Here is a 57671-nt window from a genome sequence, read left to right as displayed (position 1 = left end):
CCGATATCATAGGAGAAGCCTCCGCAGCCATACTCAAGACTATGGAGAGAGAGCGCATATTTTACATTCCATCCGATCAGCTTCTCAACCCTGCCGGTTTTCTTTCCAAGTCGAAATATTCTCACTCCTTCACAGCAACGGAAACAGAGTTTTTCAAACGGATCTTTCTACCACTCTCTGCGGATGACGGCTCTGCTCTTCTACCCTATCTGAAGAGCATCTTGCGGCTCATTGCAGACGTCAGATACAAAAAGCCTGAAGAGAGTGAAGAGTGGAGATCCGAAGAGTATAAGCTCAAAGCCGAGAAAGAAGCAGTCGAGCGCACCAATGCAGAGTTTTATGTCGTTCCGCATCTGCTAAAGATCGTGAAGACGCAAGAGCAGCTTTTTGAAGACCTGCTCCGTCTGCACCGCTCCCAGACCCTCTCCACTCTGCCTCCTTTTACGCTCAAAACTGTGGCTTCGATGATGCTGACCATATTCAAATCGCAGTCCATTCCTTTCGAGGGAGAGCCTCTTCACGGACTCCAAATCATGGGAGTGCTCGAAACAAGAGGACTCGACTTCGATACCCTCTATATTCCCGATGCGCAAGAAGGACTTCTACCGCCCAGGAGAAGCATATCCGGCATTATCCCCATGACGCTTCGAGTCGGGTTCCAATTGCCTACTTACGAATGGCACGAGCAGGTCAGAGCCTACCACTTCTATCGTCTCATCTCATCGGCAGAGAGGATCGTCTTCACCTACGATACCCGAAAGGGAAAAGGCTCATTGGGAGAAGTCTCTCGTTTTATCCGCCAGCTCGACTTCATTCATGGCATCAAAGTCTCCTACAAGAGTGCTCACTATCCTCTCATCATGGATAAAAATCCGGATCTGAATAAGGAGATAGACAGAAAGCTGGTACGGAAGTTCATTGCCGAAATCACGGATCCCGAAAGTGGTAAGTATCTCTCCGCTTCTTCCATAAAGAGGTATCTCTCCTGCCCCAGACAGTTTTATTACACCTATATATATGGGATAAAAGAGGAGACCGGTTTCAAAGAACTTCTCGACCCTGCCCTTATAGGAAGCATCATACACAGGAGTATGAACAACCTCTATCGGAAGTTCCTCTCATCTCCGGATAAGCCCGGACTCATCTCTAAAGAGCAACTCAAGTCGTGGCTGGAAGAAGAAGAGCATCATGTGATAAGCGAGCTTCGCAGCTCCTACAACTATTATATGTCCGGCTCAAGCGGTGTTCCCAATGATCCGAAAGGGTTCAACACCGCACTCTTCGCCAATGCTTGTGATCAGGTCTTTAAGATTATCCGCACCGATCTGGAGCAAGAGGAGACTCCATACTACTTCATCGCAGGAGAGAAGGAGTATAAGCTCCCTCTTCCGGTAGGTAACGGAGAGGAGGTCAACTTTACGATGACCATAGACCGGCTCGATACGGATACCCGGATACTGCGGATAGTGGACTATAAGAGCGGTAGAGACGAAACCACTCTTCCCCAAGAGTTATCCATGGAAAAGCTCCCCTCTTTCAAGAAGCTCGCCATTGTCCAGCTTCTTCTGTACTGTGAGGCACTTCTCTCTGCTCCGTCCGATAGCGAAGCCGGTATGTTGAACTCCCGATATGAAGGTGTCTGTCCGATGATTCTCAAGACCTACGATGCCACTCCGATCAACTACTTCAAGTTCCCCAAAAATGGTGGAGAAAAGAGAGAAATGGATGCAGACGAGATAAGAGACTACGCAAAAGACTACCGGGAGACTTTTCTCCCCTTCATGCAAGAGCTTTTGACCGAAATCATCAACCCGGACAATCCCTATACTCCCAACACCAAATCCTGTACCAAATGCCACATGAGCGAAAGCTGTTGGGCAAATAAGTTCGGCATACAAGAGGAAGAAGATGACACGGAAGAGGAGATATAGGAAAAGTAACACTTACTAACACCATAAACAACCATGACAACAGAACAGCAACAGACAGATAAAATACTCCACTATACCACGCTGAGGGAGATCCCTTATGCAACAGGTCTTACCCTGCAAGAGCAGTTGTTCAACGAAGCACTCCTCAGAAAAAGAGAGTTGGAACCGGCTCGCCATGCCCTCATAAGCCTGACGCACACACCCGTCATCACGATGGGAAAGCACGCAGACCCTCACAATATCCTCTTCTCAAAGGATGTACTCACCGAAAGAGGCGTAGAACTCCACCACACCTCCAGAGGCGGAGATGTTACTTACCATGGTCCGGGACAGCTTACGGTCTATCCCATCATAGACCTTGAAGATCTCGGCATCGGGGTAAAGAAGTATGTCTGGAGTCTGGAAGAGGCTGTCATGAAGCTCCTTGCCGAATATGGTTTCAGGAATACCACTCGGATCGAAGGCGCATCCGGTGTATGGGTTCCCGGAGAACGCAGCTACGACAAAGTGTGTGCCGTGGGCATCTACTGCTCGAAGTACATCACCATGCACGGCTTGGCGCTCAATGTAGATCTCGACACCTCTATCTATAACCTGATCAACCCCTGCGGATTTACCGATAAGGGTGTTACCACCATGGAGCGTCTGGTCTCCTCTTCTCTTCCTCCCATGGAAGACATAGAGAGAAGACTCATAGAACTGCTTGCGCAAGAGTGGGGCATATCTCGCATAGAGCTTGCAACGTTCTAATCTCATCCCGATGTACACAAAAGCCGAATTAGCTGCTCTCAAAACCGAATTCTGGAACGCTTTTGCCCGATATGCGTCGGTACAACCCTCGCTGCGTGGCAGAAAAAAGCTCTGGATACTGCACCACACCAAAGTGAAAGGCGTTGCACTGAAGTTTATAGTGGAACGCCGGCACGTGGCAGTGGTCATAGAGCTGAGCCACAATGCACATCACGAGAGAGCCGAAATGCTTGAGCGCATCATACCGTATATGGAGACTCTCCAACAGGACATAGATCTGCCCCTTGAGATCCGCACGGAGACCACCACAGAAGTGGGCAAGCGTGTAACGCAGATCGGCATCTACAAGGAAAGCGCATTCGACTATCATGTGCCGCAACAGTGGGGAGACTACTTCTCTTTCATGGCAAAGTATATGTATCTTCTCGAACGCAATTTTTTGGAGATAAAACCATACATCTCCTTTGAGGTATAAATATAAAACGGAAAGACTCTTTTCTAACAAAAGCGACAGCCTTAGGGCTGTCGCTTTTATATAAAAACGGATGCGGCTCTCCCCTGTTTTTCATCGCTCCTTTTCCTCTCTTTTTGAGAGCATTTTCATCTGTCTGCTTTCAAATATCCCTATAATCTTCTCATAAACAACAGGATACAAAACCAGCCCATCCTTGAAAAATTTTTCCTCCCGATCGAATCCATGAGCCTTTTTCGAGTTAATAACCCTAAAATTTAACACCCTTGATTGTAAACAATTCCAAATAAAGAAATCCTCCTGAAAATGCACTTTTCATGGCAAAAACAGATAAAACACTAATGTTCAACAGATTAACCAAAAATTCTAAACACGTTAATTGAATCCGGTAAACGTATTAAATGAAATCGGTAAACGTGTTCATTGAAAAATTAAACACGTTAAGCCGAAACAATATGCTCGTTTACCGTTTTGGATGAACAGGTATCGGAATTTGTGTTAATAAACCGGGGTTGATTTAACAATTTGGTCATGCTCTGAAAACACCATCTCCGACCAAAATAGAGAGAGCAAAAAAAGGGAGTATTTTTCGGGATGGAATATATAAAAATCCGGACTCATCCGAAGCGATTTTTACGGCTCTCAAAACAGAGTTTTTGTCTATTCTTTTGCTTATTCCTTTCAAATTTTCTTACTTTGTGCCACCGAAAAGCGATATTCTCACGAAGAGTAGCTTTCGGCACCATATAAACAGAGAAAAACATGAAAGGAAAGTATATCGGCTTGATAGCATGCGTGTGCATACTATCGGCATTTGCAGCCCTGTCTTCGAGTGCACAACCCGGACAAAAGAGGTCGGAAAAGTATTTCAGTGTAGCGTTCTACAATCTGGAAAATCTCTTTGACACCATCAATCAGCCCAAGGTGAACGATGAAGAGTTCACTCCAAAAGGCAAGAACAAGTGGGACACCAAAAAGTATCAACACAAGTTGCACAACATGTCAAAAGCCATATCTCTCATAGGAGGTATGGGCGGTCCGGATATTCTCGGTTTAGCCGAAATAGAAAACAGGTATGTACTGGAAGATCTTGTCAAAATGCCGGCGATAGCGGATAAGGGCTACGGCATCATACATTACGAATCGCCCGATCCCAGAGGCATAGACTGCGCTCTGCTCTACCGCAAAGAGATGTTTGAAGTGGTAAGCTCAGGCATCAAGCCGGTAGTGATCCCAGACGAAGAACATATTAAGACAAGAGACCTCCTACACGTCGAGATGCGCCACGAAGGCGAGACATTTCACTTTATCGTAGGACACTGGCCATCCCGTTTCGGGGGTGAACAGATCTCCCTAAAGCGAAGAATGGCTGCCGCCGTTACGATGAGACAGATGAGCGACTCCATTGTGGCTTGCTCTCCGGAGGCTAAGGTGGTTCTGATGGGCGACTTCAACGATGATCCCGTAAGCCCAAGTATCGTAAACGGACTACGGGCACTGCCGTCTGCAGACCTGCTCAAAGAGCCGTCCGACCTGCTCTCTCCCATGCACGCTCTATACGCAGACGGTTACGGGACTCTGGCTCATCAGGATGCCTGGAACCTGTTCGACATGTTGATGATCAATAAAAATGCGGTCTTCGGAACAGCTTCAAACCCCGACGGATTTACCGTTTATGCAGATCCGGATAAGGGATACAGGGCATTTATTGTCAATTCTTCTCTTCTCACAGAGCCTGACGGTCAGTACAAGGGTTACCCTTCTCGTACATTTGTGGCAGGGGAATACAGAGGAGGATATGCGGATCACTTCCCGGTCTATCTCTACTTCGTAAAAGGGAGAAAGGATAGATAGGAAGTTCTTATCAGAAACGTTTCAGCAGAAAAGAGGGCGAAACGCTGATGTAAACGCCCAAATGATGACTCGTGAGCGAGGAGGCTTGCGGATGTATCCATAGCGAGGCCTCCGCCCCAAAGGTGTATAAGTTGCGCTCCACTATCTTATAAGAAGCTCCTATCTGCCCGAAAGCAAAGCTCCTATCGGCATTATAAAATGCGCCGTGCCTGTCTATGCTCTGCACAAAAGGCGATCCCAACACACCCAAAAAGCCTTTCCCATACCAGAGAGAGCCGAAGAGCTGAACGCTTTCGGACTCCAACGTCATCTTCCCATAAGCTCCCCAACCTTTGTCGGAAGCGAAGTGTCCGCCTCGTTGAGAGTATAAGAGCAGATACGCTTCGGATTTAAGCGTGTACCTGTTACGGATGAGTCCGGGTATCATATGCACTGCTCCCACTGAGGCATTGACCCAAGTGTGAACGGTATCGGGATGTATGTCATTGAGTTTTCCGCCCCGATGATGAGCGATAAACTGTAAGGAGAGATCCAGAGTATGCTTGCTCTCCGTGTGAGCCGTGAAAAGCCTCTGTCTCAGATTGGCTCCTGCAACAAACGCTTCGGGATGAGTGGCGTGTTTGAATATGAAGCTCTGCCAGTCTATCCAGAGATCGAAATATCTTCGAGGCGTATCGTAACGGAGCTGGAAGCCGTTCTCGGAGTCGGATGTGAGGTTCAGCTCCGAATGGAAAAGAGGTTCGATGAGCTTGTGTCTGCCTAAACCCTCCAGTCTGCCCAGTATGATCAGCCACTCTTTGCTCGGTGCCATTGCGGCTCTAAAGCGTGGTTTTATCCGAAAACGCGTGTACGGGTTTTCATCTTTCCAGTATGGGAGGTCGCTGTAAGCGATAGCAGCCGGGTATCTGGACGCTCCAAAAAAGTAGAGATTTTCCGCTCCCAGAGAGAGGCGGACAGGGATAACGCTCTTGAGGTCGTAGGTCAGATCGAATGCCGCACGGTATCCGGGAAGCGTGTAGTCTGCTATAATGCTGTTGGCATACTCGTTGTTTCTGAAAAATGCTTCCGCTTCGACATCAAGAGAAAGCTCTCCACGCTTCATCTCCATAGCCGATAAGACCGGACGCTCGGCTCTGTAAAAGTTTTGAGCATACATCTTGGCAGAAAAAAAGAGCAGTGCCAAAGCGAAAAGAGTAGTCTGTATCGGTTTCATGCGATATACGAAAAATCGGTTTAAGGAGAGAGAAAAGAGTTCAGACAGAAGAGCGATGAACATTGCCCTCATCGTCCATCAGCAATATATGAAAAGCTCCATGCGTAAACAGAGACGAGCAGTGCCGGCGGCATAAAGAGATCAGTCTGTCGAAAAATAGACGCTCCTCCGCCGGGACAATCTCCCAAAGCTGGCGTGCCAAAGTGATCTCTCCGATCTGCCGGATGGTCTCCGAAGAGCATCCCGACTCCTTTGCCACTTCCTGCAAAAAGGTTTTGTTCATCACGCCTTTCTTACTGTGCGTATCCAGAGCACCTTCAGCCAGTTTGACAGCCTTACCTATCATCACGCAGAGCGTAACCTGCTCGAATGCCAAATCCTCTGCAATCTTCAGCGTTTCACCTATAAAGTTGCCATACTGTACGAATGCTTGAGGGAGAAAATCGGGATAGAGCGCTTTAAGATACCTTTCGCTCTTTGCTCCGGAGTTGATCACAAGATGCGTTACACCTACTGCTTTGGAGACCTGAGCCTCTCTCTTGATAGAGGCTATAAACGCTTCCGTGGAGAAAGGTTTCACTATACCGGATGAGCCGAGTATGGATATTCCGCCCTCTATACCGAGACGAGGGTTGAAGGTCTTGCCTGCCGTCTCTCGCCCTTTAGGTACCGAGACTCTGATGTTGATGCCCATATCCGGGTGGTAGCCGTAATGGTCGAGCGTGCGCAACACCTCTGCCGTCATCATCTTTCGAGGAGTGGCATTCACGGCAGGTCCTCCGATCTCAAGCCCCAAACCCGGAAGCGTAACCACGCCGACACCTTCGCCGTTTAGAAATCTCACTTCTCCCTTCGGCACATCCCTGCTCCAAGAAACGGACGAACAGATCTCCAGACCATCGGTAATATCGGGGTCGTCTCCTGCCTGCTTTATCACACAACAGATGATACCGCCATCGCTCTCCACTCCGGTAGATGCAATGGGGAGAGTTACCGGCTCTCCGTTGGGTAGTAAAATCTCACTTGTCTCCTGCTCTTCGCCTGTAAGAAGCGTTGTGATGGCTGCTTTCGTGGCAGCCGTAGCGCATGAGCCGGTGGTGAATCCGGTCTTTTGCGGGAAAAATGAGGGAAGAAGAGCTTCGATCTTCTTTCTCAGTCCGTGAGGTCCATAGACTGTTTCCGTAGGATTATAAGGCAGAGGCGGACGGCGTATCACCAACACCGGTATTCCCATACGCAGTGCAACGTTCACTTTATCCGCAAAACCTCCGCTCTCACCGCTCTCTTTGGTGATGATTGCCTGTGGCTGCACTTTCTTGAAAAGAGCTTCATCGTCCTGCTCATCGTCATAGAAGACAATCTGTTCGAATGGAAAGTCGTTTGCCTTGACACTCTCCAGCGACTCCTCTCTCCGCATTATCCGGAAAACGCAAGTGTGTTTCGTCCAATAATCTTTCAGCTTTGCTATCGTATTGACGCCCGTAAGAGCAAGCAGCGAAGTGATGTCCTGCTCGAAAAGATAGGCAATGGCATCCTGATAACTATCGAACGGAATGATGCGTGAATCCACTTGCGGAAACGAACGTTCCATACGAATGGTCGAAATATCCGGCAACAGCTCTGCCGTCCTGCCGATATTGGCATGGACATTCAAGGCAAAAGGATGAGCCGCATCTATGATAAGAGCCACACCGTTATCCCTGCAAAAACGAGGCATACTCTCTTCATCCAATCCGCCCGTAAGGCGTATGCCGTGAGCGCATTCCACTTCGCCCGAACGGTTTTTCGTGGAGTAGAAGTAAGGTTTCGCGGCTTCGTCGCACACCTTGGCGGCTATCTTGCCTTCCGTTGTCCCTCCTATTACAAGTATTGCAGGTTCACTCATTGCGAAGGATCAGGATAGAAAAGTAAGGCACTTCCCTTTCGGCTATGATGCTCTTATCTGTCGTGTAGTACTCTTTGCCCGATACTCCGACATTCTCAAAGTAGTGCCACGAGAGATCGGGGCGGTTTTGCAGCAGAGCCTGAAGCGTCTGTTGCTGTTGAGACACCTTCATCAGCACCACTGTTTTATGCTCCGAGAGATCTTTCTCTATCTGTTCCGGTGTAACATTGGAAGGGTAAACGGAGAGTGGTTCATCCTGCTTCACGATATGAATACCTGCCAAAGAGCCGCAAGCAATAAAGGCAGGAACTCCGGCGGTATGCGTTGCGGACAAGCCGTGATGCTCCAATAGAATATCGGATATATAGTGTACGGAGGAGTAGAAACAGGAGTCCCCCTCCGCCACGAATGCGGTTCGGAGACCTTTCTGAACGGCTTGGAATATCTCCCCGGCAACCTCTGCGTAAGCAACCATAGCCTTCGAGCGGTCTTTGCTCATGGGTACATGAAACAGTCTCAGCTTGCTCTCCTCTATGCCGACAGCGAGTATGATGTCTCTTGCACGTGATGTGACGGAACTCTCTCTAATGGTAGCCGGACAGAAGATAACGTCTGCCTCCTGAAGTATCCTCAAAGCTCCGAGCGTGAGAAGGTTAGGATCTCCCGGACCTAACGAGACGCACTGAGGAGCGTATGCCGTTGTTTTTGTCATGGATAAGTGATAGTCTGTTTTCCGTGTAAAGGTACGGAAATATTTCAATGGGGCTGTTCTGCCCTCTGCCCGCGACAAAGCCCTCCTCTTGGTCGTTCTATTTTTGCTTTTAATCTGTTCACAAAAAGAGTTTAACCCGTTCAAAAGTGGAAGTAAACCTGTAAAGATTTAAGATTCAAGGCTCGATTTGTGGCAATCAAGACTTGAAAAGTGGCAATCAAGACTTGCCATGCAGCTTTCAAGCCTTGATTTCCTCTTCCGAACAGGTTTAGAAAAAGAAATTAAAGTGAATAACCCGATTTTCAAATGGCTTTATCAAAACTCTTGATCCCGAAACGGGAAAGAGGGAAGGAGATTCCTCTGCAAAAGATGCGGGGATATAGAAGGTAAAACAAAAGCCCGATGAAATTGCTTTCACCGGGCTTTTAATATGATGTATAATCTAAGATTATTCTTCGTTACCGCCTAACATCTTTTCGCGAAGAGCTGCGAGCTCTTCAAGATCACCAAGAGTAGATTTTTCTACTGTGGTAGCTGTAGCTGTGAATGCAGGTGCTTGTTCTGCCTTCTTAGCTTCACGGCGTTCCTTAGATGCTTCTTGACGAGCCTTCTTTTGCTCATCTTCAAAGATACGGCTGTGAGAAAGGAAGATACGACGAGCGTCCTTGTTGAACTCGATAACCTTGAATGGAAGTTTCTCGTCCACTTGAGCTTGTGTACCATCTTCTTTTACAAGATGCTTTGGAGTAGCAAAACCTTCTACACCATATTGTAGAGCTACTACTGCACCCTTCTCTATCATTTCTGTGATTACGCCTTCGTGGATAGAACCGACAGTGAATACTGTATCGAATACATCCCATGGGTTCTCTTCCAATTGCTTGTGACCAAGGCTGAGACGGCGGTTTTCCTTGTCGATTTCAAGTACTTTCACTTCTATAGGAGCACCGATCTGAGTAAATTCGCTTGGGTGTTTGATCTTCTTTGTCCAAGATAGATCGGAGATGTGGATAAGACCATCTACACCGTTTTCAAACTCAACAAATACGCCGAAGTTGGTAAAGTTGCGAACCTTAGCTGTATGTTGTGAGCCTACAGGGAATTTCTCTTCGATGTCAGCCCATGGATCCGGCTTAAGTTGCTTGATACCAAGAGACATCTTACGTTCTTCACGGTCGAGAGTAAGCACTACGGCTTCGATCTCATCGCCTACTTTCAAGAACTCTTGTGCGCTGCGCAAGTGTTGTGTCCAAGACATTTCAGATACGTGAACAAGACCTTCCACGCCCGGAGCTATTTCTACAAATGCACCGTAATCTGCCATCACAACCACTTTACCCTTAACCTTGTCGCCCACTTGCAAGTTTGCATCAAGGTTATCCCATGGATGTGGAGTAAGTTGCTTAAGACCAAGTGCGATACGTTTCTTTTCATCGTCGAAGTCGAGGATAACCACGTTGATCTTTTGATCAAGTTGTACCACTTCTTCAGGATGGTTTACACGACCCCAAGAAAGGTCTGTGATATGTACTAAACCATCTACACCGCCAAGGTCGATAAATGCACCGTATGTGGTGATATTCTTAACCACACCTTCGAGAATCTGACCTTTTTCAAGCGTAGATATGATTGCTTTCTTCTGTTGTTCGAGTTCTGCTTCGATAAGAGCCTTGTGAGAAACCACAACGTTCTTGAACTCTTGATTGATCTTCACGATCTTGAACTCCATTGTTTTGCCTACGTAAACATCGAAATCGCGGATCGGCTTCACGTCTATTTGAGATCCCGGCAAGAAAGATTCGATACCGAAGATTTCTACGATCATACCACCACGAGTACGAGACATTACATAACCCTTCACAATTTCGTCGTTCTCCAAAGCTTTGTTCACACGCTCCCAAGAACGTACTGCGCAAGCTTTCTTGTGTGAAAGTACAAGCTGACCCTTCTTGTCTTCTTGGCTTTCGATAAGGACTTCTACTTCGTCGCCTTCTTTTAGGTCCGGATTGTAACGGAACTCTGCATAAGGCACCACGCCTTCGCTCTTGTAGCCGATATTCACGACTACTTCTCTTTTGTTGATAGAGCTTACACGACCTACAACAATCTCTTGCTCTTTAACGGCGCTAAGGGTGTTGTCGTAAGCTTTTTCAACTTCTTCTTTTGGTTGTTCGGAAATAATTGAGCCTTCCTCGAATTGTTCCCAGTTGAAGTCCTCTAAGGGCTTCACGTCTTTGTAAGATTTGTTCATTAACTAAAAATTAAAATTAAGCTTTAGTGAGTTGGACATTATGTTGATTATCCGTGCCACTCAGCACGGCTGCAAAGGTATAGATTTTTTCTGATATAACAATCTATTTCCTGTTTATTCTTAGGGAGTTATGTGCGAATGTAAAAAAAGGGTCGGGAGAGGCTGTTTTTCTTTCCATTTAAGCGAAAAAAATGTATTTTTGTATCACATCAAAACAGACCTCTCATGGAGAATAAAAACATAACCGTAGCGGTAATAGACTTCGGCTCCTCCTCTATAAAAGGGGCTATCGCAACCAAGCGTTTTGAAGGAGGAGCATACACCATAAATATCTTAGCCAATGCAGAAGAACCCACCGATGGCTGCATTCTTCGCGGAACAATATTCAACCTCGAAACCACAGCGCTGAAAGTCCAGTCTCTTCTCAATACGCTCGAACGCCTTACAGGAAAAAAGGTCTCGCGAGTGTACGCCGGGATAGGAGGACAAAGCCTTAGAACGGCACAACATTTGGAGTCGCTCACGTTCGATTCGCCTCACGAAATCACGGATGAAGATGTCGAACAGCTTCGCCAACAAGCCTCCTCTTTCGAGCTTACCGGGTACGAGCTTCTCATGATAGAGTCTCCGGAGTATTATGTCAACAGCCAATACACATCCGATCCGGTCGGAGTGCAGGCGATGAAGCTGGATGCCCGTTTCCGTCTTCTGCTTGCCAAACCGCAAAAGAAGCATAACCTCATATCGGTGCTCACCAATAAGCTCCCTTATGAGATCTGCAACATCGAAATCTCACCGCTTATACTCTCCGACATCTTCCTGACAAACGACAACAAGAAGCTGGGGTGCGTGCTCATCGACCTTGGTGGAGGCAGCACCACAATCTGCGTATACAAGAACGGATTGCTGCAAGGCGTCAGAGTGATACCGCTTGGAGGTCAAAACATAACACAAGACATCACTTCGCTACACATCACTCCGTCAGAGGCGGAAAGGGTCAAATGCTCCGTGGGAACGTGCCAACCGGTTTATGGAGATAAGACTTTCGTAGAGGTCAATACACGAGACAAGCTCTCCACCAAGCAGATCAGCAAGTATGAGATAGACAAATACATCGAAGCGCGTACACAGGAGATCGTGGACAATATCCGGTATCACCTTTGGGAGATGATCAATAAAGGTGAGATAGGAGGCGATATAATCATCACGGGAGGAGCTTCCCAGCTTACCGGACTCACTAAGATGCTATCCGATGCACTGGGTGCAAACGTCCACGAAGCCTCTACCTTGAGCCAACATCTCCAGGTAAGCCCTGCCAACAGAGCCTATATCGCAAAGCCTCATCTGCATCTGCTCTATGCTCTTATCAGTAAAGCGTACGAAGAGTGTATAGAGCCACGCCCCGTGGCAAAGCCGACAGAGATAAAAGAGGTAGCGGTAGAGCCGCAGGGAGCACAGGAAAAAGAAGAGCCGGAAGAGAGCTACGCCACAGAGACGACACCGCAAGCTCAGAAGATAGAGTTCGACGAACCGATAGAAGAGATAGAACCGGAGCCGGAACCGACAAGAGACACCACCTCCTCCGCACAGAAGCAGAAGAAGAAAGGAGGCTTTATGGGTTGGGCAAAGAGCTTTATGGACATCATAACACCTCCGGACGAAACCGAAAATTAATGTATTAGAAGATTATAGCTTATGACAACTACAGATAATCTACTCGATATAAACGGAGACACCATTTCCAATACCTCCCCCATCATAAAGGTGATAGGTGTGGGAGGAGGCGGTGGAAATGCCGTCAATCACATGTATAAAGAGGGCATAGAGCATATCACCTATCTTCTATGTAATACAGACCGGCAACACCTCCAACGCTGTAGCATCCCACACAAACTCTGTATAGGAGAAAATCGGACGCGCGGACTTGGAGCCGGAGATAAGCCAGAAGTGGCAAAAGAAGCCGCAGAAGAGAGCGAAGAAGAGATTCGCAGAGCTCTCAATGACGGCACTCGCATGGCATTTATTACTGCCGGGATGGGTGGCGGAACAGGTACAGGAGCTGCTCCCGTCGTGGCTCGCATCGCCAAAGAGATGGGTATCCTCACCGTGGGGATCGTTACCATTCCGTTCCTTTTTGAGGGACAAGAGAAAATCCTGAAAGCGTTGGACGGACTTGACGAGATGAGTAAAAACATAGACGCGATGCTGGTCATCAACAACGAGCTACTCCGTTTCGTCTACTCCGATCTCAACATCATGAACGCCTTGGATAAGGCTGATGATACGCTCACAATAGCCACACGCTCCATTTCGGACGTCATCACTCGCGACGACATCGTCAATCTCGACTTTGCGGATATTCATACAACGCTCAGCAATGGCGGCGTTGCTATCGTGAGTCATGGGTATGGTTCCGGCAAAAATGCGGTGATAGAGGCGATAGATGCCGCTTTGAACTCTCCCCTTCTCAACTCTGCGAATGTTGCCGAAGCAGGTCGAATCCTTCTGCATGTCTCTTTCTCCAAAGAGAGCGCACCGCAGATGGATGCCATCCAAGAGCAGATAGGAGAGTTTACGGGAAGGCTCAAAGGACGCTACGGATGGATATGGGGCTACGGCTTGGACGAGTCTCTCGGAGACAAGGTCAAGGTTATCATCCTTGCCTCAGGCTTTAGCCTCAAAGATGCGAAGCCGAACATCACGAACGAAAAAGACCTCAACCGCATCCGCGAGTACTACAAGCAGGCGATGGGAGACAGCATTGTTCTGGCGAGCAAGCCGAAGTCTGTCATCTTTGAAGAGGAAGAGCTGGACAACGATATCTTCATCTCCTTTATCCAAGACACTCCGACTCTGCGCCGTGTAGACTCTATGATCGAGCGTTTTCGCACTCCGAAAGAGGGAGCAACGGCAGGTCAGCCATCCGATGGAGGCATAAAGGAGGGAGAGACAGCAGCTTCCGGCTCTGCATCATCCGCATCCGGCACTTCGGACAAAGGGCAAACGGAAGAGAACAAAGAGCACGACAACGATCGTGAGTGGGATTCGGATGTCATCACATTCGGAAAGAAGTAAACCCACACCCCGGTACAACGAAACAATTAACACATACATATAATATATATAAGAGATATATGAGCCTATTCGACACCATAAGCGATGGCATCAAATCTGCCATGCTTGCTAAAGATAAAGTACGCCTTGAAGCACTCAGAGCCGTCAAGAAAGAGTTTTTGGAAGCAAAAACCGCCAAAGGTTCGGACGGTGAACTGACAGACGAAGCCGCCACCAAAATCGTGGCAAAGCTTGCCAAACAACGCACCGAAAGTGCAGAGATCTACCGTACACAAGGCAGAGAAGATCTCGCACAAGAGGAAGAAGCACAGCTTGCGGTACTGCAAGAGTTTCTCCCCAAGCAGCTCTCCATAGAGGAGATAGAAGCACACGTGAAAGCCCTCATAGTCGAACTCGGAGTGGCAGACATGAAAGGCATGGGACGTGTCATGGGTGAAGCATCCAAACGACTCGCCGGACAAGTGGATGGAAAGGTTCTCTCCGAAGTGGTAAAGAAGCTCCTCTCCTAAACAACGCACTCTTGCCGTTTCGGGAGAAAAGGCTCCCCATATACGGTGCGATGCTTCACACAATCGAAGCAAAACAGACGTTCCAAATGCCGAAAGGCAACATCCTATAACGGGCTATCCGATCACACTTTCGGATAGCCCGTTTTTTATCTGAAATCAACCACAAAAAAGCGAGCTTCCCGAAGCGCGTTTTTATATATTCCATACCGAAAAATGCCTACTTTTTTCGGTCTCTCTATTTTGATCGGAGGTGGTGTTTCCGGAGGGGTGCCGAATTTGTTAAATCACCCCGTTTTATTAACACAAATTCCGATACCTGTTTACCCAAAACGGTAAACGAGCATATTCTTTCGGCTTAACGTGTTTAATTTTTCAATGAACACGTTTAGCGATTTCATTTAATACGTTTACCGGATTCAATTAAAGTGTTCAGCCAAAATAGACAAAGCACTAAATATCAAACCATTAAGTATTTTTGGCCTAAAATGACCACGAAAAGGCAAATTTCTTTATTAGGAAACATTCACAAATATAGGCATTAAAATTCACACCTATTAACGCGAAAAAGCCCCATCAAACGGACTGAGAAAAAAATTTTCCCAAATTCGCGATTTCGTCATATCAATTTGAAGACAAAATAGTTACCTCAAAACGACTTCCTCAAAAATGGGAAATTCACCAAAAAATCCCACGTAAGAAGCCCTCAAGACTGCTCTCCATTTTTATATAAAAAGTACCGGAGATTTTGCCCTCAAATATTGCTCTTTTTGCTCAATGTCCTCAATGCCTTTTTAACGATGTATCGCGTCTCTTTTGTATCGCTTTCGGCACACCAACGGGTACAAATCTCTTGCACAAATATCGGGTTACTCTTACTCGCATCATTCAACCAATTTCCGACACTATCCCGAACATATTTTGAGCTGTCCGACTTCAATGGTTCAAGAATCGGCAAAGCCACCTCCGGCGACTCCTTCAAGAGAGGAATATGCTTGCACCAAACGCCACGTGGTCTCGTTGATTCCGTTGAAAATCGACGGATATTTTCATCCAAACTTGAAGTCCAAGAGGACAATATCTCTATACTCGGAAGAAGCTCTTCGGCTATTCGAGGTCTGACGGAAAGCCAGGCAATCTCTCGCACACCGAAGTGCGAATCTGCGGCAAATGGCTTTATCTTCTCCAACAACTCTGCAATGCTCAACGCTTTATCCCTACTGATAAAATATGCCGCCCAGCAACGCACCATATCGGAGAGATGATTACGAAGAAGAGAAAACAGCTGCTCGTCTCCATGCTTTCCGGCTTGCAGCAAAAGCTCTTCACCAATGATTTCACTCATTGTATTATACGAAATTTTAGCGGCGGTATCCACACTTTTCAGTATCGGTTCCAAGTAGTCCGTTCGTCCATTTTGGAGAAGAAAGTTCTCCAGCAGTTTCTTTTGATCTATTGCCAGGCTTTCGGTCAGATTAACTGCTTCTATCTCTCCGGCATTCAGCTTTCTGAGAATAGCCGAAGGGATCTCTTTCATAGAACGTGCGCCCTTTCTATTCTTTATATCTTTATTCTCTCCATTCATCTTACTCATCAGGAAACCGGTTTCGATGTCATAATACCATTCTGCCAAAACTTTCTCTCGAAAATCTCACTTTTCTATCCTGTACAGCATGATATACTCATCCCCTTTCTCTTCAAGAATCTCAAACCCCACTTTTAAGTAGAGCTTCGTAGCATAGTTTGCTTTCTGAACAGAAAGAGACGCTTTCTTGTAGCCTTTTTGAGCGAGCCATTCAAGCATTTGTTTCATCATCTCGGTACCTATTCCACGATTTCGGTACTCTTTGTAAAGTGAGATTGAAAAAGAGGGAGTATCATCGTCTATATGTCCGAAGTCATCGATGATGCGAACCCATACCGCACCCACCACTTTTCCACCCGCTTCAGCCACAAAACATTTATCGTCCGGCTTGCTTCCAAAATCTTCTATGTAGATCTGTAACAGAGGATGTTCTACAATAGACTTGGGTGGAGGAGCTATACCTTCCGGAATAAAAATAGCTTCGTACAGAAACTCTTTCAGCAGAAAATACTCTGCCTCCTTCATCTCTCTTATCTTATATTTTTCTCTATCGGGCATGATTCTTATCGGAATAAAGTGGTACGCCGGCGTTGAATAAAAAATTTTGGATCGAATGCCCCCTTGGGGCAGACTTTAATGGATAGAATTTGTCCTGCTTCATTATCACAAAACAAATCCCCATAACGATGACTAAAAGTAACGAATTTACCGGACTCTCATAAAAGCGACTAAAAAAAGGCTGTAATGAAGGTTTGCCCTTTCATTACAGCCTTTTATCTATTCTAATGGTCGGAACGGAAGATTATAGTTTTCCGCTCTTCGCTTCTTCGATCATCTTTGCATTAGGGAGGATAAACACCTCTACACGGCGGTTTTGAGCGCGACCTTCCACTGTGCTGTTATCGGCAATCGGTTGAGTCAGTCCTACTCCGTAAGAGTTGATACGACCGGAAGCGATACCCTGAGACACCAAAAAGTTGAACACACTTAGTGCACGCTTTTCGGAAAGTTTCTGATTATACTCCGCTCTACCTGTATTATCGGTATGTCCCACAATACGTATATCGGTATCGGGGTGCTCTTTCATGTTGGCAGCAAAACGGGCAAGGGCAGTCTTGGAAGCAGCGTTAAGAGTGCTGGAGTTGGTAGGAAACAGAATGCCGCTATCGAATGTAACACGGATCGCTTCCCCGTTGTTCACGGTCTCTACCTTTGCTTCGGGTATCACCTGTTCCAACTCTTTCTTTTGCTTATCCATCTGCTTGCCGATAAGTCCACCCGCAACACCTCCGACGACAGCACCGATAATGGCACCTACACCCGTGTTCCCGGCAACTTTACCAATGCCCGCACCAACAGCCGCACCTGCTCCGGAGCCAATACTTGTACCTTTCACCATATTATTTGCGCCACAACCGCTAAACATCAGAGCCGTAGCAAGGCAAGAAACGCCTACAATAGATTTCAGATTTTTCATGCTTTATATTCTCTTTTAGGATTATCAAATACCGAAGAGATGGCTCTTCGGGGCTATTTTTCTTCTATCTGTTACTCCTCGTCTTCGAGTGTATCCCGATAATCATCGTCCAAAGCCAAAAACTCTTTAAATGATTCGGGAGAGAGGGGAAAGTCTTCAAAGTCGTCCCTCTTTATGTTTTTAACAACAAAATCGTACAACTCCGTATTCTTCAAAGAGAGAATATCCTCCAGCGCTTCAAGATCCGGATCCTCCTCATCAAAGTAACCGCGAGACTCCAAAAACTCATCCACCAAATCGGTAAGATAGATGATCTTGTCATCATCCAACTGTCGCAACTCCTCGGAAGTGGCATGGGTCAAGATGTAATTGACCATTTCGTCGTCATCGTATGTCTTCATATTTTACTCGTATTGGGATGGTTGTCTCTCGTTATTTACGATATTTTGTACAAGACAAAGGTAAAAATATTTTTCCGACTACTGCACTTTATACCATTCAGAGTAAAGATTTTGACCTGTTTTAGGGGTATCGTGATACGATTACAGGGATCTCTTTTCATCAAAAAACAGATCTGCTCAAGCCATTATTGGGCATCGTTAAGATCTCTTAGGATAATAAGCGTTTTCACCCCTCTCTTTTGAATGGTATTTAGTGTTTATTCGGTGTTGAACTCTGCTGATAAATAGCTATATTTGTGGTTCAGATAAAAGAAAAGTTTATCCCGATACCGTACACAGAACAGATGGAAGTAAAGAACGCAAGAAAAATCAAGAAGGCACTGATATCGGTGTATCACAAGGATCACTTGGATGTCATTCTCGCCAAGCTGAACGCTCTCGATATAGAGATCGTCTCCACAGGGGGAACGGAGGAGTATATCAAACGCTTGGGCTATTCCTGCACTCCGGTGGAAGAGTTGACCAATTACCCCTCGATCTTTGGCGGACGAGTGAAGACTCTTCACCCAAGCATTATGGGTGGGATACTGGCAAGACGTTCCAATGCCGATGATGACAAGCAGTGTGCAATGTACCAGATCCCGCACATAGATCTGGTGATCGTGGATCTCTATCCGTTTGTCGATACGGTAAAGAGCGGTGCGGAGCATCAAGCCATCATAGAGAAGATAGACATAGGCGGTATCTCTTTGATACGGGCTGCTGCAAAAAACTATGCGGATGTCGTACTCTGCCCTTCGATAGCACACTACAAGACGATAGAAGGCATCCTTGAACGTGGCGGCATAACCTCGGAAGAGGAGAGACGTGCCCTGGCAACAGAAGGGTTTAAGCTCTCTGCCATGTATGATGGAGCCATTGCGTCTTACCTCGCAGGGGAAAGCGTTGAGGAGTCCATGCCTTTGAGATATGGAGAGAACCCTCATCAAAAGGCGAGCTTTAGAGGAGATATTGATGCGTTTTTTACCAAACACAACGGGAAAGAGTTGTCCTACAATAATCTTCTCGACATAGATGCTGCTGTCGGGATCATAGAGGAGTTCAGTGCAGAACCGGCTTTTGCCATACTGAAACACAATAACCCCTGCGGATTGGCAACAGGCGAAAATGTCAGAGATGCCTATATGAGAGCACTCTCTTGCGATCCGCTCTCTGCATTCGGAGGCATACTCGTAACCAACAGAGAGGTAGACCTCTCCGCCGCAGAGGAGATAGGCAAACTCTTTTTTGAGGTGATCGTTGCTCCCAAATACTCCGAAGAGGCTCTGAACACTCTTAGGGAGAAAAAGAACAGAATCATTTTGGAACGCAAAGAACACTCTACGCTTCAAGACCATCTGCTTCGCACCTGCCTCAATGGTACTCTCGTACAAGAGAGAAACTGCTCTTCTCAAAGCGAAGAAGATTGCAGGACCGTAACAGAGAAGCAACCGACGGAAGCGGAAATAAGGGATATGCTCTTTGCCAACAAGATTGTTAAGCACTGTAAGAGCAATGCAATAGTTTTGGCTAAAGACGGACAGCTGTATGCCGCAGGTGTCGGACAAACTTCAAGAATAGATTCGCTGAAACAGGCAATAGAGAAAGCGGAGCGCTTCGGCTTCTCTTTGCAAGGGGCTGTACTGGCTTCGGATGCGTTCTTTCCGTTTAGCGACTGCGTGGAAGAGGCTCACAAAGCCGGCATAACAGCAATCATACAACCCGGAGGCTCTGTCAGAGACGAAGAGTCGGTGGCTGCCTGCAACAACTTCGGTATAGCCATGTGCTTTACCGGAACAAGGCATTTCAAGCATTAAAAGGAAAAGAATAACAAGAATACACAGACACAGAGAAAAGATATGGGCTTTTTTTCATTCAAACATGAGTTGGCTATGGACTTGGGGACTGCTAATACCGTCATCATTCATGATGGAAAGGTGGTGGTGGATCAGCCCTCCTATGTCACGATCAATAAGAAGACAGACAAAGTGGAGGCTGTGGGAGATATGGCTTACAGCAACTTTGAAAAGGAGAATAACGATCTGCGTTCCATTCGTCCCTTGAGAGACGGTGTGGTGGCAGACTTGGAAGCGTGTCAGGTGATGATACGCGAACTGATCAGAAAGGCTATTCCGGGAAGAGGATTTCTTCCAAGATCTTTGAAGATCGTCATCTGTATCCCTTCCGGCAGTACCGACGTGGAGGTCCGAGCCGTAAAGGAGGCTGCAGAGAAAGCCGGCGCCAATGAGGTGTATCTGATACACGAACCAATGGCAGCAGCAATAGGAATAGGACTGAACGTTCTGGATCCGATGGGTAACATGGTAGTGGATATAGGTGGGGGTACTACCGAAATTGCCGTAATATCTCTCGGTGGTATCGTTTCCAATAAGTCCATAAAGGTTGCCGGTGATGAGCTCACGAACGATATAGTGAACTTCATGAAGACGGAACACAATATGAGGATAGGTGAACGTACGGCAGAACAGATCAAGAAGAGTGTCGGCTCTGCTTTGATCAACCTTGAAAATCCGCCCGAAGAGTTTGAGGTGTGCGGACAAGATCAGGTAGGCATACTTCCGAAGATCATAAAGGTGAGCCACAAGGATATTGCCGAATGTTGGGAAAAGTCCATACTGAAAATAGAAACCGCCATAGAGAATGCTCTTGACAACACTGCGCCTGAGCTGTATGCAGACATCGTTCGCAACGGAGTCTATCTTGCAGGCGGTGGTGCTCTTATCAAGGGATTGGACAAACGTTTCTCCAACAAGTTCAAGATACCTTTCCATGTGGCGGAAGATCCTCTTCACATGGTTTCCATGGGGACATACGAAGCTCTTAAGAACACAAGCAAATACAGACTGCTTATAAAGTAAGCGGAATAAAGCCTCTGCTCCGAAGTGCATAAACTCTTTGAACTCCTAAGGAGAAATATACATGTCTTGCTGTTTGTTCTTCTTGAGATCATAGCAGTGACGTTGATGTATAACAGAAACAACTACCACGGAAGTGTTCTCTTCGGCACATCTAACCGGCTGGTAGGGTATGTCATGTCTTATAAAGGGGAGTTCGATAAGTATAGAGGGCTGCATGATGCAAACTTGGAGCTGATGCGTTCCAATGCTGAACTGGAGAAAGAGCTGCTGAAACTGAATGCAACCATAGAGCGATATAAGGTAGACAGCCTTTCGTATAATACGGTCTTTGCAACGGAAGAGAATCCGGCATCCGATTTTGAGTACTCTGTTGCCGAAGTGGTGGGGCATACAAACCTCACCAAGACAATCTATCTTACAATAAATAAAGGTAGTCGGGATGGGGTCAAACTCGATATGGGCGTTCTTTCAACCAAGGGAGTTGTGGGATCTGTTGTGGCTGTTGGAACACATTTTTCCAAAGTACTTCCTTTGATCAATAACTCTTTCTCTCTGAGTTGTAAACTTTCCAATCAGGAGTATTTGGGTAGTCTTCAATGGGATGGAGAAGATTTGACACACTCCGTGCTTACCAGATTGCCCAAACATCTTTCCTATACACCCGGAGATACGGTGCTGACAAGTGGTTACTCCACAATCTTTCCGAAAGGTCTCTTTGTCGGTATCGTGGAGGGAGAGACCAAGTCCACGGATGACAACTTCCTATCTCTTCGGGTAAAGTTGGCTACCGATTTCGAGAGACTCCGATACGTATATATGGTGGAGAATATACACAAGTTTGAGAGGGATAGCCTGGATAAGGTTTCTATCAAATAGGATAAAGCTTTTCGTGAAATGTGGCGAAAAATCTCACTTCTGCTTCTTCAGCTGCTGCTGTTTGTGCTGCTTCAAGCTCTGTTCTTCAATCATATCAGAGTGTATCAGTATGCACTCCCTTTGGTCTATCTCTATCCCATATTCTCGGCCAGTGTAAAACTACCGCGCTGGAGCATTATCCTTTCAGCTTCTCTTGCCGGACTGCTGTTGGATGTATTCATGAATACCATGGGGATAAACATGTTTGCCGCAACCATTGTGGCATTTCTGCGCAGACCGTTCCTGCTCATCTTTATGGATGAAGAGGAGTTGGAAGAAGGGACAGGAAGGCCTGATACAAAAAGCTTAAAGCTGACGGGGTATCTTTTATACCTTCTCTTCTTTGTTACTCTGCTTGTGTCTCTCACCCTTTTTACGGAAGCATTCTCTGTCTACATGTTTTCCCATCTGCCGCCCTATATTATAGGGACATCACTTCTGAGTATTCTCGTTACTCTTATCTTCCACTACTTCAATACCAGAGCTAACAAGCTGAAATGAGAAAGTCAAATCCCAGATTTGCCATCCGTAAGGTGTACATAGGGCTGGGGTTTACTCTGGTCATCCTGTTCTTTATATATCGTCTGTTTTATCTGCAGCTTCTCTCCGATGAGTACAAGATAAAAGCAGACGGTAATGCTTTCTACGAAAAGATAATCCACCCGTCGCGTGGAATGATATACGATGCCAAAGGAAAGCTTGTGGTGTATAATAAGTCCTCATCGAATATCATGGTTGTAACCAAAGAGGTTACTCCTTTCGATACGTTGGAGCTTGCACGGATACTGAATGTCGAGCCGGAGTATATTGCTCAACGTTTTGTGGAGATCCGAGATAAGAAAAAAAACAGAGGTTATACCCCTTTTCTTCCTCAGCTCCTTATCTCACAAATCTCGGATCAAGAGGTTGCGCTGCTACAAGAAAAGCTGTATCGTTTTCCCGGATTCAGTATAGAGAGTCGTACCGTTCGAGATTACAATCAGCCTGTTGCCGCTCTCATTCTTGGCTCCATAGGCGAAGTTCAACCCGAAGATATAGAGCGAGACCCCTACTATATTCCGGGAGACTATTCCGGTCGTACCGGATTGGAGGCGAGCTATGAGAAAATACTGAGAGGCATAAAAGGAGTAGAAGTTCTTCTTAGAGACTCCAAAGGTCGCATACAAGGGAAATATAAAAACGGGGAGTTGGATAAAGAGGTGGTCTCAGGGCATGACCTGCATCTCGGACTCGATATAGAACTCCAAGCATACGGCGAGAAACTGATGCTGGGAAAGCGAGGAGCAATAGTAATGATCGAGCCTGAGACAGGGCTTGTACGCTGTATGGTTTCGGCTCCATCCTTCAACCCCGGTATGCTTGTAGGCAAAGAGAGAGGTAAGAATCACAATCTGTTAGCCAAAGATACTCATAAGCCGCTCTTTAATAGAGCGATTATGGGAACTTATCCTCCCGGATCTACCTTCAAACTGGCACAGGGAGCAGTCTTTTTGGCTGAGAATGTCATCACGCCTAACACCGTTTACAGCTGTCATGGCGGTTATCCTTTGCTCGGCGGACGCCCCAAATGCCACCCTCATGGCTCTCCCTTGAGTATAGTTCCGGCTATCGCGACTTCATGTAATGCCTTTTTCTGTTGGGGGCTGCGAGCGATGTTGGAAAACAAATCCAAGTATGGATCTATCCAAAACAGCTTCGACATTTGGAAAGATCACATGGTTGCAATGGGATTCGGTTATCCTCTAAAAGTGGATCTGCCCGGAGAGAAAAGAGGATATATACCCAATAGTCAGGTCTACGATAATATTTTCAAGAAACAGTGGAACTCATCCTCCATTATCTCTATCTCCATTGGACAAGGTGAGATACTTACCACTCCACTACAAATAGCCAATTTAGCCACAATCATTGCCAACAAAGGACATTTCTATACTCCTCATCTTGTCGAACGCATAGATGGATTGCCTGCTGATACGCTTCATGTAGAAAGAAGAAGTACCAAGATGCCGGTGGGCATCTTCCAATATCTTGATCAGGGAATGGCGGCAGCAGTAACCGGAGGTACGTGCAGAAAAGCAGCAATACCGGGCATCGAAGTATGTGGCAAGACCGGGACAGCAGAGAATGCCCATGGAGAAGACCACTCCATATTTATGGGATATGCCCCGAGAAACGCTCCCAAGATTGCGATCTGCGTCTATGTCGAAAATGCCGGCTTTGGAGCATCTTTTGCCGTACCGATAGCCCGACTTATGATGGAGAAGTATCTTAAACCCGATGAAGAGCTAAGCCCTGACGGTAAAGCATACGAACAAAAGATGCTCTCTACACAACTCATCCCAATACACCCGGAATATGGAGGACAAAATAAATCCCTTTAAGCAGCTGGACTATATCACTCTGCTTGTATATATACTGCTTGTGGCTGTGGGATGGTTTACCATAGCCTCTGCTACCTATGAGATGGACAATGCTCCACTGTTGGATTTCAGCGGCAGAGCAGGAGCGCAGCTGATTTGGATAGGAGCAACTCTGCTCATAGGCGGAGCATTGATGTTTATAGATCTGAATCTGATCAAGTCCTCTTCTTTCTATCTCTATGTCCTGATGCTTTTTGTGCTGCTGCTCACCATATTTATAGCTCCGGAAATTAAGGGTTCTCGTTCATGGATTGCCATCGGTTCGTTTCGGATACAGCCTGCGGAGTTTAGCAAGATGGTTACAGCGATGGCATTGGCAGCATGGATGGCAAGATACGAATTCGATCTCCGCAGCAGAAAAGAGTTTTTTGTGGCAGTCCTCATTGTTTTTGCCCCGATTCTTTTAATCATCGGACAGAATGAAACCGGCTCTGCCGTGGCTTTCTTCGGACTCATTCTTGTCTTTTATCGTGAAGGGTTAAGTGCTCTTTACCTTCTTCTCATCACGTTCGTTGCCTCTTTCGTGATATTGTCTATCCGCTTTTCGGGAGAAAATATAGGTGGCACCTATCTTGGTCTTCTCTTCTGTTTTTCACTCTTGTATATTGTATCTGCCATCCTGGCTCTTCGCTATGTACGAGTAAGAAGACTATGGATACTGTGCCTTGGCATTCCGGTTGTTGCGGCTATCGGTTTCGGCATCGCCTCTTTCTTTATGCCTGTAAACTGGGCATGGGTTCCGATCTCTTCCGGTATCATATTCGCCATCATCGGAGGCCTGAACTATCTCTTTCGCAGACATCTTCCAAGCCTGCTCATTGTCGGCTTCATGCTCTCTTCCGTTGCCATATATTCGAGTGTCGATTACTTCTTTTACAATATCCTCCAGCCTCACCAGCAGATCCGTATTCGCAGTTCGTTGGGGATGGAAGACGATCCGAAAGGGATTGGATATAATGTCAATCAGTCCAAGATAGCTATCGGCTCCGGAGGACTCTTGGGCAAAGGATTTCACAACGGAACACAAACCAAGCTGAAATACGTACCGGAGCAGGAGACAGACTTTATCTTCTCTACCATCGGAGAGGAACAAGGATTTGTGGGAGCATCTGCCGTACTTCTCCTCTTCCTGTTTTTGGTTTGGCGGTTGCTGATAGTGGCAGATCGTCAATCCACTATATATGGCAGGGTCTACGGCTATTCTGTGGCATCATTCTTTATCATACATATTGTTATCAATATCGGCATGGTTCTCGGCATCACTCCCGTCATAGGCATTCCCCTTCCGTTCTTCAGTTATGGAGGCTCCTCCATGCTCAGCTTCTCTTTGCTCATCTTTCTTCTCCTTAAGATAGACTCGGCAAACAAGCCTCACTGATACGCTTTCAACTCTTTTTACCCTCTAAAGATCCAATAAATACGATACTCAAAATGGCAAATCCGTACCTACAAGTAGAAGATCTCACCAAGTCTTTCGGCAGTCTGTTGCTCTTTCAGGACATCTCTTTTGGCATTGCCGAAGGGCAACGCATAGGGCTGATTGCAAAAAACGGAACAGGGAAGACTACTCTGATGAATATTTTGGCAGGTAAAGAGGGCTACGATAGCGGGAATATTACCTATCGGAACGATCTTCGTGTAGGATACTTGGAGCAAGATCCGCACTACCCGGCAGACCTTACCGTATTGGAAGCATGCTTCATGCACGGCAACGAAACGGTGAACCTCATCCGCGAATATGAGCATTGCATGCAGACAAAAGGGCATCCCGGAATGGAGGAGCTGCTATCACGGATGGATGCCGCAGGGGCTTGGGAGTACGAGCAACAAGCCAAGCAGATACTTTCGCAGCTTAAAATCACCGATCTTGACCAAAAGATCGGAACACTTTCCGGCGGTCAGCTCAAGCGTGTAGCCCTTGCCAATGTCCTTATCACAGAGCCGGATCTGCTCTTTTTGGACGAGCCGACCAACCATTTGGACCTTGAAATGACGGAATGGTTGGAGAATCACCTCTCACGGACACGCATCAGTCTGCTCATGGTAACGCACGACAGATATTTTCTGGACAGGGTCTGCTCCGAAATCATAGAGATAGACCACAAGCAGCTCTACCAATACAAAGGCAATTACAGCTATTATCTCGAAAAGAGAGAAGAGCGCATGGAAGCAAAAAGTGCAGAGATAGAGCGAGCCAACAACCTCTACCGCACCGAGCTGGAGTGGATGAGACGAATGCCTCAAGCCAGAGGACACAAAGCAAGATACCGCGAAGAAGCATTCTACGAGCTGGAAAAAGTGGCAAAGCAACGCTTCCAAAACGAAGAAGTAAAGCTCTCAGTGAAAGCCTCTTATATCGGCAGTAAAATCTTTGAAGCAGAAAATCTCTGCAAAAGATTCGGAGACCGCATCATACTTGACCGGTTCTCCTACATCTTTGCCCGCTATGAAAAGCTCGGCATTGTCGGCAACAACGGAACGGGAAAGTCCACATTTCTCAAAATTCTCTTGGGAGAGATCTTGCCGGACAGCGGTAGTTTAGAGATAGGCGAGACCGTCAGATTCGGGTACTACTCTCAAGCCGGACTCTCTTTCAACGAAGAGATGAAGGTGATAGACGTCATTCAGGAGATAGCCGAAGTGATAGAGTTGGGCAACGGGAAGCATCTCACCGCCTCTCAGTTTCTACAACACTTTCTCTTCTCTCCCGAAGCGCAGCACAGCTATGTACACAAGCTGAGTGGAGGAGAAAAAAGAAGACTCTATCTCTGTACCGTGCTGATGCGTAATCCCAACTTCCTCATACTGGATGAGCCTACGAACGATCTCGACATCATGACACTCAACATCCTCGAAGAGTATCTCCGTGAGTTCAAAGGCTGTGTCATCGTGGTCTCTCACGACAGATATTTCATGGACAAAGTGGTAGATCACCTGATGGTATTCAACGGTCAGGGAGACATTCGAGACTTTCCGGGCAACTACACACAGTATCGGGAGTGGCAGGAAGCCCGCAAACAGCACGAGAAAGAAAACACCAAGCCGAAAGAAGAAAAAGTCGCACGCATCCGCCTGAACGATAAGCGCAAGCTCTCCTATAACGAAAAGAAAGAGCTGGAAAGACTGGAAACAGAGATTGCCGCTCTCGAATCCGAAAAAGAAGAGATAGAAACAGCTCTTTGCAGTGGAACATTGGATATTGATACTCTCACGAAGCACTCCATACGTCTTCCGGAATTATCCGACGAGATAGACGAAAAGACATTGCGATGGATGGAACTGAGTGAGATAGAGCAAAGTTAGCAGAGCAGAGCAACTATCTTTTGTATATTTATTGTAACTTTGTGGCGAAAAGCACAGACTAAATACAACTAAATCCGGAAACACACATCCCAAAAGATCGTAAGTTATGAGACTGATATTTAGAAAAATTCCAGCTGTATTGTTGCTGGTTCTATCTCTCCATGCACTCAATATCACAGCCCAAAATAGCGAGACACCTCCCCCACCGTTACGGAATAGCTCCTCCTCCATTGCAGAGATTCTATCCAAGCAGATCGTTCCGATTCCGGAGGGATACACCTATAAAGACACAACGATATTCTCTCAGCTGTTTCTCCCTATCGTATTCGACATCAATAAGATGTGGGACGAAAGAGCATTCTCTCAAACCGTAGAAACACAAAAGGAACAGGGATACAAGCTGCTCAATACACCTTCGGCACTTTCTCTGGTAGCTGTTGCAGACTCACTCTCCATAGAGCCGGCCGCTCCGGTAAGCTCGTTTGTAACATCGTGGCAGAATGGCAAATCTTTCCTTCGAGACTTTATGGCATCCAACGTGGCTCTCGTAAACATGACATCCGAAATGCTTCCGAAAGCCATCACCCTCGAAAAAGTGGATGCCGTGAAGTATGACAACCGTTTTGAGGTAAAGCAAGGACCCGCGATCTCTGCACAGGAAGAAAATTTCGAGACGGCAAAAGTAGACCCTATCTACTGGATCAAAGGTTTTGAAAGTACCATCCAATTCTCCCAGAACCATATCTCCAAGAACTGGCACAAGGGAGGAACAAGCAACCTGAACATCTTTGCCCGAAACTTCTTTAGCTTGAGCTATGTCAAAAACAAAGTGAAGTGGACCAATGAATTGGAGTCTAAAATCGGGATCTACAACGCTCCAAACGATACCGTAAACAAGTATAAGATCTCCGAAGACCTCCTGCGACTCTACTCCAACTTCGGTATCAAAGCAACCTCCAACTGGTACTACACACTTTCAGGAGAGCTTCGTACCCAGCTGCTTAAAAACAGAAAAGAGAACAGCAAAGACCTTATCACGGCACTCCTCTCCCCTCTTGCTGTGGATGCCGGTCTCGGTATGAAGTACGAGATAGACAAGAGGTTCGACAGTGATAAGTTCAAACGTCTTCGCTTTTCTGCCAATATCGCGCCCTTCTCCGTGAGCTACAAAGCAACCATTAGAGAGGATATAGACAAGGCCCGTGCCGGTCTCAATCCGGATCAGACCTATATCATCGCTTTCGGATCCACGATGCGCGCGGCTCTCAACTTTGATATAAGCCAAACCGTCAACTGGCAAAGCCGATTCTATTATGGTACGACATTCAAGCGCATAGAGACAGAGTGGGAAAACACGCTATCCATATCGCTCAACCGCTACTTCTCTACCCGTCTCAACGTAAACCTCAGATACGATGATGCTGTAAAGAACACCGGCGGACGCTTTAGAGATCTTCTCCAGTTTACAGAGCTGTTTAGCTTCGGCTTCAACTACAAACTGCGTTAAACGCTCTACGGAAAAAGCATAGAAAAGTCCTCTCAAGACAGTGTCTTGGGAGGACTTTTCCATTTTACCCCCTCCTTCAGAGCAACTTCTTTTCCCGTTCCCAAGAAGTCATTCCTTGTACCCTTTCTGCAAACAGAGAGTCCCGGCACAGAAAAAGAAAAGGCAAAAACCGGAAGAGAAAAAAGCGTAAGCAGAGAGCAAACGAAAGTGATTCCGGGACTCTATCTCACAACAGAAACCGATGTCAAGAATAAGGATAATTTGAGACATAAAAACAGGAGTAGTTTCTGCACTTTTCTCCCTCCTCGAAGCCTTCATTTTTATATATTCCATACCGAAAAATGCCCACTTTTTTCCGTCTCTCTATTTTGATCGGAGGGGTCGTTTTCAGAGCAGCACCCAATTTGTTAAATCAGCCTGTTTTATTAACATAAATTCCGATACCTGTTCACTCAAAACACTAAACGAGCATATTCTTTCGGCTTAACGTGTTTAATTTTTCAACGAACACGTTTACCGATTTCATTAAACACGTTTACCGGATTCGGTTAACGTGTTTAGCCAAAACAATCAAAACACTAAACATCAACAGGTTACCTATTTTCACCCTAAAATACCCCTGAAAAGGCAAATTCCCTTATTAGGAAACATTTACAGATGTAGGCGTTAAAATTTACACCTATTAACGCGAAAAAGCCCCATGAAACGGACTGAGAAAAAATTTTTTCCAAATTCGAGATTTTGTCATATCAAGTTGTGGACAAAAGGATTACTCTAAAATGAGTTCCTCAAAAATGAAAAAATCATTCCAAAATCTCATCTAAACAGCCTGACCAGCTACTCTCCATTTTTATATAAAAGCTCCCGGGAAAAAGGGTTGTTTTTTTATCCTCCGAGACAATGCTAAAGAAGATAATTCAGAACTTGCATTTCAACTTTAAGAAAACGAAATAGCCGTGATACAAATCCGATTTTCGGGATTTATATCACGGCTTCTTAAAAACGGGATTGAGTATTTCGGAAAGAGATAAAAGGAAAAAGAAGGGAGGCATTACACGTCCCATGCACCAAGATATTGCTTTAGAAGCTCCAGGTGGGCAGGGAAAAAGCTCCTTTTATTCATCTGCCAGCCGTGCGCTTCCAATGCTTTCTTTAGCTCCGGATACTCTTCGATGTCTCTTCTGAACTTTTGAGAGGCATATCTTGGAGAGTAAGTCGGGTAATAGCATACGGCAACTTCTTTCACGGTCATCACGGCATATTTTGCTTTTTGTCTTTGAATAGTGTTTTGGTTCTGTGTCATGCTGTTTTCTGTTTTACTTAGTTACGATATGATGGTTTTATACAATAGTCTCTCACTCTTTAAGTTTGGAGCCCTTGAAACAGCTCTCAAATCAGAGTCTGTAAACGGCTTGAGTTTTAAGCAACCCGTTTTCTGTCTTTTCTTCAATCTCTTACCGGGAATAACGGATTGAAGAAAAGAGAAGAAAGAGTATGGCAAAAAAATAGAGAGAACAAGCTCTGTCTTCTCCCTCAACGAAACCAAACCATACTTTTTCCGGCTGCGAGGGCTCTCTTTGGCGCCTATTCCGCCCTCTTCCAAAACCTCCTTATATATATAGGTATGGCTTCCGGTGCTTCGCTCTCTTCCTTAAACAGAAAAAGGCAGGCTTTGCAACGCTCATGAGAGTCCCTCTTAAAACTCTTCGTCGCAAAGTTAAGCAGTTATTTCCATTATTGCAACACTTTTCACTTTAAGAGAAAAGAGAGCCGGTTTGACAGGAAAAGAAGAAAAACAGATCACTTCTACAGAAAATAAATGATTAGTAAAGCGATTATTCAAATACGACCGAGAACGACCTCTTTTTACAGAAGTGCCATCCGGTGTGTTATAACTTTGCAATGTCTTAAGAGAGAAACGGCTACTCGCCACTCTCCAAAGGACACCAAAACCTAACTATTTTATTATTCACCATCTAAAAACATTTTTATTATGGCAATCTATTTCAAAGTTCAAGAATCGAAAAACGGCATCAACAAAAAGAGTGAAAAGCTCGTATTTGCAAGAGCCAAAAGCATCGGAGACGTCGGAGTGGAGGATATGGCAAAGCTTATATCGGAACGCTCTTGTGTATCCACCGCAGATGTCAAAGCCACTTTGGACAACCTCGCATGGGCTTCGTCATTCTTCCTCAAGCAGGGTCTGCGTGTGAGTCTGGGCGATCTTGGAAGACTCTCTCTTGTGATCAGAAGCAAAAGCACAACGGACAAAGAGAGCTTCAACATCTCTAAGATCGAAGGAGCAAAGCCGAGATTTCACGCCGGTAAATGGCTAAGAGCAGCCATCAAAGAGGCATCGCTGACCAACATAGAGGAGTACGTCAAAAAGAAAAACAAGCCGGAAGCAGGAGGTTCTGCCGATAACACTTCAGGCAGTGGCGCAGGAGACTCGACAGGAGAGCAGAACGGCGGCGGCGAAGGATCTTTCTAAGCGTACGCACCGACACCGACAGCCCCACTCTTTATCTCTCCGGGATGCTCTCTGACGGCTTCTGAGAGGATGAATGACAAAGACCGGAGCAACACCTCTCTTGCTCCGGTCTTCTTTCCCAAACAGATTTTTAACCATAATACCAAGACCTGTAACAATGGATAACAACAGACGAAAAATAAGACTCATAGTGCTGCATTGTAGCGCAACACGGATAGATGGCAACTACTCCGTTGAAGATTTGAGAAGAGATCACACTGCGCGCGGATTCCGAGGCATCGGCTATCACTTCTACATCCGTACAGATGGCTCTCTGCACAAAACCAGAGAGATAGAGGAGATAGGTGCACACGTTTACGGACACAATGTAAACTCCATAGGGATATGCTACGAAGGTGGTATAGGAAAGGATGGACAACCGGCAGATACTCGGACAGTGGAGCAGAAACATACGATAAGAACTCTTCTGATAGCTCTGAAGCATTCTTATCCGGATGCCGCGATAATCGGGCATAGAGATTTAAGCCCCGATAGAAACAGAGATGGAAAAATTTCTCCCGATGAGTGGATAAAACTCTGTCCCTGCTTTGATGCCAAACAAGAATATAAACAGCTATGAGGCTCTACCTCTCTGAAACAGATGGAAATAAAACAACCGGACTTGAAAAAGCAGAGAGAAATACAAGAAATCCCTCTTGTAAAACAAGAAAAAGAAAAATATCCAAAGTCTAAGAGCAACTCAATAGCACCAATATTCCCTACCGCAAAACAGATGGATAAGAAGCAACAGAATTTGAAAAAGCAATCCGGAACAAAATGCAATTTTATTGTAAAACAGAGGAGAGCAATCCTTTCAAACATGGAGAGAGATTCAACCTCTCAAGTATTCCCTAATACAATACAGATGAAAGAGAAACAACCGGGCTTGAAAAAGCAATCTCAAACACAGCAGCCCCCTATTGTAAGACAGAGGAGAGCAAGCCATTCAAACATGAATAGCAATTCTATCGAGCAGATTGTTCCTATTGTAAATCGGATTATACCGGGAGATAGAGACAAAGCACCCTCATCTCTCTTTTACAAAAAGATAAGATACGCGATGGCTACATCCCTTCTTGTAGCAGGTGTTGTAGTAATCTTCTTCGGGCTTCTCTACGAACCTCAAGGCGAGATTCACCACTCAATCCTCACACTATTCGGGGAACTTGCCACATTTGCCTGCTTTCTATTAGGAATAGAGGGCGAATGGAGAAAAGTAATCAGGAGAAAGCAGAAATAAAAAAAGAGAGTTTGGAGAAGGTCCCAAACTCTCTTTCAAATCTTCTATTCTAAACGGAAATCGTACAGAGTATTACTGCTTTAAGATTCCCAATAAAGAAACAGCTTTATTAGATCATATCCTTTGGTTCTGTTGCCAATGGATTGTTAACGATTGCCTTGTTAGCTTGCTCTTCGGATTCAGGTATTTGAAGAACAAAGATAGGATCACCGGCAGGAACATTGAATCTTGTCAAAGGAGGATACCCACCGGTATTCTTTCCGGCAACATCAACACGGTCGATGCCTTTACCCATACGGATCATATCGAACCAGCTGATACCTTCACCAAAGAATTCAACACGCTTTTGAAGATAGATTTCATCTTGTAATGCCTTAGCGTCAGCAGCTTTAGAAGTAAATCCGGGGTCACGATAAGTCTTAACAAAGTTTTCAAGAACTTGCTTACCTCCGGCCAAATCACCTGCCATAGCCTTAGCTTCTGCCATGATGTAATACATCTCTTCTACACGCATCAACATAAAGTCCACAGAGTTTTCTTCCTTAGCAAGGTCCTTATCCGTCGGAGCAAACTTAAGCACAGTCAAAGGAAGAGTGTGCTTGGTTGCAACCCATTGATATTCGTTTGGATATGCTTTCTTCATAATAGGAGAAGTATATCCGGTCTTTTCTACGCCCTTATTATCCTTGTACTTGAACTCTTCGTAAGCCCACCATCCTTTTCTAACATCTGTATCAGGGATGAGATCAAACAAGCGAGAGTTAATCATCTTGTAAGTACCAACAAGAGTTGTGTAGCCACCATTACCAAAGCAAAGAGATGTAAACATCGATGTCCAGTTTGCAATACCGGATTTAGTTACACGGTCTTCTTTAGTAATGATAATACCCCAAAGAGCATTCTTTGATGTTTGGACATCATCAAAGTTAGGAATAGAACAGTCCTCTATGCTGTATGGAGTAGCTCCGGAAACCTCTATTGCCTTTTGAGCATCTTCTGCAGCTTTAGTAAACTCATGCATAAGCATGTGGGCACGAGCACGGAGTCCATAGGCAGTAGCTTCAGAAATCGCATTCTTTTGCTCAGGTTGGAAGCCATTCAAATACTCAATAGCCTTATTGAGGTCATCAAGAATAAGCTTGTAAACGTCACGAACACTTGCTCTTGGATTGTTTGCTGCGTCTGCCGCTTTAGTCTCTTCCGTTACGATAGGTACACAAGGAGCATCTTCATTACCCTTGTATGTCTTTTGGAAAAGCTGAGCCAAGTGCAGATAACAGAATGCACGCTGAGCCAATGCCTGACCAAGGATCTTTTGGTTTACCGGATCTTGTGTTCCCTTAAGAGGAGCTACAACATCGTTTGCAAGCTTGATATCTCTATAAAAAGCAATCCACGCCCATCCCGGAGTGGTAGATGTTTTAGACTGAAAACTAGTAAGGCGCAGTTCTCTATTAAACCAATTGTAACCATGAGTAGTGGAAACCACATTGTCCCCGGCATGCTCCAAACGGCATATAAAGCTCGGATAGCCAAAGTCCCCTTGCATACCATATACAGTATTGTACTCATTCAAAAGAGCATACATACCTGGGAGACCGGCTCCTGCTCTATCTTCGGAAACCTCAGCTCCATGCTTCAACTGTTCCAAAGACAGAGTGCTTCCTGTCGGTTGGACTTCATCCAAATAAGATTGGCAACTTGTAGTTAGAAGCATAGCCCCTGCTGCCATCACATATAATATCTTTTTCATACTTTCTTCGTAAAAGTTATTTGTTTAACATTCTATCTCCTTATAGGGTGATACGCACACCGGCAGAAAGTGAACGAATAGTCTTATATCCGACACCGGAACCAAAACGTGGATCCAATCCCTTACGAGCAGAGAAGAGTGCAAGGTTATCAGCAACCACGTAAACTCTCGCAGCAGAGATATTCATCGACTTCAATAGACTCTTAGGCAATGTGTAACCTAAAGTGATGTTATTGAGAGCAAGATAGCTTCTTGAAACCAAGAATCTGTCTGAAGTAGAGTCCATAAACTTACCTGCATAGTTTACCATAGGAACATTGGTAGATGGACTTTCTTTAGTCCAAGAGTTCAAGATATCCTTGTGCCATGCATGTCCTGTATTTGTACCACCATGCATCAAGCTTTGGTAAGTGCTATCATAAGTGCGACCACCTAAAGCATAAGTTGCCGTAGCAGAAAGGTCAAAGTCCATGAAAGAGAGACTTGTAGAAAGACCTCCTGTAAGATATGGTCTAACGTCCGTCAAGATAACTCTGTTTTCAGCCTTATTGGCTTCGTTCCAGTTAGTGGTAGTTTCGTACTCGTTCTTCTCCTTATTGTAGATTTGATAAAGGGCTTGTCCTTTTTCGTTAACACCACGATAATGAACGAAAGCACGGTCGTAAATAGAACCTCCAACTCTATACACAAAAGAGCCATCACGATAACCACCTTCTACAGCTTCCCACTCTTCAGGAAGTTTGTCAAGAGTATTCTTGAAATAACCACCATTCACAGACAAAGTCCATTCAAGATCTTTATTTTTGATAAGAGTTCCCATCAATTCAAAGTCGATACCGGTATTACTCATCGCACCGATGTTGTCATAGTATGATCCATAACCGATACTGTTAGGAGTCTTACGTTGGAACAACATATCTGTCACCTTACGACGATAAACATCGATACCTCCGGACAAACGGTTATTGAACAAAGAGAATTCGATACCGGCATTCAAGTTTGCACTGGTTTCCCATGTCAAATTTTCATTACCCTTAGAAGCAAAGCTGGTAGCCAACTTATCGTTTGCATTTTGAACAGTGTACAAGTCCATGTATCTGAAGTTACCGATAGCATCGTTACCCTGCATACCATAGCTGACCTTTACCTTCAACATGTTTACGAAGCTCACTTGGCTCATAAAATCTTCCTTAGAGATCAACCAAGATCCACCAACAGACCAGAAGTTACCCCAACGATTTTCTTTTCTAAATCGAGAAGAAGCATCTCTACGGAATGAAGCTTGAGCAAAATACTTAGAAGCGTAGTTGTACTGAGCTCGTCCCAAATATCCTTCTGTTGCATATCTTCCAAGAGAAGAGCTTGTGTTAGGCTTCAAGATAGCACCTGTCAACTCTGTAGCATTCGGGTCGTACATCTTTTCCTTTGAACCATACAAAGAGTTTGATTGATACTTATAGAACTCGTGTCCCAAAAGGAAATCTAAACTGTGTTGACCGAAGTTGTTTACGTAGGTAAGAAGTTGTTGAGTATTAAGAGAGTTGATTCTTTGAGTAGTTCTGCTTATGATACCTCCATAACCTGCGAACTGACCATAGAATACGTTTCTCTTATCCAAAAACATGGTGTTATCTGTATCAACACCGGCATTGATAGTAGCTTTAAGACCATCAAGAATACTGAAATCTGCATATCCTTTAACAGAAATAACATCAGCAGTTGCTCTGTTTGTATCCAGATTATAAAGTGCCATTGGGTTTGAGATAGAAAGGAAAGGACGCTTTAGACCTGAGTACTCTTCCGTACCGAAGTCATAAATAGTGTTGCCAAACTTATCTATCGCAATGGATTTGTCTTCACCACGGACATAAAGCGGATAAACAGGACCGATGAAGTTTGTAACAGCAAAGATATTTCCGGAGTTCCCTCCTTCTGCTGTATTATCCAAAGAGTTTGTAATGTAGTGAGTAAATGCCATATTAGCACCAACAGTCAACCACTCTACCGGAGTGAAGTCTCCACGAAGACGAGTAGTGAAACGATCGAAAGAAGACGCTACGATATAACCCTTATCACTTAGATAACCGGCAGACATATAATAAGAAGCCTTAGCACTTCTACCGGAAAGAGAGAAGTTGTATTCTTGACGAGGATTTGTGGTGAATACTTCCTTAGACCAGTTGTCCGGCTGAAGCCAATATTTCTTACCCCCATGCTCGTAGATGGTTCCCACAGTAATTGCAGGATTCATCAAGAAATAACCATTGCTTTGTCTCTCAAACCAAGTAGCACCGTCAGGAGCAGTAAATGGATGATAAACAAGGTTAGCAACCTTTGGGTCTTTACTAAAATAAATACCATTTGCAGCGGCAAGAGCTCCCTCTATTGTTGCACCATCTTTTTGAATTTCAGAGTTATATATTGCTTCAAAATATTTTGCAGCATATACTTTAGGATCAGCCACTACGTCGTAATCGGGCACACCACGTTGATTGACACCATAACGAGCCTCGAATGTGATGTTCATGGCATCTTTCACTTTAGATCCGGACTTAGTCTGAATAAGGACTACACCATTCGCACCACGCGCACCATAAAGAGCAGCAGAAGCAGCATCCTTAAGAAGGGTAAAGGTTTCAACGTCTTGTGGGTTAATAGAAGATACGTCTCCGTCATAAGGCACGCCGTCGACAACATACAAAGGACCTCTACCGGCAGAAAACGAACCAGGACCACGAATAAGCAATGATGCAGAAGTTCCCGGCTGGTTATTTCCACTTGTCACGGAAACACCCGGAACCTTACCGGCAATCGCTTGTGTTACGTTAGAAACCTGACGCTTTCCAAGTTCTTCTGCACTTACCTGAGTAGCAGAACCTGTAAACGCACTCTTTTTAGACTTACCGAACGCAGTTACCAATACTTCATCAATAACGGCAACATCGTCTTGCAACAAAACTCTAATGTTTGTTCCAGCAGTAACTTCCTGAGTCTTCATCCCTGCGAAAGAGACAACAAGAGTCTTTTCGGCAGCAGGCACGTTAAAGCGGAAACGACCTTGAGCATCAGTATAAGCTCCACCTTTACCGCTCTTAGCCTTTACCGTTGCACGTTCAATAGGCTGATTGTCCTTTTGGCTGAGAACCACACCGGACACCTCCTTCATCTGTGCGACGACCGATCCTACGCTTATCAATAGGACGGTCAGCAACAACATAAACTTCTTCATAAGCATATTAATTATTTGTAAACCTTTGTACCAAGCTTCCAATAAATCAGCCCCACTCCGACAGTGATAAGACCTATACTGTTTGCTTGCTACATCTAAAACACTAAAATTCTGTATATAAACCAATTACCAAACCTCTTACAAAGAAAGATCTCCAATGTATTCTTCGGGTTCTTTCATACTGCTTATCATGAGGGTTTGACTCTGCTACAAATAACGAAAATCTTTTCGTTATTAACAAACATTTTTGTAACAGCCCTATCACTTTAACACACAAGAAACCACTTTTTAACAATAATACACAAGGAGAAAATTGATAAACTTACTTTCATTTGATGCTAAAAATATTGGGAGAAGATGAATTTGCTCATGAAAGAAAATCCCTTTGATTAAGCACCACGATGAGGAAGTCTATTCCACTCCCATTAATAAAAAAAAGAAACGATTTTAGGAAAAAGAGTACGTACGGAAAGACATCCTTATGAATCAGATAACGATTGGCACTATATTAAAAAAGCATAATATTACTTCAACAGAAAGGCATTCCTACAAATCCCTCCATTTACATCATTTTTAAGAATTGGGGCTCTTTCCTTTCTTGCACTCACAAGTGCAAGAATAATAGTACCTTTGCGAAGAAAAAAAGACTCAATAAGATCTTTGAAAGATGACAAGACAAAATAAAAAGAGTAGAGCCTCAAGAGGATCTATAAGAAGTAAAAACGCAACATATTCTACAATAAAAGATGCTGTTCTAAAGCATCTCTATTCCAATCCTACCAAAACATTCAATCCCAAACAACTCGCTTCAAACCTTCGTCTTAACGTAGGGAATGGAAGAATTTTCATACAGCAAGCTCTTAATGAACTCAGAAAAGAAGAGAGTATCAATGCCATAGGGAATCATCGCTATCGTCTCAATTATAAAGGAGACCGGTATGATGCAATATTCATAGCTCGTGCCAATGGAAGACATACGGCAAAGGCTGTAGAGAACGATGAGATATTCTTAATAGACAACAGAGATACTCGCAACGCCCTCAATGGAGATCGGGTGCGTATAGAGGTTCTGCCTAAAACTTTTTCCCATAGCAATAACAGAGCTGCTCAAGTAGTAGAAATCTTGGAACGTGCACAAGGGAATTACGTAGGAGTATTACAAAAGCCTCTTGGAGCAAAAGTGGGCTTTGTAATCCCGGAAGGCAATAAGATTCAAAACGATATCTTCATCCCGTACAAGTACACAAACGATGCAAAGGATGGAGATATGGTATTGGTTCGAGTAATGGAATGGAGACAGGAAGACAAGAATCCTGTCGGAGAGATAATAGATGTACTTGGACGACCGGAAGATAATGACACCCAAATGCACGCAATATTGGCGGAGTTTGGACTTCCTTATAAATATCCGGAAGAGCTGGAGCAGTTGGCAAACGAACTTCCTGAAGGACTATCCGAAAAAGAGCATTCGACAAGGGAAGATCTAAGACATCTTACCACCTTTACAATAGACCCGATAGATGCCAAAGATTTTGATGATGCAATCTCCTATGAACGACTTGAGAACGGCAACGTCAGTGTCGGAGTTCATATCGCAGACGTTTCTTTCTATGTGAAGCCCGGCGATCCGATAGATATTGAAGCTCAAAAAAGAGCGACGAGTATTTATTTGGTGGATCGTACGATACCGATGTTGCCGGAGCGTCTTTGCAACGATTTGTGTTCTCTCAAGCCGAATGTGGATCGTCCTGCCTACTCCGTAATATTCGAGCTCAACGATAAAGCGGAAGTGGTGAACTACAATATCGTAAAAAGCATCATCCATAGCGATGCACGTCTGACCTACGAGCAGGCGTATGAAATAATCAAAGGGAAAGGAGATCCGGCTGAAGAGGTAAGGCAATCCATCATCCATCTTAGCGAGATTGCTCAAAAAATAAGAAGCAAAAGATTTGAAGCCGGCGCCATCAACTTTGAAAGGCAAGAGATTAAATTCATTCTTGACGATCAAGGTAAGCCGACCGATGTTTACACAAAAGAGAGCAATGAGGCTCACCAGCTCATTGAAGAATTTATGCTTCTCGCCAATAGAACCATCGCCCAACATGTAACCAAAAAACATTTGAAGGGTCATCCCAAGAGAGCTTTTATCTATCGTATCCATGACTTGCCCAATGAGGCAAAGCTGCAAGACCTTTCCAAATTTATGATGAAGCTTAAGTATGTACTCAAATTGGACGGCAACAAAGAGCACATATCAAAGGCGCTCAACGAAATGCTCGTGGCTTTTCGAGGCAAACCGGAGCAAAATATGTTGGAAACAATAGTATTGCGAACAATGTCCAAGGCAATATATACGACAGATAATATCGGACACTATGGATTAGGATTTCCTTTCTATACTCACTTTACATCTCCCATCAGAAGATACCCGGATGTTTTGGTACACCGATACCTTTGGGCATACGAACATGAACAGGAGTTGGACAGCCCTGGCATATTAGAGTCGCAAGCCCGCCACTGTTCGGATCAAGAGCAGTTGGCATCTCAAGCAGAACGTGCATCCATCAAACTCAAACAGGTAGAATACATGTCCGATAAGATCGGAGAAAGATTTGAGGGCATGATAATAAGCGTTACAGATTTCGGATTCTTTGTAGAAATCAAATCCAATGGTTGTGAGGGTTTAGTGCCCATACACTCTCTTACAGATGACTTCTATGTTTACGATGAAAAGAACTTTTGTTTGATTGGAAGGCAGTACGGCAGAGTCTTCAAACTGGGAGACAGCGTAGAGATAGAGGTTGACAGGGTAAACTTCGAGAGAAAACAGATAGACTTTATTCTCTGCTGAAAATAACAATAGACCAATCATGAAAACACTTATAGGTCATACGCTGAAAGAGCTTGAAGCTTTGGTAAAAAGTCATAACCAACCCAAGTTCAGAGCTAAGCAGATTGCGGAGTGGCTTTACGTACACAAAGTAACAGAGATAGAAGAGATGAGCAACCTGCCCATCTCTTTTCGACAACAGCTTTCCGAGAATTATACCATTGGACGCCATGTTCCCATTACCACACAACGTTCTAAGGACGGCACGGAGAAATATCTCTTTTCAGTAGATACAAAAAAAGGCTTGCGAGAGATAGAGACCGTCTATATCCCCGAATCCGATCGTGCAACACTATGTATATCCAGCCAAATAGGCTGTAAAATGAATTGCTCATTTTGCCATACCGGCAAGATGGGCTTTTTATTTAACCTCTCTGCGGCAGAAATCATCAATCAGTTTCTCTCCTGTCCTCATATAGAGAAGCTGACAAATATCGTATTCATGGGCATGGGAGAGCCTTTGGACAACTATGATGAAGTATCGAAAACCTTAGAGATACTGACTGCTCCTTGGGGTTTGGCATGGAGTCCGAAGCGAATTACGGTAAGCACAATAGGGCCAAGAGACGGGCTGCTGAAACTATTACAGGAGCAACAGTGTCAGGTCGCCATAAGCATTCACTCTCCGTACCCGGAAGAGCGTGCAGCTTTAATGCCCGTAGAGAAAGCTTTCCCGATAGAGGAGGTCATAGCAACACTACAAAAGTTTGACTTTTCCGGTCAGCGTCGGCTATCGTTCGAGTACATTGTTTTCGATGGTCTCAATGATGATCTTCGCCATGCGGAAGCTCTTATCCGCATACTCAAGCCTCTGCTTCCCTATTGCAGGGTAAATCTTATTAAATATCACTCTATCCCGGGCGTGGATCTTCGTTCTCCTTCTCCGGTAAGAGTACAAAGTTTTGAGGACTATCTCAACTCTAAAGGAGTCAGATGCACTACCAGAAGATCACGAGGGGAGGATATCTTTGCCGCATGCGGTATGCTTGCCACCACAAAAGGCAAGAAGCCGGAATAGCAAAAGTTTGCCTATCTTTGGCTGCGAATGTTCAATAACCTAATATACTAATAACAAAAACAGAAATGAAAAGATTATTTCTTTCTCTTGCTCTGATCTGCGGTGTATTTTCACTGCATGCACAAGAGGCATCTACAGATGTTAAGAAAAAAGAGGCTTATGTATTCACCCCTGTGAAAGAGCTCAAGATCACACAGGTAAAGAATCAGTCCAGAAGCGGTACCTGCTGGTCTTTCTCCGGTATAGGATTTTGGGAAGCCGAAATGTTGAGAATGGGTAAACAACCTGTTGATTTAAGCGAAATGTTTGTTGTAAGCCACAGCTACAAAGATAAGGCTGTGAAATATATTCGTACAGACGGACACATCAACTTTGCTCAAGGTGGTTCGTTCTACGATGTGCTTTATGTTCTCAAGCATTACGGAGCTGTTCCAAGCACCATAATGCCCGGTCTCAACTATGGAACCACTATCCACGCACACAGCGAACTCGAAGCCGGAGCAGTGGGCTTCCTTAAAGGAATTGAAAAGAACCCTAACAAGAAGCTTTCCACAGCTTGGAAGCGTGCATTCGACAGCATCATAGATGCTTACTTGGGCGAACTTCCTACCGAGTTTTCTTACAATGGCAAGAAGTACACACCAAAATCTTTCGCAGAAAGTATCGGTTTGGATGCAGACAACTATGTTTCTCTCACTTCATACACCCATGTTCCGTTCTACTCTTCATTCGTGATGGAGATTGCGGACAATTGGCGTCACTCCAGCAGCTACAACCTTCCGTTAGAGGAATTGATGGCTACAATGAAGAATGCTATCAATACCGGTTATGCGATAGCATGGGGTTCGGACGTTAGCGAACCGGGCTTTACTCGAGACGGATATGCTCTTCTTGTAGATGTTGAAAGTGCAGAAAACTCCGGCTCAGACCAAGCACGTTGGGTTGGAGCCACTCCAAATCAAAGGAATGAAATGATCCGTGATCTTGTAACACACATCAATACTCCCGAGATCAAGGTTACACAAGAATATCGTCAAGAAGGATACGACAACAAGACCACAACAGACGACCACGGTATGGTTATTTATGGTATTGCTAAAGACCAAACAGGAAAGCTCTTCTTCATGGTTAAAAACTCTTGGGGAGAGACCGGAAAGTACAAAGGAATCTGGTATGCCTCAGAAGCATTTGTTGCCGGAAAGACGATGAATATTGTTGTGCACAAGAACGCTATACCTAAAGAAATTAGAGCAAAGTTGGGCTTGAAATAAGACATCCCTACCAAACAGAGCAAAAAATATAAAGGGCGAGACGGAATAATTTCCGTCTCGCCCTTTTCTGATTCTTGTTTTGAGTAGAATAGGAACGGAGAAGCCAACCCAATGTTTCGGCTCTCTGTTCCACAAAGATTTATCTTCCCAAAGATGACTCTCTTATTTTTTTCTCATCAATCGGACTGGCAGGGCTGACTTCTTCTCCATCGTGTGAATACGAGAATAGTTGAACTCCACATCAAACATAAAGCGGTAAGCATAAGAGGCGTACTTCTCGTACGTATCCGCATTCCAGAAAACACTTGTACGCCTATTTAGAACTATCCCTCCGACTCCTTCTCCGTGCTCATTACAATTCATATAAAAACCAGTGGTAATAAATGTTCTAGATATATCCTTTTCTTTATTGGTTGCCCAATACTCTTCTTTGGCGACATCAGCCAACACTGTGGTATCATCTCCCAAGTGACGAATCGTAACTGTATAGGTAAAGAAGGCACTTTTTTCCTGTTTCAAAACATACCTGTACGCGGCTCTATATTTGCTGCCGTTACCCTCAAGACGTACTGCATACGAGATACCGTTGCCTACACCCTGATAGTAACAACGATAAGTACTCTTGGTGCCATCCAAAGTAATATCTTCGTTTTTCTCAACAGGACCGAATGTTGAGTTAAGAAGCAACACCTGCATAGCTGCCGGAAATACCGTAAGCATTTCATCCTTTGTGGGCACAGCATATTGATCTCCCAATGAAGGATTATCTCCCAATATCGATTTCCCCTCTACGTTTCCGTTAGAATCTTTTACTCCCATAAGTCTGAACCAAGAGAAGAAACCGATATCGGTATTATTACTCAGATCTGTAAGAAAATCGGTTCCCGTTTTGTTCAGATAGAATTTCGACATGTAAGACATCGGGATAAGAGGATTCATCTCTTCGTCTCCGGTTATGGGAGCAGCTCCTTCAATAATAACCACATTGCACTCTGCTTTCTTACCTCCTGCTATTGCTATGATCTTAACAGCACCTTTAGCCAAAGCCGCTACGTTACCTTCATTATCCACTGTTGCCAAAGTTTCGTTAGAAGATTGCCAGACTATCAGTGTAGAAGCAGCCTCTGCCGGTTTGATAGTCGCTCTTATCTTAAAGCGTTCTCCAACTTTAAGTTGCTTCTGAACCGGATCTAGAATGATCTCTTTCACCTCCACTATGGCAGGTTTCTTAGGAATAATAAACTTGTGTCCGTTATATTCGATGATGACGGATTCGTCTGTTTCGGTAATCTTCAATACTTCGGAGAGATCCTGCCCGGTAGCCTTTACCGGTTTTCCGTCTGCACCAAGAACGAGTTGCCAAGTTTTACCATCGTCAACGCTCACTTCCCACAATCCATTTCCATTCACTCTCAATTTTGGTGCTATACCTGAGGCTTTTATTTTATTACCATCGGCATCACGCATAAAGTCGCCATTCAAAGTCCAGTAGAGCTGACCATCGGTATCGGTTTTCACTCCAACCGCACTTCCGTTCTTTATTACAATCTTAGATCCATCACTCATAACGAGTTCGTAGCCGCTCTTGTCCGCAAGCTCTGTATAGGATACTATTCCTATCTTTTTGTTTTGAGCATCCAACAACTCCTTCATCGCCTTGATGTCGGAATTGGTCGTTGTCATTAAAGTCTCAAGATTTTTCAGCCGGACTTCGTGTTCGTCTAATCTTTTTCTTAGATCACTCAAATCCGAACATGCCGTAAAAAGAATAAATACCGGCAATAACCAGAAGAAAATACTTCTATTCATCTCATAAGTTTTTAATAAGTTAGAAATAGGTTATTACATCTCTTGAAGTTCGGCAAGCGTACAAATGCTTTGCAAAACCTCACTGCACGAAAATAAAAATAATAATTGCGAAATACAAATATTTGTTTAACCTTTCTCCAAAAGTAGTATTTCTCATCCGGGCACTTAAAGGTCAAAACAAATACAACGATACCCCATTATCTCATGCACCAAATCAAAAAAAAGAAAAGGCGGAAAGAGTATCCCCCTTCCGCCCCTATGAAAGTCTTTATGTCTGACCTTTTAGAATCTGAATCCTATGGAAGCATAAGCATTAAAATTCTTCAATGTGGAAGATGAACCAACACCCAAAAGGTCTCCCAAAAGGGACTGCACCTTAACATTATTGGTAAGACCATACTCGGTACCTATGCGGAAAACAGCTCTTGAAAAGTCCACAGCCACAGAAGCGTTAATACCGGCATCAAATCTCTTAAATTCCAATGACTTTTTTACAGACTCCGGCATTGAAAACAGATCCATGTCAGAGTCTCCATAAACACCTTTACCGCTGAGAGCATAAGCAAAATAAGGACCAACCTCAGCGGAGAAACCTAATGTCGGACTCAACTCTGCACGAAATCCGAGATTAAGAGGAACAGAAAGATAGTGGTAGTTGAGGTGTGCTCTGTTGGCTTTGGCATTATCTCCGCTCAAAGGACCAAGACCAAAAATCTTTCTAAAGCTATTCAGATCATAGTTTCCTCCTTGAGACTTAAAAGTAAGACCCGGAGCAATGTACAAACCACCACCCAATCCGATTTCCGCTGCACCGGATACCCGGTAGCCCATCTTTACTTTAGAGTTCAGATCAACAGAACTAGCTTTGAACTCCACTATGGACATTACGCCTCCCACTTCTATTCTCGGACGAATGTTTTGCGCGTTTGCAGTAAATAGCCCTCCGGCTAAAAGTAACAGTGCTAAAAGTTTCTTTTTCATTGGTATTTCTGTTTTTTAGAGGAAAAAACGCTTAAAGCTTCTTTTTGTTCTACTCAAACCTTCTCTCCTTAGGGTTATACATAGAAAGCACAAATATGATATGCCTTCTTAAAATATCACCTTGCCATACAAGCCGATTGCGTCGGTTATTTTACAAAGCAGTGCATGACAAATGTATAAAGAAGAAGCACAAGACACAACTTTACATCTTTCTTTTAATCTCTTCTCAAAAGAAACAATATTATTTTCGATAAAATCTCCATAAATAAGGAGACGAACTCTTTTGGCTACTCAAACAAAGATGGCACCAATACAAGGATAGAGGAGCAAAAAGAGATAAACACTCTTTCTGATAAAAAAATAAATATGAAGAAAATGAGTCTGACAAAACTCCGATATCCTAAAAAATACATACATTTGCATTACCACATAAACATTTTTTAATTACCATATCCACAAAAAGAACAGAAATACACTATTTAGATATGTAATTATGAAAAAGGACAATTTTTCTAAAGGCAGAGATCTAAGCATCAGACTCCCCTATCGAACAATGGCAGGGGTACTACTGGCAGGTCTCATGACAGCACTGAGCCCGACAGCTACGGCAGCCGACTCGAACACTACTACCACTCAGCAGCAAGACACAAAAAGTGTTTCCGGTACTGTTGTAGATGAAAAAGGCAATCCCGTGCCTGTTGTTGCGGTTCGCGTTACAACCCAAAGAGGTAAAGGAGCACGTACAGACGAAAAGGGAAGATTTACCATCAATGGTCTTACCCCGACAGATGTCTTGGAAGTATCTTTCATGGGATACGAAACAGTGCGCATTACCGTAGGTAGCCAAACTACTCTCAAGATCGCACTTAAACCTTTGACTTCACAGTTGGAAGAGGTTGTTGTCGTGGGCTATGGTACACAAAAGAAAGTTAATCTTACCGGAGCAGTTTCCAATGTGGATTCAAAGCAGCTTCAAACTCGACCTGTTCAGAACGTGGCTCAAGCACTTCAAGGGGTTGTCCCGGGATTGAACTTCAGCGTTACAAACTCCGGAGGAGCTCTCAACAGTAGATTGAGCATGAACATCCGTGGTAGCGGAACCATCGGTGAAGGATCATACTCCAGCCCGTTGGTACTTATCGACGGAGCAGAAGGAGACATGAATACTCTTGCAGCCAATGACATCGAAAGCATCTCAGTATTGAAGGATGCGGCTTCCAGTGCCATCTATGGTTCTCGTGCGGCATTCGGTGTTATTCTTATCACCACAAAGAGTGGTAAAGAGGGCAAGAGCAGATTCTCCTACAACGGAAATATGCGCTTCAATACAGCAACACAGATCCCTACAATGATGGACTCTGAAATGTTTGCAAACTACTTCAACCGTGCAGGAGCAAATGCAGGTGAAGGTATTGTCTTCCCTAACGAAGTGCTTGAGAAGATCCGTCTTTACAAGCAAGATCCGAACAACGAAAAGGTCAGATTCGGTACCATGTGGAATGCTGCCAAAGGAGAATGGGCAATGTACGATGAAGGAAACTGGGCAAATACCAACTGGTTCAAGGAAAACTACCGCGCAAACGCACCTTCACAAGAACACAATGTTTCGTTTTCGGGTGGTACATCCAAGCTAAACTACTACATCAGTGGAGCATTCTTGGATCAAGAAGGTCTTATCCGTTATGGGCAAGACAAGTTCAACCGTTACAATGTGTCCGGAAAGTTCTCGGCTGAAATCACTCCTTGGTTCAACATCACCTACAACAACCGTTGGATTCGTGAAGACTACTCTCGTCCAAGCTACATGACCGGTCTGTTCTTCCACAACATCGCACGCCGTTGGCCTGTGAATGCGGTTACAGACCCGAACGGACACCTTATTTCAGGTCAGGAAACCATCCAAATGAGAGATGGAGGTAAGGACATCAACCAAAAGGACTTCTCCAACCAACAGATTACGTTCCTTGTAAAGCCGGTGGAAGGCTGGACCATTAAGTTTGAAAACAACTACAATACCACTTATAACAACAACCACTGGGATGTTCTTCCTATCTTCAGATACGACAAGGACGGCAACCCTCATCCTACATCTCGCGAAGGTGGAGACGAAGGACAGACCCGTGTTTCGGAATCTGCATGGAAGAGCAGTTACTTCAACGGTCGTTACTTCACAGAGTATTCCGAAAAGTTTGGCAAGCATGACGTAAAAATGCTCGGAGGTCTCGATATAGAGATCAGCAATACAAGAAATCTCGGAGGTAATAAAAAAGATCTTATCACTCCTCTTGTTCCTACCGTAAATACTGCGACACACGACAAGCCTACATTCTATGGCGGTTACAGCCATTGGGCTACAATGGGATTCTTCGGTCGTATCAACTATATATTCGACGACAAATATCTTTTTGAAGCATCTGTTCGTAGAGATGGTTCTTCTCGCTTCATCGGAGACAAGAGATGGGGAACATTCCCAACATTTGCAGTGGGTTGGAATCTTTCCAACGAAAGCTTCTGGGAACCTATCAAGCATATCGTTCCTCTCTTAAAGGTAAGAGGCTCTTGGGGTGCTTTGGGTAACACCAACATCCAAGCGCTATATCCTTGGTTCCTTGCACAGCCACAGGGTGTTGCCAACTCCGGATGGCTTCTCAACGGAGAAAGAGTAAATACCTCCAATGCTCCGGGCATCGTTTCCTCTTCACTCACTTGGGAACGTGTAGAGTCTTGGAACATTGCACTTGACTTCTCTCTTCTTAACAACAGACTTCAAGGTAGCTTCGACTTCTTCAACAGAACAACCTACGATATGGTTTCTAATCCGGAGAAGCTTCCATCAATACTTGGTGTGGCTCCTCCTAAGATCAACAACACAGACATGAGATCTTATGGTTGGGACTTGGAAGTTCGCTGGAGAGATCAATGGAGAGGTTTGGATTATGGTCTCAAACTCGTTCTCAGCGATGACCAACAAGAAATTCTCAGATACAGCAACCCGACCAACTCTCTTAGCGACCATTATTCAGGTAAGAAAGCCGGAGAGATCTGGGGTTATACTACTATCGGCATAGCCAAGACAGATCAGGAGATGAACGATCACCTTGCACACAGCAAGCAACCGATGGGTACACAATGGGCTGCCGGAGACATCATGTATAAAGACCTCAATGGTGACGGCACCGTAAACTATGGAAACAATACATTGGACAACCATGGCGACCTTTCTGTCATCGGTAACGCCACTCCGAGATACAAGTTCGGTATCAATGCAGATGCTGAATGGAAGGGTATCGACTTCTCCATCTTCCTTCAAGGTGTAGGTAAAAGAGACTGGTGGGACGGCTCTCCATACTCTGTTGGTGCTACAAGTCATGGTAAATGGCAGAGTGTAGGATTCGTAGAACACTGGGACTTCTTCCGTCCTGAAGGCGACCCTCTCGGAGCTAATCTTGATGCATACTACCCAAGACCTCTATTCGGAAAGGGTGGTAAAAATATGCAAAGACAAACCAGATATCTTAAGAGTGCAGCTTATATGCGTATCAAGAATATGCAGATAGGTTACTCTCTTCCTCAATCATGGATAAAAAAGGTCGGACTCTCCAGAGTACGTGTGTACACATCTGTGGACAATCTTGTTACCTTCACTAAGATGACTAAGATCTTCGACCCTGAAGCTATCGGTGGCGCCTGGGGACCGGGTAAGCTTTATCCGCTTCAACGCGTATGGTCTTTTGGTGTAAATGTTAATTTCTAATCCGTAAAAGAACGATCACAATGAAAAATATATTTAGTAAAATAGCTCTTATAGGAGCACTCTCCTTCTCTTTGGCAGGATGTGATTTGCTGGATAGAGAACCGCTGGATCAAGTAGGTCCGGATAGCTTTTATACCAATGCGGAACAGCTTGGAAGCTTTACGTTCAACTACTATCCCGCAGTCTTCCCTACAACAGGAGGTTGGAATGCCGGTGTTGCAGCGAGAGATAACGGCACAGACAACCAAGCCGGTGTAAATCCGAACAGAGCCTGGTTCACAAAAGATGTATGGAAAGTACCTTCGGAAGGCGGTATCGGCTTCGAGGCAATAAGAAACGTCAACTGGTTTCTTGAGAATGCTACCGAGAAGTTGGAGAAGAAAGCCATCAGCGGATCCAAGGCAGACATCGACCACTACATTGGTGAAGCTTACTTTATCCGTGCTGCGCTCTACTTCAACAAGCTGCAAACTTATGGCGACTTCCCTATCATAAAGAAAGCTTTGTCCGATGACAGAGCTACTCTCATCGAAGCATCCAAGCGTATGCCTCGTAACGAAGTGGCTCGCTTTATCCTTTCGGACTTGGACAAAGCCATCTCTATGTTGAAGGATAAAACTCCTATGAACCAACGCATTTCCAGAAATGTAGCTCTATTGTTCAAGTCTCGTGTAGCTCTTTTCGAGGGTACATTCGAAAAGTACCACCAAGGCTCCGGACGCGTACCGGGAGATCCTACATGGCCGGGTAGAGACAAAGAGTGGAACAAGGGTAAAAGCTTCAACATTGCAGGGGAGGTAGAGTTCTTCTTGAATGAAGCGATGACTGCCGCCAAAGCTGTTGCCGATGCATTCCCTACTCTTACAGAGAACAGCGGAGTGATGGATCCGGTAAAGGGTCAGCACCATGGGTGGAACAACTACTACGAAATGTTTGCAGATGAAGACCTTTCAAGGTTCCCTGAAATCTTGCTTTGGAGACAGTACAGCAAGGAGAAAAACCTTGTACACTTGACCTCTCACAAGCTTGCAGTAGGCTCTTCTTCCGGTTGGACACGCGCTTTGGTAGAATCTTTCTTGATGAAGAACGGTCTTCCTATCTATGCTCAAAACTCCGGATACACAAAGACGGACGAGACTGTCGATCTCGTAAAGAAAGATCGTGACGAACGTCTGCAGCTCTTCTTGTTCGGAGAGAGCAACGTACTCTACACCAATGAAGATCCTATCGTAATGTTCAATGTTGCAAACATTATTGCGAATGACGAGTCGAGAGACGTTACCGGCTATCGTCAGCGCAAGCTTTACAACTACGACAAACGTATGCACCTCAACTCCGAGATGCACGACGTTTCCGGTACTATCATCTTCCGTGTGGCAGAGGCATACCTCAACTACATAGAGGCATCTTACGAAAAGAACAAAGTGATAGACGGCAACGCAAGAACCTACTGGGATGCGCTTCGCAGACGTGCAGGTATAACAGTGGCAATAGAAGTAACAACAGGAGCCACCGATATGGCTTACGAAGCGAATACGAACAGAGAGTCTTACGACTGGGGAGCATTCTCTGCCGGCGTGGCTATCGACCCGGTTCTTTACAGTATCCGTAGAGAGCGCCGCTCCGAATTTGCAGGAGAGGGTATGAGAGCCGCGGACCTCATACGCTGGAGAGCTATGGACCAGGTAAAAGACTACCATATAGAGGGCGTAAACTTCTGGGATAAGATCCATACTTATCCCAGATTCTATGGTGCCGATGGCAACACTCTCATCATTGCCGATGGCTCTTCTGCTTCCAATCTCTCTTCTAAGGAGTTGAGCAAATACATCCGCCCATACCAAAAGATCAAGGCAAACAACGATGTATTCAATGGCTACACCTTCTATCAGGCGCACTACCTCTCTCCATTCTCTTATCAAGAGTTGAGCTTGGCATCACCTACCGGTAATGCAGAGGAGAGCAACCTGTATCAAAATCCGGGTTGGAAGGCTTCTGCGGAAACTCCTGCGGAATATTGATAACAGACACGGAATAAGCTCCTTTCCTGTCATACCCGTTTCAGGAAAGAGATATTTCAAATAAAAAGCAAGTGCATGGCAAAACGAAAGCCGTGCACTTGCTTTCTTTTTGAGCTGTTAAGAAGAAAAAAGAGAGAGAGATTTCTCCCTTTCCGAAATCTCATTTTTATATATTCCATCCCGAAAAATACTCACTTTTTTCGGTCTCTCTATTTTGATCGGAGGGGTCGTTTTCAGAGCACGACCAAACTGTTAAATTCACCCCGTTTTATTAACACAATTTCCGATACTCGTTAAGCCAAAACGCTAAACGAGCATATTCTTTCGGCTTAACGTGTTTAATTTTTCAACGAACACGTTTACCGATTTCATTAAACACGTTTACCGAATTCGATTAACGTGTTTAGCAAAAACAGCCAAAACACTAACAATCAAACACCTACACATTTTTGCCCTAAAAAGCACCTGAAAAGGTAAATTTCTTTATTAGGAAACGTTCACAGGAGAGGGCGTTAAAATTTACACCTATTAACGCGAAAAATGCCCATGAAATGCATTGAGAAAATTTTTTCTCCAAATTCGAGCTGATTTATATCTATCTCTATTCTAAATAATTACAGACAAACTCTCCGCTTCAGTCCCCAAAATGGAGTTTGGAGAGGAGCAAAAAGCGAAGATTTTCTCGGATTCATTTTTATATAAAAGTTCACCCCTCGGAAGCGTTATCACCATTGCCACATCCGGTCAAAAGCCATAAGAAAAGGGTTTGGTAGGTCATATCCTTTTTTTTTCATAGTTTTGTGTAGCAATGAATCCTGTACCGGTTCTGTATCTGCATGATACATCAGAGATTAGAACGGTAAAGAGAATGTTAATGATACTCTAAGACAACAGATGACTACAAACAACTATGATTTGCGAGGTGTATCCGCCTCCAAAGAGGATGTTCACAACGCAATCAAGAACGTAGATAAAGGTCTATACCCAAAGGCTTTCTGTAAGATTATCCCCGATATACTCGGAGGCAATCCCGAATACTGCAACATCATGCACGCAGACGGAGCAGGCACCAAAAGCTCTTTGGCGTACGCTTACTGGAAAGAGACGGGCGACCTCTCCGTATGGAAAGGTATTGCCATAGATGCTGTGGTGATGAATTTGGACGATCTGCTCTGCGTGGGTGCCGTGGATAACATCCTGCTCTCATCTACTATCGGCAGGAACAGACTCAAAGTTCCGGGAGAAGTGATCTCTGCCATCATAAACGGTACAGAGGAGTTTCTCGAAGAGATGCGCGCTTTGGGCGTGGGCATATACTCTACCGGCGGAGAGACTGCCGATGTAGGCGACCTCGTGCGTACAATCATAGTGGACAGCACGGTAACCTGCCGTATGCCTCGCAAGAACGTCATAGACAATGCCAGCATCCGTCCCGGCGATGTGATAGTGGGATTGGCATCGTCCGGACAAGCGACCTACGAACAGTCTTACAACGGAGGGATGGGCAGCAACGGACTGACATCCGCTCGCCACGATGTCTTCGGGCCACAGGTGAAGCAGTGCTATCCGGAGACTTACGACCATGATCTTCCGGACGAGGTCGTTTATTGCGGAACAAAGAGACTCACAGACATGGTCGACGGAGTGCCTTTGGATGCCGGACGTCTCGTACTCTCCCCCACAAGGACATACGCTCCCATCATTGCAGAGGTACTCAAGCACCACAGAGAGAAGATACATGGCATGATCCATTGCAGCGGTGGTGCTCAGACGAAAGTACTGCACTTTGTGGAAAATCTAAAGGTAGAGAAAGATAATCTGTTCCCGATACCGACACTCTTCAACCTCATTTACAGCTCCGGACGGACAGAGCCGAAAGAGCTGTACAAGGTGTTCAACATGGGACATCGTATGGAACTTTATGTGCCGGAAGAGGTTGCACCCGAAATCATTGCCATATCTCGCAAGTTCGGTGTGGATGCTCAGGTCGTCGGCAGAGTAATGGAGGGAGAAGGAAAGAAAGAGGTTGTACTGCACACGCCTTTCGGGGTATTCAAATACGAATAAATGGCTGAGCAGATAAGCATAGTAGACAAGATAAGCGTACTGCACGCCAGATTTGAAGAGGTATCGCTTCTGATTACAGACCCGGACGTCATCGCAGACAGAAAACGCTTTGAAAAGCTCACACGAGAATACAAGGAGCTGGAGCGGATACTGGCAAAAGGCGATGAGTACACCCTTGCCGTGAAAACGATAGAAGAGGGACGGGAGATGCTGCAAACGGAAAGCGACCCCGATATGGTAGCTCTCATCAAGGAAGAGATAGCCGCTGCTCAAGATGCCCTGCCGGTGTTGGAAGATGAGATCAAGCTGCTGTTGGTTCCTGCCGACCCCGAAGATGCCAAGAACGCAATAGTGGAGATACGAGCAGGAACAGGGGGTGATGAAGCCGCCCTATTCGCTGCCGATCTGTATAAGATGTACGTTAAGTATTGCGAGTCGAAAGGGTGGCGGACAGAGGTTACCGGTATGAACGAAGGTACTTTGGGAGGTTTCAAAGAGATCGTATTCACGGTAACCGGAGCGGATGTGTATGGTACTCTGAAGTATGAGTCGGGTGTACATCGTGTGCAACGCGTGCCTCAGACAGAGACGCAAGGGCGTGTACACACTTCGGCTGCCACGGTGGCGGTATTACCGGAAGCGGACGAGTTTGACGTCGAAGTGAAGGAGAGCGATATCAGAATAGACACATTCTGTTCTTCCGGAGCGGGCGGTCAGAGTGTCAATACCACTTACTCCGCCGTGAGACTGGTACACATCCCCACAGGAATAGTCGTGCAGAGTCAGGACGAGAGATCCCAGCTTAAAAACAAAGCGAAAGCACTGGCAGAGCTTCGGACTCGGATCTACAACCTGGAGCATCAGAAATATCTGGACGAAATAGCCGGCAAACGGAAAACAATGGTCTCCACAGGAGACAGAAGTGCTAAGATCAGGACATACAACTATCCGCAAGGACGCATCACAGACCACAGAATAAATCTAACCATGTACAACCTCTCCGCTTTTATGGGAGGAGAGATACAGGAGATGCTCGATGCGCTGATAGTGGCTGAAAATACAGAACGCCTAAAAGAGGCAGAGCTGTAAGCCGTGTCCATTATCCACGATAATCATGAAAGTAAAGATAAAAGAAATAGCCGCATATCTGGGAGGAACGGTCGAGGGTAACGAAGAAGCCGTCGTATCTCAGTTTGGAAAGATAGAGGATGCCTCACCCGGCAGTCTCACTTTCCTTGCCAATCCCAAGTACGAACAATACATCTATGAAACCAAGGCGACAGCCGTGCTTGTATCCAATGACTTCAAGCCGGAAAGAGCCGTACCTTCTACCCTGATCCGGGTAGAAAATCCTTATGAGTCTCTTGCCAAACTGATGGAGTTTGCAGAAAAGCTCAAAGAAAAAGAGAGCGGAGTGGCTTCGACCGCTTTTGTGGATCCGTCCGTCACTCTTCCCAAAGATATTTACATCGGTCATGCCGCTTATATCAGCAAAGGAGCGGTACTGCATCCGGGTGTCAAGATATTTCCATTCGTATTTATAGGTGAGAATGCAGAGATCGGAGCGGAAACCATTGTGTATCCTTCTGCCGTTGTCTCCGCCGAATGCAAGGTGGGCGAACGCTGTGTCATCCACTCTTGTGCAGTGATCGGGGCAGACGGTTTCGGGTTTGCTCCCTCCGAAGAGGGCTATCGCAAAATACCTCAAATGGGCAATGTCCTGATAGGAGACGATGTAGAGGTGGGAGCTTGTGCCTGCATAGACAGAGCGGTGATGGGATCTACCATTGTGGAAAGAGGTGTCAAGATAGACAATCTTGTACAGATCGCTCACAACGTAGTGGTCAATGAACATACGGTCATAGCCGCTCAGGTGGGCATCGCAGGCTCTACAAAGATAGGCGCATGGAATATGATCGGAGGACAATCAGGGCTTACCGGACACATGCAGACGGCTCAAAAGGTAACCATTGCCGCACGCACCGGAGTGATTTCGGATATTAAGGAGGAGGGCGTTACCTACTTCGGCTCTCCCGCTTTTCCCATAAAGAAAGCGATGCGTGCACATGCAGTCTACGGAAGACTCCCGGAAATGGACAAGCAGCTCTTCGCTCTATCCAAAGAGGTAGAGGCTCTGCGAAAAGAGCTTGACGAGATCAAGAATGGTAGCAACAAGTAACAGATAATATATTACAAGATGAAACAGCATACACTCAAAGAGTCGTTCAGCCTTTCCGGCAAGGGACTTCACACCGGCTTAGAGATTGCAATCACTTTTCATCCCGCACCGGACAATCACGGCATAAAGATAAAGCGGGTCGATTTGGAGAATAAACCGATCATTGCGGCTCTTGCTGAGAATGTGGCTCAGACCAATAGAGGCACCGTCCTACGCGATAACGGCGCACACGTAAGTACGGTGGAACACGCCATGGCTGCGCTTTATGCCATGGGGGTAGATAACTGTCTGATAGAGGTGAACGCTCCTGAATTCCCGATTTTGGACGGTAGCTCCATCCATTTTCTTGAAGGAATCAAGAAGGTCGGTATCGTTGAGCAGGAGCATCTGAGAGATTACTATGTTGTGAAGAAAAAGATAGAGGTATCGTCCGAAGATGGCAAGTCTTCTTTGATTATCCTTCCGGACGACAGCTTCGGGCTGAATGTCCTGATCTCTTTCGACTCTCCGATACTCTCCAATCAGTACGCCTCTCTGGACTCTATCGCAGACTTTGAAAAGGATATTGCGGCTGCCAGAACATTTGTGTTCGTAAGAGAGATAGAGCAACTCTTGGACAACAACCTCATAAAGGGTGGCGACCTCGACAATGCCATAGTAATATATGATCAGGTACTCACTCAGGAGAAGCTGGATTCGCTTTCCGAGCTGATGGGAGTGGAGAAAAAGAATGCCGCAGACCTTGGATATATCAACAATAAACCTTTGGTCTTCAACAACGAACCGGCAAGACACAAACTGCTGGATCTGCTTGGAGACCTCTCCCTCATCGGTAAAAGAATCAAGGGAAGAGTGATCGCGACCTGTCCGGGACACAGTATCAACAACGTCTTGGCACAGCAGATCCGCAAGGATATTCGCCTGAATGAAGCACAAGCACCGGTATATGATCCCAACGCAGCGCCTCTACTCGATGTCAAAGAGGTGAAAGCTCTTCTTCCGCACCGCTATCCGTTCTTGCTGGTAGATAAGATCATAGAGATAGGATCCATGCACATCGTGGGCGTGAAGAACGTTACATCCAACGAACCATTCTTCCAAGGGCACTTCCCGGACGAGCCTGTAATGCCGGGTGTCCTGCTTATAGAAGCGATGGCTCAGGTTGGCGGACTTCTTATCCTGCAACAACTCTCCGAACCGGAGCAGTACAGCACCTATTTCATGAAGATAGACAACGTGAAGTTCCGCCATAAAGTCGTACCCGGAGACACGCTACTTTTCCGTCTTCAACTGCTTGCCGAGCCACGCAGAGGCATATCCAACATGAGGGGTCTTGCCTTTGTCGGAGAAAAACTGGTAGCTGAAGCGGAGTTTATGGCTCAGATCACAAAAAACAAGTAAAGAGAATCATGGACAATCCAAAGATAAGCCCTCTGGCTGTGGTACACCCCAATGCAAAGATTGGAAAAGATGTAGAGATAGGCCCATTCGCCATCGTAGAAGATAATGTAGAGATAGGAGACAAGACCGTACTGCATCCGCACGCTATTGTACGCTGGGGTGCAAGGATCGGCAGCAACTGTCAGATACATCCCGGAGCCGTCATCAGTGGCATTCCGCAAGATTTGAAGTTTGTCGGAGAAGAGACTCTCACCCACGTTGGAGACAATACCGTGATCAGGGAATGCGCCACCATCAACAGAGGGACAGCATCCAAAGGTTATACAAAAGTGGGCAGCAACTGTCTTCTC

The 57671-nt window shown here is 45.2% G+C and carries 42 protein-coding genes (2 of these 42 running past the window's edge); 28 read left to right on the top strand and 14 right to left on the bottom strand.

What is annotated here, in order from left to right:
- From HQ43_RS07350 to HQ43_RS07335, 4 genes are all read left to right on the top strand, one after another.
- Positions 1-1931, top strand: partial view of a PD-(D/E)XK nuclease family protein gene (locus HQ43_RS07350; RefSeq protein ID WP_036791686.1) — the 3' portion only. Its footprint begins 1234 nt before the window's first position; only the last 1931 of its 3165 coding nucleotides appear in the window; the start codon falls outside the window, past its left edge; the stop codon is at positions 1929-1931.
- 33 nt (positions 1932-1964) lie between these two features.
- Positions 1965-2681: a lipoyl(octanoyl) transferase LipB gene (lipB, locus tag HQ43_RS07345; RefSeq protein WP_052103138.1), complete on the top strand. Its 717-nt coding sequence runs from the start codon at positions 1965-1967 to the stop codon at positions 2679-2681.
- Entirely contained in the window at positions 2668-3156 is a 489-nt protein-coding gene (locus tag HQ43_RS07340) for a DUF4268 domain-containing protein (RefSeq protein ID WP_152567502.1), read from the top strand. The genes lipB and HQ43_RS07340 overlap by 14 nt, the downstream gene beginning before the upstream one ends.
- Positions 3157-3915: 759 nt before the next feature.
- A complete protein-coding gene (locus HQ43_RS07335) occupies positions 3916-5007 on the top strand; it encodes an endonuclease/exonuclease/phosphatase family protein (RefSeq protein ID WP_036791681.1) in 1092 nt (363 codons plus the stop codon).
- Positions 5008-5017: 10 nt separating this feature from the next.
- Here HQ43_RS07335 and HQ43_RS07330 read toward each other — a convergent pair whose 3' ends face one another.
- The 4 genes from HQ43_RS07330 to rpsA all read right to left on the bottom strand — a co-directional run bounded on the left by HQ43_RS07330 (position 5018) and on the right by rpsA (position 11068).
- On the bottom strand, positions 5018-6220 hold the full coding sequence (locus HQ43_RS07330; protein ID WP_152567501.1) for a hypothetical protein: 1203 nt from the start codon (positions 6218-6220) through the stop codon (positions 5018-5020).
- 40 nt (positions 6221-6260) lie between these two features.
- The gene (gene cbiD, locus HQ43_RS07325; protein WP_036791679.1) at positions 6261-8105 is read right to left on the bottom strand and encodes a cobalt-precorrin-5B (C(1))-methyltransferase CbiD; all 1845 of its coding nucleotides are present in this window, start codon (positions 8103-8105) and stop codon (positions 6261-6263) included.
- On the bottom strand, positions 8098-8817 hold the full coding sequence (cobI, locus tag HQ43_RS07320) for a precorrin-2 C(20)-methyltransferase (RefSeq protein ID WP_036791677.1): 720 nt from the start codon (positions 8815-8817) through the stop codon (positions 8098-8100). The genes cbiD and cobI overlap by 8 nt, the downstream gene beginning before the upstream one ends.
- A gap of 448 nt (positions 8818-9265) precedes the next feature.
- The gene (rpsA, locus tag HQ43_RS07315; RefSeq protein WP_036791675.1) at positions 9266-11068 is read right to left on the bottom strand and encodes a 30S ribosomal protein S1; all 1803 of its coding nucleotides are present in this window, start codon (positions 11066-11068) and stop codon (positions 9266-9268) included.
- A 225-nt stretch (positions 11069-11293) separates the two neighbouring features.
- On the opposite strand from rpsA, the gene ftsA reads away from it, so the two are divergent.
- From ftsA to HQ43_RS07300, 3 genes are read left to right on the top strand one after another with little or no spacing between them, the layout of a single operon-like run.
- Positions 11294-12742: a cell division protein FtsA gene (ftsA, locus tag HQ43_RS07310; RefSeq protein ID WP_036791673.1), complete on the top strand. Its 1449-nt coding sequence runs from the start codon at positions 11294-11296 to the stop codon at positions 12740-12742.
- 21 nt (positions 12743-12763) lie between these two features.
- Positions 12764-14143: a cell division protein FtsZ gene (gene ftsZ / locus HQ43_RS07305; protein WP_052103136.1), complete on the top strand. Its 1380-nt coding sequence runs from the start codon at positions 12764-12766 to the stop codon at positions 14141-14143.
- 59 nt (positions 14144-14202) lie between these two features.
- On the top strand, positions 14203-14652 hold the full coding sequence (locus HQ43_RS07300) for a GatB/YqeY domain-containing protein (protein ID WP_036791671.1): 450 nt from the start codon (positions 14203-14205) through the stop codon (positions 14650-14652).
- Positions 14653-15403: 751 nt separating this feature from the next.
- Here the strand turns inward: HQ43_RS07300 and HQ43_RS07295 are convergent.
- The 4 genes from HQ43_RS07295 to HQ43_RS07280 form a co-directional block, all read right to left on the bottom strand.
- The gene (locus tag HQ43_RS07295) at positions 15404-16282 is read right to left on the bottom strand and encodes a DNA alkylation repair protein (RefSeq protein WP_235305957.1); all 879 of its coding nucleotides are present in this window, start codon (positions 16280-16282) and stop codon (positions 15404-15406) included.
- 18 nt (positions 16283-16300) lie between these two features.
- On the bottom strand, positions 16301-16792 hold the full coding sequence (locus HQ43_RS07290) for a GNAT family N-acetyltransferase (protein WP_036791668.1): 492 nt from the start codon (positions 16790-16792) through the stop codon (positions 16301-16303).
- Positions 16793-17036: 244 nt separating this feature from the next.
- Entirely contained in the window at positions 17037-17711 is a 675-nt protein-coding gene (locus tag HQ43_RS07285; RefSeq protein ID WP_036791665.1) for an OmpA family protein, read from the bottom strand.
- A 71-nt stretch (positions 17712-17782) separates the two neighbouring features.
- The gene (locus HQ43_RS07280; RefSeq protein WP_036791662.1) at positions 17783-18112 is read right to left on the bottom strand and encodes a hypothetical protein; all 330 of its coding nucleotides are present in this window, start codon (positions 18110-18112) and stop codon (positions 17783-17785) included.
- A gap of 344 nt (positions 18113-18456) precedes the next feature.
- Between HQ43_RS07280 and purH the strand changes: the two genes are divergently transcribed.
- The 8 genes from purH to HQ43_RS09540 all read left to right on the top strand — a co-directional run bounded on the left by purH (position 18457) and on the right by HQ43_RS09540 (position 29175).
- Positions 18457-19968 (top strand): bifunctional phosphoribosylaminoimidazolecarboxamide formyltransferase/IMP cyclohydrolase, encoded by a 1512-nt coding sequence (gene purH, locus HQ43_RS07275; RefSeq protein WP_036792744.1) that lies wholly within the window; start codon positions 18457-18459, stop codon positions 19966-19968.
- A 42-nt stretch (positions 19969-20010) separates the two neighbouring features.
- On the top strand, positions 20011-21030 hold the full coding sequence (locus HQ43_RS07270; protein WP_036791659.1) for a rod shape-determining protein: 1020 nt from the start codon (positions 20011-20013) through the stop codon (positions 21028-21030).
- Between the two features lie 24 nt (positions 21031-21054).
- Positions 21055-21906, top strand: a complete 852-nt coding sequence (gene mreC / locus HQ43_RS07265) for a rod shape-determining protein MreC (RefSeq protein ID WP_036791655.1) — start codon at positions 21055-21057, stop codon at positions 21904-21906.
- Between the two features lie 18 nt (positions 21907-21924).
- Positions 21925-22446 carry a hypothetical protein gene (locus HQ43_RS07260; protein WP_036791651.1) on the top strand — a complete coding sequence of 174 codons (522 nt, stop codon included), beginning with the start codon at positions 21925-21927 and terminating at the stop codon, positions 22444-22446.
- A complete protein-coding gene (locus tag HQ43_RS07255; RefSeq protein WP_036791648.1) occupies positions 22443-24326 on the top strand; it encodes a penicillin-binding transpeptidase domain-containing protein in 1884 nt (627 codons plus the stop codon). Before HQ43_RS07260 ends, HQ43_RS07255 begins: the two co-directional genes overlap by 4 nt.
- Entirely contained in the window at positions 24301-25743 is a 1443-nt protein-coding gene (gene rodA, locus HQ43_RS07250) for a rod shape-determining protein RodA (protein WP_036791645.1), read from the top strand. The genes HQ43_RS07255 and rodA overlap by 26 nt, the downstream gene beginning before the upstream one ends.
- Positions 25744-25796: 53 nt before the next feature.
- Positions 25797-27668, top strand: a complete 1872-nt coding sequence (locus HQ43_RS07245) for an ABC-F family ATP-binding cassette domain-containing protein (protein ID WP_036791642.1) — start codon at positions 25797-25799, stop codon at positions 27666-27668.
- Between the two features lie 106 nt (positions 27669-27774).
- Positions 27775-29175 (top strand): DUF3078 domain-containing protein, encoded by a 1401-nt coding sequence (locus HQ43_RS09540; protein WP_052089816.1) that lies wholly within the window; start codon positions 27775-27777, stop codon positions 29173-29175.
- A 1051-nt stretch (positions 29176-30226) separates the two neighbouring features.
- Here HQ43_RS09540 and HQ43_RS07230 read toward each other — a convergent pair.
- Positions 30227-30478 carry a DUF4248 domain-containing protein gene (locus tag HQ43_RS07230; protein ID WP_036791635.1) on the bottom strand — a complete coding sequence of 84 codons (252 nt, stop codon included), beginning with the start codon at positions 30476-30478 and terminating at the stop codon, positions 30227-30229.
- A 690-nt stretch (positions 30479-31168) separates the two neighbouring features.
- Here HQ43_RS07230 and HQ43_RS09535 point away from each other — a divergent pair.
- Complete coding sequence (locus tag HQ43_RS09535; RefSeq protein WP_052103135.1) at positions 31169-31666, top strand: HU family DNA-binding protein; 498 nt, start codon at positions 31169-31171, stop codon at positions 31664-31666.
- On the opposite strand, the gene HQ43_RS10145 is transcribed toward HQ43_RS09535, so the two are convergent.
- On the bottom strand, positions 31663-31788 hold the full coding sequence (locus tag HQ43_RS10145) for a hypothetical protein (protein ID WP_255359381.1): 126 nt from the start codon (positions 31786-31788) through the stop codon (positions 31663-31665). The two genes, HQ43_RS09535 and HQ43_RS10145, sit on opposite strands and share 4 nt — an antisense overlap.
- Before the next feature lie 35 nt (positions 31789-31823).
- Here HQ43_RS10145 and HQ43_RS07215 point away from each other — a divergent pair, with 35 nt between their 5' ends.
- Positions 31824-32285, top strand: a complete 462-nt coding sequence (locus HQ43_RS07215; protein WP_036791628.1) for an N-acetylmuramoyl-L-alanine amidase — start codon at positions 31824-31826, stop codon at positions 32283-32285.
- Between the two features lie 285 nt (positions 32286-32570).
- Positions 32571-32945: a hypothetical protein gene (locus HQ43_RS09815; RefSeq protein WP_152567500.1), complete on the top strand. Its 375-nt coding sequence runs from the start codon at positions 32571-32573 to the stop codon at positions 32943-32945.
- Between the two features lie 109 nt (positions 32946-33054).
- On the opposite strand, the gene HQ43_RS07205 is transcribed toward HQ43_RS09815, so the two are convergent.
- Positions 33055-34698 (bottom strand): RagB/SusD family nutrient uptake outer membrane protein, encoded by a 1644-nt coding sequence (locus HQ43_RS07205; RefSeq protein ID WP_052103134.1) that lies wholly within the window; start codon positions 34696-34698, stop codon positions 33055-33057.
- Between the two features lie 40 nt (positions 34699-34738).
- A complete protein-coding gene (locus HQ43_RS07200) occupies positions 34739-37927 on the bottom strand; it encodes a SusC/RagA family TonB-linked outer membrane protein (RefSeq protein ID WP_161785895.1) in 3189 nt (1062 codons plus the stop codon).
- Between the two features lie 667 nt (positions 37928-38594).
- Here HQ43_RS07200 and rnr point away from each other — a divergent pair.
- From rnr to HQ43_RS07185, 3 genes are all read left to right on the top strand, one after another.
- Complete coding sequence (gene rnr, locus HQ43_RS07195; protein ID WP_052103132.1) at positions 38595-40781, top strand: ribonuclease R; 2187 nt, start codon at positions 38595-38597, stop codon at positions 40779-40781.
- A 19-nt stretch (positions 40782-40800) separates the two neighbouring features.
- Entirely contained in the window at positions 40801-41838 is a 1038-nt protein-coding gene (gene rlmN / locus HQ43_RS07190; protein ID WP_036791625.1) for a 23S rRNA (adenine(2503)-C(2))-methyltransferase RlmN, read from the top strand.
- A gap of 65 nt (positions 41839-41903) precedes the next feature.
- Positions 41904-43109: a C1 family peptidase gene (locus HQ43_RS07185; protein WP_036791622.1), complete on the top strand. Its 1206-nt coding sequence runs from the start codon at positions 41904-41906 to the stop codon at positions 43107-43109.
- Positions 43110-43271: 162 nt separating this feature from the next.
- Here the strand turns inward: HQ43_RS07185 and HQ43_RS07180 are convergent, their stop codons facing one another.
- Together HQ43_RS07180 and HQ43_RS07175 are read right to left on the bottom strand one after the other, a co-directional pair.
- Positions 43272-44918, bottom strand: coding sequence for a PL29 family lyase N-terminal domain-containing protein (locus HQ43_RS07180; protein ID WP_036791619.1), 1647 nt, complete (start codon positions 44916-44918; stop codon positions 43272-43274).
- 282 nt (positions 44919-45200) lie between these two features.
- The gene (locus tag HQ43_RS07175; protein ID WP_036791615.1) at positions 45201-45899 is read right to left on the bottom strand and encodes a porin family protein; all 699 of its coding nucleotides are present in this window, start codon (positions 45897-45899) and stop codon (positions 45201-45203) included.
- 493 nt (positions 45900-46392) lie between these two features.
- Between HQ43_RS07175 and HQ43_RS07170 the strand changes: the two genes are divergently transcribed.
- From HQ43_RS07170 to lpxA, 7 genes are all read left to right on the top strand, one after another.
- The gene (locus HQ43_RS07170) at positions 46393-49653 is read left to right on the top strand and encodes a SusC/RagA family TonB-linked outer membrane protein (protein ID WP_036791612.1); all 3261 of its coding nucleotides are present in this window, start codon (positions 46393-46395) and stop codon (positions 49651-49653) included.
- Positions 49654-49673: 20 nt separating this feature from the next.
- Complete coding sequence (locus HQ43_RS07165) at positions 49674-51674, top strand: RagB/SusD family nutrient uptake outer membrane protein (RefSeq protein WP_036791609.1); 2001 nt, start codon at positions 49674-49676, stop codon at positions 51672-51674.
- 894 nt (positions 51675-52568) lie between these two features.
- Complete coding sequence (locus tag HQ43_RS07160) at positions 52569-53741, top strand: AIR synthase related protein (protein ID WP_036791607.1); 1173 nt, start codon at positions 52569-52571, stop codon at positions 53739-53741.
- Positions 53742-54830: a peptide chain release factor 1 gene (gene prfA / locus HQ43_RS07155; RefSeq protein WP_036791604.1), complete on the top strand. Its 1089-nt coding sequence runs from the start codon at positions 53742-53744 to the stop codon at positions 54828-54830.
- Between the two features lie 25 nt (positions 54831-54855).
- The gene (gene lpxD, locus HQ43_RS07150; protein ID WP_036791602.1) at positions 54856-55920 is read left to right on the top strand and encodes a UDP-3-O-(3-hydroxymyristoyl)glucosamine N-acyltransferase; all 1065 of its coding nucleotides are present in this window, start codon (positions 54856-54858) and stop codon (positions 55918-55920) included.
- Positions 55921-55938: 18 nt separating this feature from the next.
- Entirely contained in the window at positions 55939-57321 is a 1383-nt protein-coding gene (locus HQ43_RS07145; protein WP_036791598.1) for a bifunctional UDP-3-O-[3-hydroxymyristoyl] N-acetylglucosamine deacetylase/3-hydroxyacyl-ACP dehydratase, read from the top strand.
- 8 nt (positions 57322-57329) lie between these two features.
- On the top strand, positions 57330-57671 hold the start of the coding sequence (gene lpxA / locus HQ43_RS07140) for an acyl-ACP--UDP-N-acetylglucosamine O-acyltransferase (protein ID WP_036791595.1). 450 nt of this gene lie beyond the right edge of the window; 342 of the gene's 792 nt are visible here — the first part of the coding sequence; it begins with the start codon at positions 57330-57332; its stop codon lies off the right edge, out of view.

It is taken from the genome of Porphyromonas canoris, from assembly GCF_000769115.1.
Lineage (GTDB): Bacteria > Bacteroidota > Bacteroidia > Bacteroidales > Porphyromonadaceae > Porphyromonas_A > Porphyromonas_A canoris.
The sequence above is the reverse complement of the archived record's forward strand: the minus strand, read 5'-3'. Positions and strand labels throughout refer to the sequence as shown.

Coding starts and splice junctions, on each gene's coding strand:
- lipB (WP_052103138.1), top strand. CDS start 1,965: ATGACAACAGAACAGCAACAGACAGATAAAATACTCCACTATACCACG.
- HQ43_RS07335 (WP_036791681.1), top strand. CDS start 3,916: ATGAAAGGAAAGTATATCGGCTTGATAGCATGCGTGTGCATACTATCG.
- HQ43_RS07330 (WP_152567501.1), bottom strand. CDS start 6,220: ATGAAACCGATACAGACTACTCTTTTCGCTTTGGCACTGCTCTTTTTT.
- cbiD (WP_036791679.1), bottom strand. CDS start 8,105: ATGAGTGAACCTGCAATACTTGTAATAGGAGGGACAACGGAAGGCAAG.
- cobI (WP_036791677.1), bottom strand. CDS start 8,817: ATGACAAAAACAACGGCATACGCTCCTCAGTGCGTCTCGTTAGGTCCG.
- rpsA (WP_036791675.1), bottom strand. CDS start 11,068: ATGAACAAATCTTACAAAGACGTGAAGCCCTTAGAGGACTTCAACTGG.
- ftsA (WP_036791673.1), top strand. CDS start 11,294: ATGGAGAATAAAAACATAACCGTAGCGGTAATAGACTTCGGCTCCTCC.
- ftsZ (WP_052103136.1), top strand. CDS start 12,764: ATGACAACTACAGATAATCTACTCGATATAAACGGAGACACCATTTCC.
- HQ43_RS07300 (WP_036791671.1), top strand. CDS start 14,203: ATGAGCCTATTCGACACCATAAGCGATGGCATCAAATCTGCCATGCTT.
- HQ43_RS07290 (WP_036791668.1), bottom strand. CDS start 16,792: ATGCCCGATAGAGAAAAATATAAGATAAGAGAGATGAAGGAGGCAGAG.
- HQ43_RS07285 (WP_036791665.1), bottom strand. CDS start 17,711: ATGAAAAATCTGAAATCTATTGTAGGCGTTTCTTGCCTTGCTACGGCT.
- HQ43_RS07280 (WP_036791662.1), bottom strand. CDS start 18,112: ATGAAGACATACGATGACGACGAAATGGTCAATTACATCTTGACCCAT.
- purH (WP_036792744.1), top strand. CDS start 18,457: ATGGAAGTAAAGAACGCAAGAAAAATCAAGAAGGCACTGATATCGGTG.
- HQ43_RS07270 (WP_036791659.1), top strand. CDS start 20,011: ATGGGCTTTTTTTCATTCAAACATGAGTTGGCTATGGACTTGGGGACT.
- HQ43_RS07260 (WP_036791651.1), top strand. CDS start 21,925: ATGTGGCGAAAAATCTCACTTCTGCTTCTTCAGCTGCTGCTGTTTGTG.
- HQ43_RS07255 (WP_036791648.1), top strand. CDS start 22,443: ATGAGAAAGTCAAATCCCAGATTTGCCATCCGTAAGGTGTACATAGGG.
- rodA (WP_036791645.1), top strand. CDS start 24,301: ATGGAGGACAAAATAAATCCCTTTAAGCAGCTGGACTATATCACTCTG.
- HQ43_RS07245 (WP_036791642.1), top strand. CDS start 25,797: ATGGCAAATCCGTACCTACAAGTAGAAGATCTCACCAAGTCTTTCGGC.
- HQ43_RS09540 (WP_052089816.1), top strand. CDS start 27,775: ATGAGACTGATATTTAGAAAAATTCCAGCTGTATTGTTGCTGGTTCTA.
- HQ43_RS07230 (WP_036791635.1), bottom strand. CDS start 30,478: ATGACACAGAACCAAAACACTATTCAAAGACAAAAAGCAAAATATGCC.
- HQ43_RS09535 (WP_052103135.1), top strand. CDS start 31,169: ATGGCAATCTATTTCAAAGTTCAAGAATCGAAAAACGGCATCAACAAA.
- HQ43_RS07215 (WP_036791628.1), top strand. CDS start 31,824: ATGGATAACAACAGACGAAAAATAAGACTCATAGTGCTGCATTGTAGC.
- HQ43_RS09815 (WP_152567500.1), top strand. CDS start 32,571: ATGAAAGAGAAACAACCGGGCTTGAAAAAGCAATCTCAAACACAGCAG.
- HQ43_RS07205 (WP_052103134.1), bottom strand. CDS start 34,698: ATGAAAAAGATATTATATGTGATGGCAGCAGGGGCTATGCTTCTAACT.
- HQ43_RS07200 (WP_161785895.1), bottom strand. CDS start 37,927: ATGAAGAAGTTTATGTTGTTGCTGACCGTCCTATTGATAAGCGTAGGA.
- rnr (WP_052103132.1), top strand. CDS start 38,595: ATGACAAGACAAAATAAAAAGAGTAGAGCCTCAAGAGGATCTATAAGA.
- rlmN (WP_036791625.1), top strand. CDS start 40,801: ATGAAAACACTTATAGGTCATACGCTGAAAGAGCTTGAAGCTTTGGTA.
- HQ43_RS07185 (WP_036791622.1), top strand. CDS start 41,904: ATGAAAAGATTATTTCTTTCTCTTGCTCTGATCTGCGGTGTATTTTCA.
- HQ43_RS07180 (WP_036791619.1), bottom strand. CDS start 44,918: ATGAATAGAAGTATTTTCTTCTGGTTATTGCCGGTATTTATTCTTTTT.
- HQ43_RS07175 (WP_036791615.1), bottom strand. CDS start 45,899: ATGAAAAAGAAACTTTTAGCACTGTTACTTTTAGCCGGAGGGCTATTT.
- HQ43_RS07170 (WP_036791612.1), top strand. CDS start 46,393: ATGAAAAAGGACAATTTTTCTAAAGGCAGAGATCTAAGCATCAGACTC.
- HQ43_RS07165 (WP_036791609.1), top strand. CDS start 49,674: ATGAAAAATATATTTAGTAAAATAGCTCTTATAGGAGCACTCTCCTTC.
- HQ43_RS07160 (WP_036791607.1), top strand. CDS start 52,569: ATGACTACAAACAACTATGATTTGCGAGGTGTATCCGCCTCCAAAGAG.
- prfA (WP_036791604.1), top strand. CDS start 53,742: ATGGCTGAGCAGATAAGCATAGTAGACAAGATAAGCGTACTGCACGCC.
- lpxD (WP_036791602.1), top strand. CDS start 54,856: ATGAAAGTAAAGATAAAAGAAATAGCCGCATATCTGGGAGGAACGGTC.
- HQ43_RS07145 (WP_036791598.1), top strand. CDS start 55,939: ATGAAACAGCATACACTCAAAGAGTCGTTCAGCCTTTCCGGCAAGGGA.